Below are 57671 nucleotides of genomic sequence, written 5' to 3'. Positions count from 1 at the left end.
ACGGATCATCGTCTGCCAATACATCGAATTCAGCCGGCCCGCTTCGTGCGAATTGTTTGTCTGCCATGCTCTCCACTCACAATTGCCTGTATTTATGTGCCAGTGCATTGTGGGAAAATGGTGACAATACTTATCGCATTTCCTCCGGTGCGGAGGTGCCTGTAATAGACAGGCCGGACTTCAATACCGAAGCGACAGCATGCACCAGCCCGAGTCTGGCAGTACTTAATTGTCTATTTTTATCGTTAACAAAACGTAATTCCGGATTCTCTTTACCTTTGTTCCAGTGTCCGTGGAAGGCAGCGGCAAGATCGTACAGGTAAAACGCGATACGATGCGGCTCCTGAGCCAGTGCCGCGGCCTCGATCACCCGCGGATATTCTGCGAGCTTGGCAACGAGCTGAAGCTCCGTCGGATCCTCGATCTTTCCCTGAACCGCACCGGCGAGATCAAGCGATTCGATGTCCAGATCCGGGAACGCGTCCGCCGCCTGGCGGAACACAGACCGGCAACGCGCATGCGCATACTGCACGTAAAAGACCGGATTATCCTTGGACTGTTCTGTAACCTTGGCAAAGTCGAAGTCGAGCGGCTCGGAATTCTTCCGGTAGATCATCATGAAACGAACCGGATCACGGCCGACTTCATCGACGACTTCGCGCAGCGTGACGAAATCGCCGGAGCGCTTCGACATCTTCACCGGCTCACCGTCGCGGAAGAGCTTGACCAATTGGCAGAGCAGAACCGTAAGTTTCGACGAACCGCCAGACACGGCGCGCGCCAGCGCCTCGAGCCGCTTGACGTAACCGCCATGGTCGGCGCCCAGCACATAGATCATCTCGTCAAAGCCGCGGTCGAACTTGTCCTTGAAGTAGGCGACGTCAGCGGCGAAGTAGGTGTAGCTTCCGTCCGACTTGATCAGCGGCCGGTCGATATCGTCACCGACCTCCGTCGAGCGGAACAGCGTCTGCTCGCGATCTTCCCAATCCTCCGGGAGCTGCCCCTTCGGCGGCGGCAACGTACCCTTGTAGACGTGCCCCTTGAAGGTCAGGTCGTTGATTGCCGTACGAATCGCAGCCGCCCCATTGGCGTGAAGCGTGCGTTCGGAGAAGAAGACGTCGTGAGTGACGTTCAACGCCGCGAGATCCTCTCGGATCATCACCATCATGGCATCGATCGTCCGGTCCTTGACGAGCGGCATCCACTTGTCTTCGGGCATCAGGCGCAGGCTCGTGCCGAATTCATCGGCGAGCGCTTCGCCAACCGGAACGAGATAATCACCCGGATAAAGACCCGGCGGGATTTCACCGATGTCTTCACCAAGCGCCTGGCGATACCGCATGAAGGCAGAACGTGCGAGAACGTCGATCTGCGACCCGGCGTCGTTGATGTAGTATTCCTTGGTCACCGCATAACCGGCAAAGGCCAAAAGGTTGGCAAGCGCGTCGCCGACCACGGCGCCGCGGCAATGGCCGACATGCATCGGTCCCGTCGGGTTGGCCGAGACATACTCGACGTTAACCTTGCGGCCCGAACCGACAGTGCTGCGGCCATAGTCGGGGCCGGTGCGCACCATGTTCGACAGCAGCTTCTGCCAATAGGAAACCGAAAGCCGGACGTTGATGAAGCCCGGGCCGGCAACGGTCACTTCGGTGACTTCCGGATCCTGCTTGAGCTTCTCAACGATGAGCTCAGCGAGCGCCCGCGGGTTCAGGCCGAGGGGCTTGGCCAGCACCATGGCGGCATTGGTCGCGACATCACCGTGGCTTGGATCGCGCGGCGGCTCGACATTGACACGGCCGAAGTCAAGCTCGGATCGCTTTTCTCGAACGCTGTCAAGCGTTTCGAGAATGTCCTTAATTCTTGATTCGAAGTCCGTGAAGAGATTCATCTGATCCGTCCGCTTTTCCCGACCACATGTGGCCGGCGCAAAACTCAAAAAGGAGGCTCGGTTCGCTTGAACCGTAAGCCTCCGGGCGGGGCGTCCCTACCGCAAATCCGGCGTGTGGTCAAACAAGCGCTTGTGCACGCTGATCGCGAAGGTATCGGTCATGCCGGCCAGATAGTCGCCGACATGACGGGCCCTCGCCGGTTCGGCCATGCCCGAGATCTGATCGATCCAATAGTGCTCCCGCATCAATTGTGGGTCGTCCATGAAGGCATGATAGAGATCGCAGACGATCGACGCCGCACCTTCCCGCACCCGCATCACTTCCGGGTGGCGATAGATCCGGGTCATCAGCAGACGCTTGATCTGCTTGTCCGTCTCGCTCATCTCCTCGGAGAACGTCGCCATGACCGTACCCGCCTGACGTACCTCGGCTACGCTCTCGGGGCGAATGTCCGCGATACGCTGCTGGGCGACGCCGATCACGTCCTCGACCATTGCCGTGATCTGACGGCGCATGATTTCGTGCGTGAAGCGGCTGCTTTCAAGACCGGGATAGCGATCGTGAACCTCGCGCATCAGACGGGCAAGGAACGGCACGTCTTCCAGCATTTCGAAGGTCAGGTAGCCGGCCCGCAGGCCGTCATCGATATCATGGGTGTTGTAGGCGATATCGTCGGCGATGGCCGCGACCTGCGCCTCCAGGCTCGCGTAACTCGCCAGTTCCAGATCGTGAAGAGCACAGTAGTCCAGGATCGGCTGAGGGACCGGTCCACGCGTGCCCTGCCCGTCGGGCGTGAGCAACGGCCCATTGTGCTTGACCAGCCCCTCAAGACTCTCCCAGGTCAGGTTCAGCCCGTCGAACTCGGCGTAGCGCCGCTCGAGTTTGGTGACGATGCGCAGCGACTGGGCATTGTGGTCGAAGCCGCCATGGGGCTTCAGCATCTCGTGCAGGGCGTCCTCGCCCGTATGGCCGAACGGCGTGTGACCGAAATCGTGAACGAGGGCGACGCCTTCGGCGAGGTCCTCGTCGAGCTTGAGGGCACGCGCCAGGGCGCGGGCGATCTGCGCCACTTCGATCGTGTGCGTCAGCCGCGTCCGATAGTGGTCGCCGTCGGCAGCGATGAAGACCTGTGTCTTGTGCTTCAGCCGGCGAAAGGCCGTCGTGTGGACGATGCGATCGCGATCGCGCTGGAAATCCGAACGTGTCGCGCTCGACGCTTCCGGATAGAGCCTGCCGCGCGTCGCCCAGGGGTTCGACGCGAACGGCGCGTGTTCACCATAACCGAAGCCCAGCGCATTTTTGTCGAATGTCATTTTCCACCCAAATCGTCATCCCATTGACGGGACATTGAAGCCTTCATACCTATAGTGAAAGCCACGGAAACGCGTCGCGCAAGCATCGACCGATTCCGCAAGCGAAAGCAACGGCTTGGCCGCGGGGGGTGAAACGACCTCCGGCGTTGGCCGAGGCGGTGCTGCAAACGACAATCAAATCTCTCCGGTTCTTGACCCCGGCAGGAGGCAGATATGACGCAAGAAACCGTGACCCTTTCGGACGCTGCTGCAAAGCGGATCGCCACGATCCTTCGTTCGGACAGTCACAACAACGCGATGCGGGTGTCCGTCGAAGGCGGCGGCTGCTCGGGATTCTCCTATAAGTTCGACCTGGTCGACAGCGCCAACGACGACGATCTGGTGCTGGAGAAGAACGACGCCAAGGTGCTGATCGACAGCCTGTCGCTCGTCTATATGGGCGGCTCAGAGATCGACTTCGTCGACAACCTGCTCGGCCAGTCGTTTCAGATCAAGAATCCGAATGCGGTCGCAAGCTGCGGATGCGGAACGAGTTTTTCCATCTGAGCCAACGGCCACCTGGCCTGCCTGCGGTCGCCGTCAGAGATACGGCGACCCCAGCCAAAGCACACGGTTCGCCAGCCGGTCGATAAGTGGCTTGGCGCGCAAGGCCTCGAGCGTGACCGGTTCGGCCGAAGCCAGCACATCCGATATCATGCCGCCGATCGTATGGGCGAAACCATCGTCCAGCACTTCGAGATCGAACTCGAAGTTGAGACGCAGGGAACGCGGATCGAGATTGGTCGACCCAACATAGGCCCAGCGCTCGTCCACGATCAGAAGCTTCGAATGGTTGAAGGCGCCCTCGGCGCGCCAGACCCGACAATGACCTTTCAATACCTGATCGAACTGGGCGGTCATTGCGCGATCGACCAGAAGCAGATTGTTGACCGCCGGCACGATGATGTCGACCTCGACGCCCCGGCGCGCCGCGGTCACCAAGGCGCTGATCAGTTCGCGGTCCGGAAGGAAATAGGGCGACATCAGGCGGATGTTCTTGCGCGCCACCGAGAACGCCCCCATCAGCATCTTGTGATTGGTTTCGTTCGTGGCGTCCGGCCCTGAGGGTATGGCGCGCATCAGCACAGAAGACGTTTCTGCCGGCAAAGGCATTTCTTCGAGCGCCCAGGCACCGCCCGTCAGCATCTCCCCGCTGGAAAACTGCCAGTCCTCGGCGGCGACCTGAAAGATGTCGGCGACCACCGGGCCCGTTACCCGAAAGTGCGTGTCGAGGGCCGGCTCCTCGCCGGCAATCTCGCTGCTAAAGCCCGCCCGGATGTTCATGCCGCCGGCAAAGGCGACGCGGCCGTCGACCACGAGAATCTTTCGGTGCGTGCGCAGATTGGCATAGGGCAACCTCAGCCCCATGATGATATTGCCGTTGAAGACGGCCGTCGGAACGCCGGCCGTCTTCAGATGACCGACAATGCTGGGGACGGAGTAGCGCGCGCCGACTGCGTCGATCAGTACGCGCACCTGGACGCCACGCGCGATCGCGGCGATCAAGGCGTCGGCAAAGCGAAGGCCGACCACGTCGCGATCGAAGATATAGCTCTCTATCAGGATGCTGCGCTGCGCACCGGCAATGGCCACCAGCATGGCCTCATAGGCAGCATCCCCGCCGGCCAGCACCTCGATGCCGTTGCCGGAACACATGCGGTGCCGGGAAACACGGTCGCCGAGGATTTTCATCGCGGCAAAACGATTCCCGAAACTTCCGGCAATATCTGTTTCAGAGATATCGAACCTGCCGAACTGATCGGGGCCTTGCCCGCGCAGCAGTGCGCGTTGCGAGCCGATCGAGGAGCGGCGGATACGGTTGATGCCGGCAACGGCATAGAGCAATGCCCCGACGATCGGCGAGAGCAGAACGACACCGACCCAACCTGCGGCGGCGCGAACGTCGTCCTTGGTCATGGCGGCGTGAATGGCAGCCGGGATGCCAAGCGCGAAGGACAGCAGCGCCAGGATATGCGGCCAGTAGTTCTGCACGAGATCGATCATGCGCCGGACTATAGCCGGCCATGGATCGGAATCAATTCAAGCAGCCGCACCTATACCGTATATAAACTGCGCGCGGCGTCGCCCGTCGTCGTTGCAGCTCTGCCCAGCGCTGAAAGTCCGCAGGTATCGGATTTGTCAAAAGAATCCGGAGCGGCTAGAAGAGTCCCGCCGCAAGGACTCACCTGTATGGAAGGGCGTTTCGAGCCATGAAGATTGCCACCTGGAACATCAATGGCGTCAAGGCGCGAATCGACAGCCTGTTGGCATGGCTGAAGGAAGCCAATCCGGACATCGTCTGCCTGCAGGAGATCAAGTCTGTCGACGACGGCTTTCCTCGTCTGGAGATCGAAGCCCTCGGCTATCATGTCGAGACCCACGGCCAGAAGGGCTTCAACGGCGTCGCCCTGCTCTCCAAGCTGCGTCCGGACGAAGTCAACCGCGGCCTGCCGGGCGACGACTCCGATGAGCAGTCGCGTTTCATCGAAGGCGTGTTCTCGGTTGCCGGCGGCGTGATCCGTGTCTGCTCGCTCTACCTGCCGAACGGCAATCCCGTCGATAGTGAGAAGTACCCCTATAAGCTCGCCTGGATGCGCCGGCTGACCGCCTATGCCGAGCAGCGCCTTCTGCTCGAAGAGCCCTTCATCCTGGCAGGCGACTACAACGTCATCCCGGAGGAGCACGACTGCTGGGACATCAAAGTCTGGCAGAACGACGCACTTTTCCTGCCGGAGACGCGCGCGGCCTATCGGCGCCTGCGCAATCTCGGTTTCACCGACGCGGTGCGGGCCACCTCAGACGCGGTGCCGCTCTATACGTTCTGGGATTATCAGGCCGGCTGCTGGCCGAAGAATTTCGGCATTCGCATCGACCATCTGATGCTGTCGCCGGAGGCAGCCGATCGACTGGTTTCGACGTCGATCGACAAACATGTTCGCGCCTGGGAAAAGCCCTCGGACCACGTTCCTGTTATCGGCGAGTTTGCTTTCGCGGCCGCCTGAGGTGCGGATCCGCCGTTCGGCTATTCGGTGCTGGCTGAGGGGTAGCCGCGCGGCGAACTCAGTCGTCGTCGCCCTGCATATGTAGATTCTGCGAAAGCGAGATTGCCGTACGGCGATCATCTTCGGTGGCAAGCGAGAATGCCTGCTCCTGCATCGACTGGAGCCAGGGCCGATCCTTCGGCGAACACTGGTCGAGCGCGGCGGTCATATAGGCGAGACCGCGAATGGTCTGGCCTTCCTGGAAGATTACGTTGCCGAAGACACCCATGGCACCGGCATGGCCGCTCTTGCGGGCACGGTTGAGCCACTTCTTGGCTTGCTGAACGTTGACGCTACCGCCCTCGCCCGACAGCAGCATGCGCGCAAGCTGGAACTGCGCCTCAGCGACACCAAAGGTCGACGCCGCCTGGAAATAGAGCTGCCGCGCCTGGGCCATATCCGACTGGATCGGGCTGTCGGGAATGCCGCGTCGGTAGTAGCCGGCAAGAGAGATCAACGCGTTGACGAAATAGCCGGTATCCTCAGAACCCGGCTCCACACCCTGCTGGGCGATCTCGCTGTAGATCTTGAAGGCCTCGAGGTCGTTTTCGGCGACACCGTCGCCATAGGCATACATGTTGGCCAGAGCCCAGCGGGAGCCGGTATGCCCCTTCTCCGCAGCGTATTTGTAGGCCTCGACGGCCTCGTCCTTGCGGCCGTTCTTGTAAGCGGAGAAACCGAACTTGAAGAGCGCGAAGGGACCGGATTCCTTCGTGACGCCTGCCCCCGGATCAAAGGCAAGGGCCGGCATGGTGCTGGTCCCGCAGACCGCCAGCGACACGCCGAGTATCGCAACCTTCAGTGACTTCAGTTCACCCGCAAGCATCACAGTCTAATTCTTCCGTTCCAGCCGGCCACGCCGAACTCATCACCGCTGCAAACACAAACGCCCGGACGACCCGTCGCCGCCCAAAACTTCACCAATTCCGCCGAGAACATCGACGCACCATTCCAGAACGAAACTTCGACACATGCACCGAAAAGACCATTTCAGTCGACCACTTGCACAAAAGTGCCGAAGGCCACATCTGACATGAACATCGACGGTCCAAGTTTCACTTCACACCAAACGCCGCAGGTTTCGTTTTCACGGTTGCAGGTTTGTCCCTACTATCGCTGCTCCCTGTTTGTGGCGGGAAATGGACATAGCCGGGACGAGTCCGATGCTAGCAAACTCTAGCATTAAATGTGTTGCTGAATCGTCACATTAGCGAACGGTGCAAAGGCAACAGCGAACAGTTCCACATCAAAAAGAAAGGCCCGGTCGAAACCGGGCCCAAACACTCAGATTGGCGAAGGATCAGAACTTGACCTTAAGGGACGTCGATATGGCGCCGAAGAAATCGTTACCGTAGTCGTAGGACACATCGCCGCCGATAACCTGCCCGTCGAAGTTAACGGGGCCCGAACTGCCGCTCGTCAGGATGCCCACTGCACCAGCCAGTCGAAGCTCGATATTCTTGTTTGGCGAATAGGATACACCCGAGCCAAGCGACCAAGTATCGGACTGAGTGCCATAGCCGTGGCTGGTACCGCGGTCCCAGGTCAGGCTAACAGCGCCGTTCCACTGATCGTTGAACTTGTGACCAAAGCCGCCTGAAATCGTCCAGCCGTCTCGATAAAGCAGGTCAAGCGAGGTGCAGGGCTGAGCCAGGGTTCCGCCCGACGAAGGGCAAAACTTGAGAACCTGGAGTTGGCTCCAATCCGTCCATTTGACCGAGCCGAAGGCGACCCAGTCGGGCGCAATACCGGACTGAATCTTCAATTCGAGTGAATCCGGCATCGATGCAAAGCCGGAGACCCCATAGAAGTTAACCGGAGCCGGCCCGCGAACGTCACGCAGGTCGATCGTTCCCGCAAGGTTGTCGAGGTCCACGGCACTGTTGTAGACGAGGCTCGCCCGCACTGCGTATTCAGGAATTTCGTAGCCGACGCCAGCGCGCCAGCCCCAACCATCCCCCTCGAGATCCAGCCGACCGATGCCGGTACGCCCGGCGGCCAATACCGGTGGCACGCCCGTGAAATCCTGAACCAACCGCTCCTTGAAGCCGCTGACCTCTTGGTAGAAGACGCCGCCGATGATGCGGAACTGACCTTGGCCGACGTCCCATTTATAGGAGCAGGTTGCGGCGTAGTTGTCGCTTTCGACCTTCGTCTCGACGTTGTTGTTTGCACCGGCCCAGTTGAGGCCCGGGTTGGTATGCGCACCCCAGGGCTGCGAATAGTCGGCCATACAGTCGATATCGTCAGCAAAGCGCGCCTTGACCCCAACGCGCGGAACCCAATAGCTCTCGGTATCGTCGGCGGTATTCGGTCGGGAATTCAAGTTACCACCGCCAGCACCCGGCCCCGTTCCATTAAACGGGAAAACCGCAGACGTCGTATCCGTGTCTCTGACATTCTTCAGTTCGCGCTGCGGATTGACGTAGGTCGCCGAAGCTTCGCCGGCGTAGTCCGACGGGTCGAACAGCAGATCGATGTTGTAACCACCGCGCTCAAGACCGCCGGCGTGGGCCGCCGACGCAACCAGCAAACCAGCCGCCACCGTCAGGACGCCACGTTTAAAATTCATGTGAGCCATCAAGCTCCTCCCCTGCACTGCAATCTGCGACATTCCACCTCATGCCGCGTATGGCGGAAGTATTCTCACGAACATGTGAAATCGCAAATGCCAGATGCAGAGGCGGTGCGGCACTATGCGTCACATAATTTACGTAAGATTCTCATGATTTAGACACATTCGCGCATTTCCGAAATGATATTCCGGAAAATAGGTAAATAACCCAATAAAATAGGAAAAACTTCCAACACTCGCGAAAGCTGTGTCGTGGAGACAACAATATTGGTTTTTGCTGAAGATCAACAAAAATGGCCGTTGAAACTCCGCCTGCCCATGCCAAGCGATTTCGTGAACGGCCGACAGTATTCAGCTCAGCGATTCGATCGCGAAGCGCGCCCCGGCAAGTATATAAAATCATACTAAAATAAAAAATCCGCGACGGACCTGTCGCGGATTTTGACTTCCTTGGCCGATCAACCCTGTGGGCGGTTGCACCCTTAGCGTGCTTCCTAACCGGCTTCCGCCACGCGCGTGAGCGCGACGCCAAGCGAATCTTTCTGAAGATCGAGTTCCACCAGGCGCTCACGCTCCGCTTCCACCAGTTCCGGTTTTGCGTTCGCGACGAACTTTTCATTGGCCAATTTGCCAAGAATACGCTCGCGCTCCGCATCCACCTTGGCGATCGCCTTCTCCAGGCGCGACTTCTCGGCGGAAAGATCGATCAGGTTGCCAAGCGGCAGGCACGCGGTCGCCTCGCCCACAACGATCTGGGCGCTGCCGCGCGGGGCGACAGTCGCATAGTCGATGTGTTCGACACGCGCCAGGCGCGCAATTGCCGGAGCATGCTGCTGCAGGCGCTCGCGCGTCAGATTGTTCGCACCGACGACGATCAGCGGCGCGGTTGCTGCCGGCGGAACATTCATCTCCGAACGGACGGAGCGGATGCCTGAAACGAGGTCGATCAGCCAATTGATCTCATCGGCGGCCGCATCATCGGCATAGGAAGCCGCCGGCCATTCGGCGTGGCAGAGCAGCGTCTCGCGCTCACGGCCCTCGCCTGCCGTCTGCCCCCAGAGCTCCTCGGTCATGAACGGCATGAACGGGTGCAGCAGCTTGTAGATCTCGTCGAGAACATAGGCGACGCAGGCCTGCGACTCGCGCTTGGCCGCCTCGTCCTCGCCGTTGAAGACCGGCTTCAGCAGCTCGAGATACCAATCGCAGAACTGGTTCCAGACGAAACGATAGAGACTGCCGGCGGCTTCGTTGAAACGATAGGCCTCGATCGCCTCGGTGACGTCGCGGATGGTGCGCGAAAGCTCCGTCAGGATCCAGCGGTTGATGGTGAGCGACGCGGCTTCGGGGATGAAACCGTCGCTGTCGACCACGCCGTTCATCTGGGCAAAACGCGTCGCGTTCCAGAGCTTCGTGCCGAAGTTGCGATAACCGGCGATGCGGGCGGGATCAAGCTTCACGTCGCGGCCCTGGGCAGCCATGATCGCCAGCGTGAAGCGCAGTGCGTCAGCCCCGTATTCGTCGATAAGTTCGAGCGGGTCGATGACGTTGCCCTTCGACTTCGACATCTTCTGGCCGTTCTTGTCGCGAACGAGCGCATGGACGTAGACCGTATGGAACGGCTCGACCGGGGTGCCATCGGCATCCTTCATGAAGTGCAGGCCCATCATCATCATGCGGGCGACCCAGAAGAAGATGATGTCGAAGCCTGTCACCAGAACGTCGGTCTGATAGTACTTCTCCAGTTCCGGCGTCTCGTTCGGCCAGCCGAGCGTGGAGAACGGCCAGAGCGCCGAAGAGAACCAGGTGTCGAGCACGTCTTCGTCGCGGGTCAGGATTTCGCCCGGCCTGAAGTTTTCAAGCAGGTCCTCGACATAGGCCTTCATCGGGCCTTCATGCGCGAGATAGTGCTGGATCGCGGCGTGCAGCGCCTCTTCCTCGGTCTTCTCGACGAAGACCTGGCCATCCGGGCCGTACCAGGCCGGGATCTGATGCCCCCACCAAAGCTGGCGCGAGACGCACCAGGGCTGGATGTTTTCCATCCACTCGAAGTAGGTTTTTTCCCAGTTCTTCGGAACGAAGTTCGTCCGGCCTTCCTTGACGGCGGCAATCGCAGGCTTCGCGAGCGTCTTGGCGTCGACGTACCATTGTTCCGTCAGGCGCGGCTCGATCGGCACGCCGCCACGGTCGCCATGGGGGACCATGTGCTTGTGCGGCTCGATCTTGTCGAGCAGGCCAGCTTCTTCGAAGATGCGGACGATGATCTTGCGCGCCTCGAAGCGATCCTTGCCTTCGAGTTCGTCCCACGCACCATGCAAGGCTGCCGGATCGGAAAGCCCTTCGAGGAACTCTTCGTTGTCCTTGATGGTGATGCGACCTTCGATCGTCATGACGTTGATCGCGCTGAGGCCTGCACGCTTGCCGACGTCGAAGTCGTTGAAGTCGTGCGCAGGCGTGATCTTCACCGCGCCGGTGCCGGCCGTCGGATCCGCGTAGCTGTCGGCGACAACGGGAATGCGCCGGCCGACGATCGGCAGGATGACATGCTTGCCGAGGAGAGGTTTATAGCGCTCGTCGTCCGGGTTGACGGCAATGCCGCTGTCCCCGAGCATCGTTTCCGGGCGGGTGGTCGCGACGACCAGATAGTCGCGCTTCTCCCATTCGGTCGCCTTGCCTTCCTCATTGAAGGCAATCGGATGTTCATAGGTGACACCCGGTTCGAGCGGATAGCGCAGATACCAGAGATTGCCGTTGATCTCGTGCTGCTCGACCTCCAGATCGGAAATCGCCGTCAGAAGCTTCGGGTCCCAGTTGACCAGGCGCTTGTCCTTGTAGATCAGCCCTTCCTTGTAGAGCGAGACGAAGACCTCCAGAACGGCTTCCGAGAGGCCGTCGTCCATGGTGAAGCGTTCACGCGACCAGTCGCAGGATGCGCCGAGCCGCTTCAACTGATTGAAGATCAAGCCGCCGGATTCGGCCTTCCACTCCCAGACCTTCTCAATGAAAGCCTCGCGCCCCATCTGCCGACGGTGCTGCTGGGTTTCCATCAGCTTGCGCTCGACGACCATCTGGGTCGCAATACCGGCATGGTCCATGCCCGGCTGCCACAGCACGTCCTTGCCGCGCATGCGCTCGAAGCGAACCATGACGTCCTGAAGCGTGTTGTTGAGCGCGTGGCCCATGTGCAGCGAGCCGGTCACGTTCGGCGGCGGGATCACTATGCAGAAGCTATCGGCGCCGGGCTTGGCACCCGCGCCTGCACGAAACGCGTTTTCTTCGTCCCACTTCTTGGCGATACGTGGGTCGACGGATGCGGAATCGTAGGTCTTATCAAGCATTTTGGAGCCAATTTTGGAGAGTGATGTCTGTGTCTTGTAAACCGGAACGGCCGGTGCAAGTCAACACGAACGCAAAAAGCCGCGACGGTCGCCGCGGCCCCACGCATCAAAAGATCTGAATTTCAGCGACGCGGCCCGCGGGCAACGCGCTCGATTTCCTCGCGAACCAGTCGTTCGACGAGTGTCGGCAGATTGTCGTCCAGCCATTCCTGCAGCATCGGCCGCAGCATTTCCTGGGCAATTTCGTCGAACGAGCGCCTTGCGCCCTGATCGACCGCGAGAGCGAGGTTGTCGAAGGATTGCGCGACCTTCCGGCCGACTTCCGGAGAGACGATGGCTGCGATCGCCTTCTCGGGGGCCACCGTGTCGATCACCGGCGCCGGCGCTGGCGATTCGACGCTGTCGCGACGCTCCGATGGCGCTGGGGCAGCGACCGCTTCCGCATCCTCATGTGTTTCTGGGGCCACGATCGGCTGAACGGCCGGAGCCTTGGGCGCTGATACCGCGGCCATGCGCGACGTTACGACGGGGCTGTCCTGGATCGCCGGCGCTGGCGCGACTGGCTGCGTTTCGCGCGGGGCAAACCCCGTTGCGTGGCGCTCCGAAGCCGCACGAACGCGTGCTGCGACATCAGCCAGCGAAAGCGGCGGCTGAGCAACCGCCGTGCTGGCCTCGGACGAGACGATGGAAAGCTCTACGGCAGGAGCCGCGGGGGCGGGCCTCGATGTTTCGGCAGATTCCTCGCGCCGGCCGAAGGCAACGGTCTCGATCTCGCTGTCGATCGTCAGCTCGATCTCGTCACCCGCCTCGTCCTCGAAATGCTCCTGCGGCGAAAGCCCGGCCTGCCCAGGCTCATTGCTCTCGATGATCTTGCGAATGGATGCCAGGATCTCATCCATCGAAGGTTCACGCGCGACATTGAGCTGTGCCATTTCTATCCCCGTTTGACGCGGCCGGCATGTGTTTCAAAACAGGACATGCGCCGATTTCCGACAAACCTTATGTGAGTTCGCGGACGAAACATACGCCACGAATCAGCCACTCAGATCCTTGCACAGATTTGTTTTCAGGGGGAAAAATAGAAACGCCCCGGGGAGACCGGGGCGTTTTCTTTAGCGACCGTCGACGGTTCGAAGACCGAACCATTTATCCTTGACCGCCTCGTAATGTTCTTCGGCGCGATATTCGGCCACCTGCAGACCCTGGCTCTTCACGGTCAGCCTCGCGGAGGCTGCAAGCAAGGTATAGCTCGCGACGACCGCGTCGCGCTGCGCAAGCGCCAGGAGTTCCTGCGCCTGCAGCACGTCCTGCTGCGAATCGAGAACGTCGAGGGTCGTGCGCTGGCCGACTTTGCGCTCTTCGATGACGCCATCCAGTGCCAGCTTGGCGGCAGAGATCTGTGCCTTGTTGGCGGAAATACGCGCGATCGCTGCTTCGAGCTGTGCGTAGGCCGAAACAATCGTTTCCTGAATCGATGCTCGCGCCGAATCAACCAGAATGCGCTGCTGCCCCAGGCGTTCCTTCGCCTGCCGGATCTGGCCGTATTCGAGGCCGCCCTGATAGATCGGGACTTCGAGGCGAGCAGTGATGCTCGATGTGTTGCTGTCGATGCCATCACCGACATTGCCAGTGGTGCGGCCGACCTGTCCCTGAAGCGTCACGCCGGGCAGCATCGTGCCCTCAGCCGACTTCACCTGGTAACCGGCCGAATCAACCGAGTACTGCGCTGCCAGAATGGTCGGGTGGTCGCGCAGGCCGCTTGCGACCGCCTGGTCGAGCGAGCGCGGCAGGCTCTTCGATGCGGGAGACGCCTGCTTGATGTTCTTCGGCAAGTCGCCGACGATCCGCACATAGGTCGCTTCGCTCTGCTTCAGCTGCGCAACAGCGACGATAAGCTGCGACTGCGCGTTGGCGAGCGAAGCCTCTGCCAGGCTCACGTCCGTACGGGTGCCCTCACCCACATCAAGCCGCGCCTTCGCGGCGTTCACCTGTTCCTGAAGGAACGCGATGTTCTGCTTGCGGATCGACACGAGCTGCTGATCGCGGGCGATATTGGAATAGATGGTCGCCGCCGAAAGCAGGATCTGCATCTCGTTGGCGAGCAGCGATTCGCGGGTGGCAAACACATTCGATTCGGCCGCGCGAACATTGTTCAGCGTCTGAAAGCCATCAAAGACCATCTGCGTTATGGAGATGCCGACCTGCCCCTGGTGAACGTCCTGAGTTCCGGAACTCTCCCTGTCGATGGTCGAAAGCGTCCCGCTGGCGAAACCAGCCACCTGGGGGCGAAAGCCGGACTTGGCGATCGGTACGCTCTCGTCGGTGGCGCGCAGCCCCGCCCGCGCAGCGTTCAGATCCGGATTGTTTGCGTAGGCTTTGGCCATTGCGCCGAAGATCGTCTCGGCCAGTACTGCGTGCGGGGCAAGCAGCACACTCGTCGAGACGGCGGCCCACAGGGCCGCTTTGCGGACAATCGACACCATTACTTCTCTCTCCGATCGGGGGCGGCAAAGCCTGCCCTCATTTCCCGCAGCGCTGTCCTCGTTACAAAACGGCGCTGCCTAGACACGGCGATGAGCGCTCACACCGCCCACTGGTGAGCAAATCACTACCACTGCACTCTTTGAAACCCGGATTCCAAATTCCGACAACTGCGCAGCCCTACTCTGCGCAGGCATTTCAAAAAGAAACAAGTACCGCGTTGCGAATTGGCAACATTGTTATTTTAGCAGTACATTCAAATGTTGATATCCCTCAATAAGCGGGACCTCAAAAAACAAATTCCTGCTCGCGGCGGAAGCCGGGAAGCGGCTTCACCGCAGTGTTGAAGTCGGCACGCTCGGAGGTTTTTCCGTGCTCGTGCACATAGAGTTTAGCGCGCGAAGCGTTGCCAAATCCTTCGACCACCACGAGTCGGCCGCCATCACGCAACTGCTCGAACAGAGCCGCAGGCAACACTTCCACCGCACCGTGAACGAAGATGACATCGTAAGGCGCTTCGGCAGCGTAGCCCTTCTCGAGTTCGCCGGTGACGACGGCGATATTGTCATAGCCGAGACGTGCCAGCGTTTCGGTCGCGGTGGCGGCAAGACCCTGATCGCTTTCGAGCGCGACGACGGAACCAGCAATCAGGGAAAGCAGTGCCGAGGCATAGCCGGTACCGCAACCGATCTCGAGCACGACGTCGGACTTGGCGATCTCGGCGAGCTGCAGAAGCTTGGCAAGCGGCGACGGCTCCATCAGGAAGCGCGGCCCTCCGCCGTTGGCGGCGTCAAGCGCGATGTCGGTGTCGATATACGCGAGCTCCTTCATCTTCGCGGGCACGAACTCCTCGCGCGGCACGGTGAGGAAGGCGGACAAGACCGAGTGAGACGTCACATCCGTGGTCCGGATCTGGTTGTCCACCATCTTGGTGCGCGCTGCTTCGAAATTCATGCTGGTGCCCTCGTATCCGGATAGGCGCGGCGCCGCTTTTCGGAGAAGCCCGCGCGATCGTCTTGTGGCTCTCAACGGAAAGCCTTTGACGTAAGCTCTTAAATCGCCGCCCCGCGGGATTCAAGCGACAGCGGCAAATTGCGCCGGAAAAACGGGGAAGAAGAGCCCTGATCGATCATGGCGGCGACGCGCGGACATGGGCGCGACGCATTGCTGGCACGTGGACCGCGGGCAAACTCAGCGCCCGGGTGCGCCTTCCAGGCCCACGAGGGCGATCTTGGTGTAGCCGGCGTTCTGGATGAGGTTCATGACCGTCATCAGCTCGCCGTAGTCCACGGCCTTGTCGGCCCGGAGCAGGACACGCGTCTCGGTGTTGCCCTCCGTCAGGCGCTTCAGCTCGTCGGCGAAGGTCTCACGCGCCGTTTCCTCGTTGCCGATGGCCAGCGCCAGATCGGCCTTCAAGGTCACGAAGACCGGCTTGTCGTCGCGCGGCGCTGGCTTTGCCGCCGATTGAGGCAGATCCACCTTCATATCCACCGTGGCAAGCGGCGCCGCCACCATGAAGATGATCAGCAGCACGAGCATGACGTCGATGAAGGGCGTGACGTTGATTTCGCTGTTCTCGTCCAGATCGCCGCCGTCCTGGCTTACTTTTCCGGCCATGGGTCACCCGATCCGTGCGATGGTCGTTTCGGCATGGACGAAGCCTTCCTGCCGGCGGGGCTGCGCCTTGCGGACCATGCGGTGGTCGAGGTCGCGGCTGACGAGCCGTTCAACGGCGGCCGCAGCATCGGCAAGGATCACCTTGTAGCCACCCACTGCACGTGCGAAATAGTTGTAGATCACCACCGCTGGAATTGCCGCAACAAGGCCGATAGCAGTGGCGAGCAGCGCTTCGGCAATGCCGGGTGCGACGATCGCGAGATTGGTCGTCTGCGCCTTGCTGATGCCGATGAAGGAATTCATGATCCCCCAAACCGTGCCGAAGAGGCCGACGAACGGTCCGACCGAGCCGATCGAGGCCAGAATACCGGTGCCGCTCGTCATGCGCTTGCCGGCGCGAACCTCGATGCGGGTCAGCAGCGAAGAGACGCGTTCCTTGATACCGCTCGCAGGCGCATGGTCGACAACCGCTTCCGAACGCACCATCTCGTCGATCGCCGCAGCCACCATCTCAGGTGCTGGGCCCGACTTCCCGTCGAATGCAGTATTGACATCAGCCAGACCGTTAGCGGCTGACAGGAGACGCACCGCCCGCTTGAGGCGCGCCTTGGCGCTGAAAAGCTCGAGTGCCTTGACCAGGAAGATCGCCCAGGTGGCAATGGACGCCACTGCCAGGCCGACCATAACGCTTTTGACGACAAGGTCCGCCGCCATGAACATACCGATCGGCGACAGATCGTGCGGCAGCACCGGGTTCGCCGCACCTTCGGTCGCAACGGCAGTGCCCTCGACAGCAAGGGGGGCAGTCTCCGGCGACGCGGCTTGTGGTGCGGGCTGCACCTGAGTGATCGGCGTCGCCTGGTTTACCGGTGCGCTGCCGGTTGCCGTCTGGCCCTCTACGACCGGCGTCGGCGTGGGAGATTGTGCGACAGTGCCCTGAGTGCCGTTCGTAGCCGGGGCTGACGATGCCCCTTCACTCGCTGACTGAGCGAACGCAACCACGGGCATAGCAGCCGATGACAGACCCAGCATTGCGGCTGCCAGCAGATTGATCGTCGATCGGGCTCGGTTCGGCATCTTGTTCCTCACGTACTGGTCCGTTTCGTCATTTCAGAGCGAAGGGATTGCCGCCACCCGTCACATCCCTTGCGTGCTTTCGGGCTCTTTACGCAAAGGGGAGCGGAATGACAAGGATTTGTGGAGTTTATCAATCAAGAATAATTTCGCAACCCGCCCGCTCAGGGCGCGACCGGTGACTGCGGTCAGAAATCTGGCGAAACGTCCATGAAAGAACCGGTCCGCCAGTCATACGCGCGGTGCCGTTCCCATGGGCGGGCAAGGGCCGTGAATGCCGTTCGAAACTGCATTGCGGGCGGCGCGTGCTCCGTATCCGACTGCGCTCGAATTTCGATTGCGCCCGTGCGACGCAGCGTCTGCGCATTCACAATACGGGCGCGGTTGGTCGGGCACGTCGCGCCATCGACCCGCGCCGCAGTCACCACAAGATCCGCCTGGTCGCACAAGGCCGGAAAGAGCCGCGGGTTCTCGATGGCAAGGATCGTCCAGCCGTAGCCGTTGCGCGCCGCACACCATTGCTTTTCCCGGCAGATGAAGACACCCGCAGCATTCGCCTCGATCGCCGACGACAGATCCGCGCGGATCGCGGCCTGTTTTTCCTGGTCGAGCGGCGGAGCGCCCTTCCCGGCCGGCTCCGTAGCCGGGTAAGGATCGGCAGCTGCCGGCGGCGGAAGCATCGCTGGCTTGAGGTGGTTTTCCACCGCGAGGGCCCGTTGCCATTGCGAAAACACGAAATCCGACGGGCGCATCCTGTTGGTTGCTATCGCGCCGTTCGCAACGAGGCCAACGAGGCGACCATCCTCGGCAATCACGACATCGGGCAGACGATCGTGCTCGACTGCGAGGCTGACGAGACCGGCGCTGATCAATACTGCGCCCGACAGGGCCAGCCAGCTCCGCAATACACAGACGAGAACACCGCCTGCGGCAATCAGCGCAAAGCCGAAATGCCCGATGCGACCCGTGACGATCTCGCCGTCGAGAGACGTTACGAAGCGGGCGATGTCGAGCATCCGATCGAGGCCCCATGCCATTGCCATCAATGGATAGTGTTCAAGCCCCAGTGGCATCAGAAGCATGGCGAACAGGCCGAACGGCATGATCACGATGCTGATCACCGGCATGGTGAGAACATTGGCGAGCAGGCCATAGGCCGGCAACCTGTGGAAATAGGCGATCGAATAGACCGATGTCGCCAAACCGCCGATGAGAGAGGTGACAACAACGCCGGCGATCACGCCGGTGACCAGGCCCCTACCCTTGCCCTGCCTCGCCGCCGCCGGCACCTCCGTCTCCCGTCGCTCGCGCCAGCGCGCATAGCCGGCTACGAGCGCAAGCGTCGCAGCGAAGGACATCTGAAACCCCGGGCCGGCAACCGCCGACGGCGTTATAGCGACGATGACGATCGCCGCGAGAGCAACGTTGCGCAGGCTGATCGACATACGATCGAAAAACACCGCCACGAGCATGATGGAAATCATGATCCAGGCGCGCAATGCCGATACGGCTCCCCCGGAGATGAGAATGTAGAGGCAAACCATCAGCAGTGCGCCGGTCGCCGCAACCTTCTTGATCGGCACACGATGCGCCAAGCCAGGGATCATGCTGAGAACGGTGCGGGCGCCGATCAGAAAGGTCCCGGCGGCCAGCGCCATGTTAAGGCCGGAGATCGCCAGCACATGCGCAAGCCCGGCTTGCCGCAACACCTCGACCGTCTCACGGCTGATTGCCCGCTCTTCCGCGGTCACCAGCGCTGCAGCAAGCGCTCCGGTGTCGCCGCCGATCGATGCACGGATGCGCTCTCCGACGGCCTCCCGCATCGCGGCGATGCTGGTCGGCAGGGATGAACCAAAGGAAGAGGCCGCTTCCGATTCTCCGGTCGCAGGCGCTTTTCCGCCCTTAGGCGAACCGTAGAAAAACCCGACTGCACCGATACCCCGGAAGTAGCTGTCAAACGCGAAGTCGTTCAAACCCGGCAATGCCGGACCGGAGGGCGGCGACAGCCGCGCCCTGCCCTCGATGGTCGCACCTATCGGCAGCGGATCTTCCCGACCCCGCGCCACCAGCGTGACTTTCGTCGGTTGACGGCGCAGGCGCGGCCTGGTCGTCTCGTGGATCTCGACCCCGTAGCGCCACTGGCCCCGGTCGTCCTGCTCACGCGAAAACACCACACCCCGCACGTTCGTCGTCACCGGTGCGTCGAGGACGATCGTATCGATCCGCGCCGTCTCGGCCGCGACCAGCACCATTCCCGCCACAAACAGTGTCGCCCCAATCAGCGGCACCCGCAGCCGTGCAAATTTTCCGACGCATGCCACCGCCGCCATGCCGAAAACGCAAAGCAGCAGTGCAAGTTTGACAATTCCGACGTCAAAAGGGAGCGACAGCCAGGTGAGGACGCCTGAGACCAGCAGCACCGGTATCAACACAAAACCGTGACCGAATGCGCGTTCTTCTTCGATTGCGGAGGCGACCGACGCCTTGACCGCGCGCGAACCGAGGCGTGCCGACAGCGTCGACATGCCGCGGCGCATCTGTATCGAAAGCAAGCCGCGCGGCGCATTGGGAGCAAAGACTGTAACGGCAGTGGCGGCATCGGAACCGGACAACATGAAGCTGCCGCGCTCAGCGTCCTGCGACGCCTGCCGCCTTTCAGTATCGCTCATTGCGCCAGCGCTCTTTCCCCGGAATACCCGGCCGATCATGCAACCAAAGGCACATAACCGCAACCGACGCGCTATCTGCTGAAAAAAGCGGCAAACCTATATAGAATGGTACCGCACCATCATCCGACGAGATTATTGATCTCCTTGGACTTATTGCCGTAACATGCCATTGTTGCGTCGCCATATGCACATTTTCGCATCGCACAATTTGCCTTTCGTACAGCTTGGCAGTCGAAAATAAATCATATAGCAAATTCGCAACGTTCATTGTCGTGGCATGTCTCTATGTCACGTTGCCATAAGACGGAGGGTCCGATGACTGAAAAAACCGCGGTTGTAACACTCGATGGAAAGTCTGCGGATCTTCCGGTGCGATCGGGGTCCATCGGCCCTGACGTCGTGGACATCGGCTCGCTCTACAAGCAGACGAAAATGTTCACATACGACCCGGGCTTCACGTCAACGGCGTCGTGCGAATCCAAGATCACCTATATCGACGGCGACGAAGGCGTGCTCCTGCACCGCGGCTACCCGATCGAGCAGCTTGCAGAACATGGCGACTTCCTCGAGGTCTGCTACCTGCTGCTCTACGGCGAACTGCCGACGAAGGCACAGAAGGCCGACTTCGATTATCGGGTCACGCACCACACCATGGTGCATGAGCAGATGTCGCGCTTCTTCACCGGCTTCCGCCGCGACGCGCATCCGATGGCCGTCATGTGCGGCTGCGTCGGCGCACTTTCGGCCTTCTACCACGACTCGACCGACATCACCGATCCGCATCAGCGCATGGTTGCCTCGCTGCGCATGATCGCCAAGATGCCGACGATCGCGGCAATGGCCTACAAGTACCACATCGGCCAGCCCTTCGTTTACCCGAAGAACGACCTGGACTACGCCTCGAACTTCCTGCGCATGTGCTTCGCCGTTCCGTGCGAGGAATATGTCGTCAACCCGGTTCTGTCGCGCGCCATGGACCGTATCTTCATCCTGCACGCCGACCACGAGCAGAACGCGTCGACCTCGACGGTCCGTCTGGCCGGTTCGTCGGGCGCTAACCCGTTCGCCTGCATTGCTGCCGGCATCGCCTGCCTCTGGGGCCCGGCTCACGGCGGCGCCAACGAAGCGGCGCTCAACATGCTGGCCGAAATCGGCACGGCCGACCGCATTCCGGAGTTCATTGCGCGCGCCAAGGACAAGAACGATCCGTTCCGCCTCATGGGCTTCGGCCACCGCGTCTACAAGAACTACGATCCGCGCGCCAAGATCATGCAGAAGACCACGCATGAAGTGCTGGCGGAACTCGGCCACAAGGACGATCCGCTGCTCGAAGTCGCGATGGAACTCGAGCGCATCGCGCTGACCGACGAGTACTTCATCGAGAAGAAGCTCTATCCGAACATCGACTTCTACTCCGGCATCACGCTGAAGGCGCTGGGCTTCCCCACCACCATGTTCACCGTGCTCTTCGCGCTCGCCCGCACCGTCGGCTGGATCGCGCAGTGGAACGAGATGATCGAAGATCCGGAACAGCGCATCGGTCGTCCGCGCCAGCTCTATGTCGGCGCCCCGCAGCGCGACTACGTGCCGGTCTCCAAGCGCTGATCGTTATCAGCCAAGAAAAACGAAGCCCGGTCAGCGATGACCGGGCTTTTATTTTGTCGGTCCGGGAACATCGGTTCGAACCCCGTCTTCCATCCAGCTGGCCGCAAAGCAATGCCGGCCGCAAACCTGCTCCCCCGGCGGGACCCTTGCGCACACTTACGACGACGTCGACGCATTGAGGGATGCATCGCGCTCGCTCAAGGAACTATGAAGCTTACCTGTTATTCTTCGTGAGATAGCCAAGAACAATCTCGGCTGCTTTTCCGGGCGGATGAATTGTCGCCATGCGCTGTTGCACCAGTGCATAGCCATCCAGCATCGAGGCGCGCTGCGCCGTTGCACCGGAAAGCCGCTCCATCCAACGCGTCAAGGCACCAGGGCGGATGGACTCGCCGAAGTATTCCGGCACGATGGGGAAGTCTGCGATCAAATTCGGCAGCGCGCCGCTCCAGATGCGGATGCGCTTGTGCAAGAGCTTCACCAGGAAATCGGGATCGTAGGTTGAAACGACGGGAACGCCGGCAAGCGCCAGTTCCAGAAGAACCGTTCCCGAGGCAGCGATCGCCGCATCGGCCCGATCGAAAGCGGCCCACTTTTCCGCCGCCCCTACGGTGATCTCCGGCTGGATGGGCCAGGATGCCGTGATTTCGCGCACCAGCTTTTCCTGCCGCGAAACGGTCGGCAACAGGAAGCGAATGCCGGGATGTCGGCCGGCAAGCTCCTCAACCACCCGGCCGAAGGTCGGCAACAGACGGCCGACCTCACTCGAACGGGAGCCCGGCAGAAGGAGGCACGTCGCGACCCGCCCATCGATGGCGCCGACAAGGCGCTGCTGGCGGTTTGCCCGAACCGCGAGCACATTCGCATCGCTTGCGAGGCGGTGGCCGACATAGGTCGTCGGCGGGCCCTGCAGCTTCTCCATCGCCTGCGGTTCGAACGGCAACACGGCCAAGACGTGATCAACATAGCCACGCATGCGCGGCGCGCGTTCCGGCTTCCAGGCCCAAACGCTCGGGCAGACATAGTTGATGACAGGCACATCCGGCAGCGCCGCTCGGACCTTCCGTGCCACGCGGTGGGTAAAGTCCGGGCTGTCGATGATCAGCAACGCGTCGGGACACGCGGCGATGATCGCCTTTGCCGTCTGGCGAATGCGCATAATGAGCTTCGGCAATCGTGCCAGGACCTGGGTGAAGCCCATGATCGATAGTTCGGAATAGTCGAAGAGCGATCGAAGGCCCTCCGCCTCCAGCGCCTCGCCGCCGACACCGACGAGCTCTATCGTGCTGCTGCTTTGCGTTCGAAGCGCCCGGACGAGATCGGCGCCCAGGAGATCGCCGGAAACCTCGCCTGCAATGACTGCAAGCTTGTAGCTGGATGCGCTCATCGCTCGGCTCCCTTGGCCGATCGTTCGACACCGGCGACAAACAGACCAGCGCGATTGGCGACATCAATCACGTTGCCGCGCTCCAGGACCAGAGCCCTGCCTGCTTCGACCGCAATGCCGGCGAGACCGGCCTTTTCTGCAAGTGCAACGGTCGACGGTCCGATCGACGGGAGGTCGGCGCGCAAATCTTGCCCGGGCTTGCAAAGCTTGACGAGGACCCCTCGCCGGCGCGAAGAGACACGGCCCTCGGCCTTCAAGGCGACGACACGCTCCAGCATAGAATCGGTACCCTCAGCGCCCTCCAGCGCCACGACACGCCCACCGACGGCCACTGCACCCTGCCCCACATCGAGCGCGCCGAGCGCGTTGGCGGCAGCGATGCCCGCCTCGATATCACGGCGATCGTCGGCATCAGGTGTAACCGCCCCGATCGGCCCCGGTTCTGCCAGGAGATTGGGTACCACTTCATGAACACCGATGACATGGGCACCGCTTGCTTCGATCAGTGCCATCGCCATGCGCAGGACGGCGTCGTCTCCACCGGACACCAGCGTCTTCAAGACGGCCGGGATATTTGCCAGCGTTCTCAGCGTCGGGCGAATATCACGCCATTCCGGCCGGCGGCGAACCCAACCCGACAGGACGACGCGATCGATCCCCTCTTCCTTGAAGGTACGGCTGATATTGGCGAAGTCGCCGATCCCCAGCACGGAATGATCGAAGCCGACCCAATCGGCTTCTTCCGCCTCGCGCGACAATGCGATGATGAATGGATCTTCGCCGCGCGCGCGCACAGCTTCGGCTACGTGGTGCGGTAGCGCGCCACCGCCGGCGATGATTGCGAGCCGACCGCCGGTCGCTGCGTGGCTCGCAGCAGCCGACATCACGATCACGCCTTGCCGCGAGACGGCGACGATAGTGCCCGGTCGCTCTCGGCCGCGATGAAATCGAGGATTTCGACGACCGGTGCGCAGTCGGCATATTCTTCGCGAATGGCCGCAGCATTGGCGCGGATCGACTCCGGGCCTTCAAAGATCTGCTTGTAGGCGCGGCGAACGACGTGGATCGTCGCGCGATCGATCCCGGCTCTCGTCATGCCGACCACGTTCAGCCCGCTCAGTATGCCCGGATTGCCGTTGAGCATACCGTAGGGAATGACGTCGTAGCTGACGGCGGAGAGGCCCCCGACAAACGCCTGTCGGCCGACACGGGTGAACTGATGCACGGCGCAGCCGCCGCCAAGAATGGCGCGGTCTTCGACCGTGACATGGCCCGCCAGCATCACGTTGTTCGACAGGATGATATGGTTGCCGAGGCGGCAATCATGCGCCACGTGCGAATAGGCCAGGAAGAGATTGTTGTCGCCAATGACCGTCTGTCCGCCATGTTCGACGGTGCCCGTATTCATCGTCACGCCTTCGCGGATCGTGCAATTTGCACCGATCAACAGTTCCGTATCGACGGCGCTATGATGAACGCTCTGCGAATCGGCGCCGATCACCGCCTGCGGGAAAATTTTGGTTCCCGTGCCGATCGTCGTACGGCCGGTGACCACGACATGACTGTGAAGCTCGACATCGTCGCCAAGAACGACTTTCGGCCCCACGTGGCAAAAAGGGCCGATCTTGACGTTCTCGCCGATCGCAGCGCCGTCTTCGATAATCGAGGACGGGTGGATCTTCGCTGTTGCTGCAATCATGTTCAGGCGTCTTCCTTGCTGACGATCATCGCGCCGATATCAGCTTCTGCGACCAGTTGCCCGTCAACTTTTGCGTCACAGTGAAATTTCCAGATATTGCCGCGTTGCTTCTGCTTCACGACATGGAATTCGACGCGATCGCCGGGAACGACCGGCTTGCGGAAGCGCGCATTGTCGATGGTCATGAAATAGACGAGGTTCGTTCCGCTACCCACCTTGCGGGCACAGATCGCACCGGCCGTCTGGGCCATGCCCTCGACAAGCAAAACGCCAGGCATGATCGGCTGTTCGGGGAAGTGACCGGTGAAATGCGGTTCGTTCGCCGAGACGTTCTTGATGCCGATCGCCGAATTGTCGCCGTCGATCTCGATGATCCGATCGACGAGCAGAAATGGGTAGCGATGCGGGAGCAGTTTCAGAATTTCCTGAATGTCCGCCGTACCGAGAACCGTTGCTGCCTCACTCATTCGCGCCGCCCTTCTTCTTTTTCTGTCTGTCGCTTGCCCGCATCGCCATCTCCGCGACATCGCGCAGGAAATCGCGCATCGGGCGCGCCGGAATACCGCCATAACGTTCGCCGGCGGGAACATCGCTCGCCACGCCGCTCATCGCGGCGATCTGTACGCCATCACCGACCGTGATGTGGCCATTGACGCCACTGCCACCGCCGATCATCACGCCGTCGCCGATCTTTGTGCTGCCTGCAATGCCCACTTGGGCGACGATGCCACAATAACGGCCAATGCGCACGTTGTGGCCGACCTGGACGAGATTGTCGATCTTCGTCCCCTCGCCGATCACCGTGTCATCCATCGTGCCGCGGTCGATCGTCGTGTTGGCGCCGATCTCGACATGATCCTGAATGATCACGCGCCCGACCTGAACGATCTTGATCATTCCGCCTTTCGGCCCGGGCGCATAACCAAAACCATCCTGCCCGATACGAGCACCGGGATGAATGATCACGCTGTTGCCGACGAGAGCACAGAGCACGCTTGCGCCAGAGGCAATCGTACAGTCACGACCGATGCGCACGCCCGGCCCGATGACGGCGCCGGCAGCGATGCGGGTGCCGCGGCCGATTTCGGCGCCAGCCCCAACGACCGCCATCGGCTCGACCTCGACATCGTCTTCCAAACGCGCGGTCGGATCCACGAAAGCACCGGGTGCCACGCCCTTGAGGCTGGTGTTGCGCGCAGGACGCATCGCCGCCTCGTGCAGCAACGTGCCGGCAAGGGCGAAGGCCGTATGCGGGCGAGCCGTCAAGAGGACTGGGATATGGGCAGGCACAAGGCTGGAGATCGTCTTGTCGCAGATGATCGCGGATGCCTGACACGTATCAAGCTCGGCGCGGCTCTTGCGAGACAACATGTAGCAGACGTCGCCGGGCTTGGCCCGATAGACTGGCGCTACAGAATGAATGGTGCTGTCGGCGACCGCACCATTGCTCAGATCCGCCCCAATTTGATTCGCCAGGTCACCCAGGCGAATCCCTTTATGGGGCGGAAAAAACCAGTTCTGTTCCATGGACACTCCAGAACGATCTTTTTCCGGCAGTTCTGGACTGCTTTTTATCAGAACGACGAGGAAATACCGAACTTCAGGTTCTGTACCCGGTCGAAGTCTTCCTTGGCAACCGGCCAAGCATAGTCAACACGCAGCGGACCGAACGGCGAAGCCCAGATCAGGCCGACACCGACCGATGCACGCAGCGACGAGTCGTTGCCCTGCACCGTTTCAGAGGGAAGGGTCGCGACCTTGTTGCTGTAGAGCGTACCAGCATCGGCGAAGACCGCACCGCGGAAGCCGCTGTCGCGCGGGATGCCCGGAAGCGGGAACGTCGCTTCGGCCGAAGCCGTAAAGTAGGTCGTGCCGCCGAGCGCATCGCCCGTCGCCTGATCGCGCGGACCGATACCGTTGCGCTCGAAGCCACGAATATCGTTGGAGCCGAGCTGGAACTGGTCGAAGACCTGCAGATCGCTGCCGGTTTCGAAGACATGACCGGCGCTACCAGCAAGCGACGCGATGATGTCCGCCTCGTCGTTGACCGTGTAGTACCACTTGGCCTTACCAGTCATCTTGTAGAAGTCGGAGTCGCCGCCAAGACCTGCAAACTCGTGCGTGAAGGTCGCCAGGATGCCGTCATGCGGCAGCTGGGGATCGTCGAGCGTGTTGTAGGTGATCGACTGCGATACCGACGAACGGACCCAGTTTCCACCCTCAACTGCACGAACGTAGGGCGACGACAGCTTCGCGACGTTACCGCTATAGTCGAACTGCGTGAAGTTGTAGCGCAGCGTGGTCGACAGATTTTCGGTGATCGGCGCCGTTACGCGCAGGCTGAAGCCCTGATCTTCGTAGCTGTAGTCCTCGTCGTCGAAGTCGTTCTCGTTCTTGAAGACGTCAAAGCCGGCAGCCAGACGATAGCCAAGGAAGTACGGCTCGGTGAACGAAACGTTGTAAGTCCGGCTCTCGTCACCGCGACCGGCGGCGACGCGGATGTACTGACCACGACCCAGGAAGTTCTTTTCTTCGATCGAAGCTTCGACGAGGAAGCCGCCGCCGCTACCCGCAGAGTAACCAGCACCGATACCGAACGAACCGGTCGACTGATCCTGCACGTCGACGATCACGACGACGCGGTCGGCAGCGCTGCCCGGCGCGGTCGAGATGTTGACGGTCGAGAAGTAGCCGAGTGCCTCCAGGCGACGCTTGGCGCGGGCAACCATTTCCTGGTTGAAGGCGTCGCCTTCACCCATGTCGAATTCGCGACGGATGACGTAGTCACGCGTACGGGTGTTGCCGCGGATCTCGATGCGCTCGACGTAAGCACGCTCGCCCTGGTCGACGAGGTAGTCGACGGCGATCGTGTGATTGGCGAGGTCGCGGTTGCCGCGCGGCGTGACGCGCGCAAAAGGATATCCGGCCGAAGCGACACGCTGCGAAATCTCGCTCATCGTCGCCTGAACGTCCTTGGCCTTGTAGACCGAGCCCTCGCGGCTGAGGATAAGCCCCTTCAGCTCTTCGGCATTGACGCCCTCGACGGTCGATTCGACATTGACGGCGCCGAAGTCATAACGCGGACCTTCTTCGACGGTGATCGTCACCGTGTACTCGTTCGTCGCTTCATTGAGCGCCGCGTCCGAGGAAACGACCTGGAAGTCCGCGTAGCCGCGGTTGAAATAAAACTGGCGCAGCAGCTCTTCGTCAGCGCGAAGCTTGTCCGGATTGTAGACATCCTTGCGTGTGATGAACGAGAAGATGCCCGATTCCTTCGTCGCGATGATCGATTGAAGACGACCGTCGCTATAGGCTTCGTTGCCGACGAAATTGATCTGGGAGATCTTGGTGCGCTCACCTTCATTGATCACGAAGGCAAGGTTGACGCGCCCTTCGGCAACCGGAACAACCTGCGTCGTCACCGTGATGTCGCTGCGACCGATGGCAGCGTAGGCGTCCTTGATGGACTGGATATCCGTTTCGACCGTCGCTTCGCTGTACGGGCCGAGCGGCTGCGTGCGCACGACGCCCTGCAGCTTGTCGTCCTTGATCTTGCGGTTGCCGTTGAAGACGACCTGATTGACCAGCTGATTCTCGCTCACGCTGACGACCAGCGTACCGCCGGCGACATTGATGCTGACGTCGGAGAAGTAGCCCGTGGAGTACAGGCGCTTCACGGAAGCGTCGATATCCGCGTTGCTGAAGGCCTTGCCGGGAACGATCGTGATGTTCGCACGGACCGTCTCAGCGCTGACGCGCGTTGCCCCGCGTACTTCGACACGATTGATGACCGCAGCTTCTGCGACGGACGTGCCTGCGAGCAACCCAACACCAGCGCCAGAAACAACAATGCTTGTTGACAGCGCAGCCGCCGACACCGCGTTCAAAAACCTTGAACCAGCTTTCATGTTCAAATCTTACCTTTTCCAAACGTCGCGCGGCAGTTTCGTGCCGACTCCGGTCACGGTTGCCGTTTTAACCGCTTTTCCCATACAAGCAAGCCAGCTCGTTAATTTCTGTTTACTTCAATTCGAACCGTGGCTTAACGGCCACTACAGCCTCGAGTTATCGTAAACAAAACCTTTCTTCGCAAGCCGTTGAAAACCAATCGTTCACAGTATCCGCCGAATTCCCCTCGCCGTTTCCCCGACCGAACGCTAGCCGAAGAACATCGATATGTCGTTCCAGGTGGCAAAGACCATGAGCATCAGCACCATGGCAAAGCCGATCCGATACGCGACATCCTGCGCGGCGGGACCGACAGGCTTCCCGCGCAACGCCTCAACCGCATAGAACATCAGATGGCCGCCATCAAGCACCGGTACGGGCATGAGGTTAAGCAATCCTATGGAAACTGACAGGATCGCGGCGATATTCAGCAAGAATGGAATGCCGAGCGTCGCCATCTGCCCGGAAACCTTGGCGACGCGGATCGGGCCACCGATCTGGTCCGCCTTCATCCGCCCGGTCAGCACATTGCCGAGGTAGTCGAAGGTGCCCGTAATGACGTGCCAGCTTTGCAGGACGCCCTGCCCTACGGCCTCGATCGGGCCATAGGTGACGGTGCGGAAGTTGCCGGCTTCCTGATCGGTCAGGATACCGATGACGCCGATCTCCATCTTGTTGCCGAACTGGTCGGTGAGCTCCGTCCGCTGGGGCACCATCGGCAAATCGATTGTCGCGCCGTTGCGTTCGATTCGGATGGTGATCTTCAGCTCGGGGCGCACGCTGACGTAGCGACGAACGTCGTCGAAGGTCGTCACCGGCGAGCCGTCGATCGAAATCAGGCGGTCGCCCGGAACAACGCCCGCCTGTGCGGCCGCGCTATTTTCGTTCACACGCGCCACCACGGGATCTGCGACCTGGCGTCCGTAGACGGAGAACAGAACGGCGAAGATGGCAATCGCGAGGATGAAGTTGGCGATCGGCCCTGCGGCAACCGTCGCTGCCCGCTTCCAGAGCCTGGCGCCGAGAAAGGTCTTGCCGCGCTCTTCCGGCGCGATCGCCTCCAGGCGCTTGTAGTCCGGCACGCTCGCCGCGTCCTCGTCACCGTAGAACTTGACGTAGCCACCAAGCGGGATCGCCGACAGTTTCCAACGTGTTCCGTGCCGATCGGTCCAACCGAAAAGTTCGGGACCGAAACCAATCGAGAAGGCGAGGATACGGATTCCCGACCAGCGGCCTACGAGGTAGTGCCCCATCTCGTGCACGAAGACCAAAAGGGTCAGCACGAGAAGGAAGGGAATGATGTAGCCGGTCAGAAGCTGAAAGGCATCAAGCAGATATGTCATGAACGTTCCTCAAGTCCCTGCGGTCGGCATCAAGGGCCAAGCAGGACCGAACCGAAGGCGATCTGGCGCCCATCGCTGACGAAATACTGAACCATGACCAGAATCAACGCCGCCACGCAGGCGAATATCAAACCGTCGACCCGATCCATGACTCCGCCGTGCCCTGGAATGAGACGGCTCGAATCCTTCACGCCAAAGCGCCGCTTGATGAAGGACTCGAACAAGTCCCCAACCTGGCTGGCAACCGAGAGCACCAGGGCGATGATCGGGATCCGAAGATCTTGCAGCGAAAAATAAGCCATAAAGACGGCGACGCCAGCAAGAATGCCACAAATCGTGCCACCGATGGCGCCGGACCAGGTCTTGCCGGGCGATATGCGCGGCGCAAGCTTGGGCCCCCCGATCGCACGGCCGGTGAAATAGGCGAAAATGTCGGTTGCCCAGACCACCGCGAAGACGAACAGCGTTGCGATCAGGCCGAGATCGTCGGCGCCACGAAGTGCTGCGAGCGATATGCCGGTGAGGCCCGCATAGGCGATGCCGCCCGGCAGCCACCAGCTTGTCTTTTGAGTAAGGACCCAAAGCAATGCCGCTCCGAGGCCGAACGCCAGGAAAGGAAGGCTGTAGCCAATGTAACCGGTGACAACGAGGCCTGCGATCACAACTATGGAGAGCCAACCGAAGGCGTTGCCCTGGAAATCGCGCTCGACAAGGCCGGTGATCGTCGACCATTCGTAGTAGACGAGAAGCGCGATCAGGACCGAAAGTAGCTGGAAAGCGAAACCGCCAAACCAGGTCGCAGCGAGAGCGACCGCCGCGAGCACCACTCCCGAAGCGATGCGAAGCTTGAGTTCAGTTTGCATCAGGAACCAACCGCCCGCGTCGGCTCGACCAGTCCGCCGAAACGGCGCTCCCGGCATGCATACTTCTCCAGCGCCGACAGGAAAATCTCACGCGTGAAATCCGGCCACAGTTCGGGAACGAAGATCAGTTCGGAATAGGCGCCCTGCCAGAGCAGGAAATTCGACAGTCGCTCTTCACCGCTCGTGCGGATGATCAGGTCCGGATCGGGTATGTCGGCGGTGTCCAGCGAGGCTGCAATGCGTTCCTGATTGATGTCCTCAGGGCGCAAACGCCCTTCGGCGACGTCCACCGCGAGGCGACGCATCGCCCGGGTCAACTCGTCACGCGCGCCGTAGTTGAAGGCGATCACCAGGGTAACTCCCGTGTTCGCCCGCGTCGTTTCCTCGGCCTCTATCAATAGCGGCAGGATGTCGCCACGCAGGTTCGAGCGGTCGCCAATGACACGGATGCGGACATTCTCGCGGTGTAGATCGGCGAGATCCCGGCGGATGAAGGTCTTGAGCAACCCCATGAGGTCGCTCACCTCCGACTCCGGTCGGCTCCAATTTTCCGAAGAAAATGCAAAAAGCGTGAGATAGCGGATACCCACCTGGGCCGCCGTCTTGACGGCATCGCGAACGGTCTCGACGCCTTTGCGATGCCCCATGGTACGCGGTAGCCCACGTGAATTCGCCCAACGCCCGTTGCCATCCATGATGATGGCAACATGTTCCGGAACGGTCGTGGAGATGAGGTTTTGCATAAGGCGTCCGCGAAAGGAGACTCAGATCACGAGCAGATCAGACCTGCATGATTTCCTTTTCCTTCTCGGCGAGCAAGCGGTCGATCTCGGAAATCGTTTCATCGGTCATCTTTTGCACGCGCTCGGACTGAGAACGGCTGATATCCTGACCGATGTCGCCATCCTTTTCGGCTTTTTTCAGGTCATCCATGCCGTCGCGGCGCACGTGGCGCACGGCAACCTTGGCTTTTTCAGCGTAGTCGTGGGCCACCTTGACCAACGACTTGCGGCGCTCTTCGTTGAGCTCGGGCAGCGGAATGCGCAGGTTCTGGCCGTCGATGATCGGGTTGAGGCCGAGGTTCGATTCGCGAATGCCACGGTCGACGGCGCCAACCATCTGCTTGTCCCAGACCGAAACGGACAGCATGCGCGGCTCCGGAACGGTGATGTTGGCGACCTGGTTGAGGGGCACGCGCGAGCCGTAGGCTTCAACGGTCACCGGATCGAGAACGTTCGCCGACGCCCGGCCGGTACGAAGCGATGCGATATCGCTCTTGAATGCGGAAATGGCGCCATCCATGCGACGCTTCAGTTCCTTCAGTTCAACACCTTCACTCATGGTCAAAACTCCCGTTCTAACATTCGCCGGCCGCAGGGGGCCGCTTTGCAGCTCTTTAGTTGTCTGTGACGATGGTCGCGCGACCGCCGCCGGTCAAGATTTCCGCGAAGCCACCCTTTTCGTGGATCGAGAAGACGACGATCGGAATGGTATTTTCGCGTGCAAGCGCAACGGCGGCAACATCCATGACGGCCAGGCCCCTTTCAAGCACCTCGCTGTGGGTCAGGCGGTCGAAGCGGGTCGCGGTCGGATCCTTCTTCGGATCGGCAGAATAGATACCATCGACCTGCGTGCCCTTGAAAATGGCCTGCGCACCCATTTCCGCCGCGCGGAGCGCTGCGGCCGAGTCCGTCGTAAAGAAGGGGTTGCCGGTGCCACCGGCGAAGATCACGACGCGGCCAAGCGAGAGATGATGAAGCGTTGCGCGCTGCGAGAAGCTTTCGCAGATTTCCGGCATCGCGATTGCCGAAAGCACGACCGTGTCGATGTCGAGCTTGCGCAGCGAGGTTGCGAGCGCCAGCGCGTTGATGACCGTTGCCAGCATGCCCATGTGGTCGCCGGTCACCCGGTCTCCGCCCTTGGAGGCCACCGCGACGCCGCGGAAGATGTTGCCGCCGCCGACGACGACACCGACTTCGACGCCCATCGCGCGTGCTTCGGCGATGTCGGCGGCAATGCGGTCGGCGACCGCCACGTCGATACCGAAGCCCTGGCTACCCATCAGGGCTTCACCGGAGGCTTTAAGGAGAACACGCTTGTAGATTGGTTCGGCGGGCATCATCGCTCCTGATCAGATCGGTGCGCGTGCGCACGACGACGGCGCACAGCGCATAAGGACATATTGCGCTACCCGGTTTCAACCGCTGCGGAGTGATTTCCGGCGGGTCCGGCGCATTGACGAAGCCCGATACACGAAGGGCACCGCGTTGTCACGCGATGCCCCGAGGTTTTCCCAATATGGGTGAAGAAATCAGCCCTTGGCGACGGCTGCAACTTCTGCGGCGAAGTCGGACTCTTCCTTCTCGACGCCTTCGCCGAGCAGCAGGCGAGCCATGCCGGTCACTTCGATCGGTGCGCCAGCGAGCTTTTCAGCGTCCTTGACGGCCTGGCCGACGGTGATTTCCGGGTTCATGACGAAGGCCTGCGACAGCAGTGCGACTTCTTCGAAGAACTTGCGCATACGGCCTTCAACCATCTTCTCGATGATGTTGTCCGGCTTGCCCGAAGCGCGCGACTGTTCGATGAAGACGTTGCGTTCGCGCTCAGCAACAGCGGCGTCGACTTCTTCAGCGCGGATCGCCAGCGGGTTGGTCGCAGCGATGTGCATGGCAACCTGACGGCCGACCGAGAACAGCACTTCCTTGTCGCCGATCGACTTCAGCGCGACGAGAACGCCGAGCTTGCCGATGCCGTCGCCAGCAGCGTTGTGGATGTAGGTGGCGACAACGCCATCTTCGACCTGCAGCAGAGCTGCGCGACGCAGCGTCATGTTTTCGCCGATCGTGGCAATCGCGTCCTTGATCGTCTCGTCGACCGACTTGCCGGTCGCCGGGTAGGTTGCAGCCGCGATCGCATCGACGGAGCCGTCGGTGGTGAGCGCTACGTTGGCAACGCCGCGGACGAGTTCCTGGAAGGCTTCGTTGCGGGCAACGAAGTCGGTTTCGGAGTTGATTTCGACGACGACGGCCTTGACGCCGCCGCTGACGATGCCGACGAGGCCTTCAGCAGCCGTACGACCCGACTTCTTGTCGGCCTTCGCGATACCCTTGGCGCGCAGCCAGTCGATCGCTGCTTCCATGTCGCCGTTGGTTTCAGCAAGTGCCTTCTTGCAATCCATCATGCCTGCGCCGCTCTTTTCGCGCAGTTCCTTCACCATTGCTGCAGTCACAGTCATCTTTTTTGCCTCTTTGTCTGTTTGGCGGGGGTTGCCCGCGCGTGGCGCGATGCCAGGAGGTTTGGCAGGGAATGGCTTTTCAATGTGACACCATGATGAACGCGTCATCGTGGCCGCTGCCCGGATCCAACGACCCGCACGGATCGCGCCATCCCCGGCTGAAAAGAACAAGGCCGTTTAGACTTTCATCACAAACGGCCTTGTCCCGACATTTCATTGGGGGCGGCAGGGTTGGCTGCCGCCTGGGGCCGATCAGGCGTCGGAGGCCTCGTCGAGCGCCGGCTCGACCGGAACTTCGGCAGAGGCGCCGAGGTCACGGCCAGATGCGCCCTGCTGGCGCGCAATGCCGTCGATGGCTGCGCGGGCGATCAGGTCGCAGTAGAGAGCGATGGCGCGCGAAGCGTCGTCGTTGCCCGGGATCGGATAGTCGATCTGGTCCGGATCGCAGTTCGAGTCGATCACGGCAACAACCGGGATGCCGAGGCGCTTGGCTTCGTCGATCGCGATCGATTCCTTGTTGGTGTCGATGATGAACATCAGGTCCGGGGTGCCGCCCATATCGCGGATACCGCCGAGTGCACGGTTCAGCTTTTCGCGTTCGCGCTCGAGGTTCAGGCGTTCCTTCTTGGTGAAGCCAGAAGCTTCCGAAGAAAGGATTTCGTCGAGCTTGCGCAGGCGCTGGATGGAGTTCGAAATCGTCTTCCAGTTCGTCATCATGCCGCCGAGCCAGCGAGCGTTGACATAGTACTGGGCCGAACGCTTGGCTGCGTCAGCGATGATTTCCGAAGCCTGGCGCTTGGTGCCGACGAACAGAACGCGGCCGCCGTTGGCAACGGTGTCGCTGACGATCTGCAGGGCGCGCGACAGCATCGGTACGGTCTGAGCGAGGTCGATGATGTGGACGTTGTTACGATCGCCGAAAATGTACGGCTTCATCTTCGGGTTCCAGCGGTGCGTCTGGTGACCGAAGTGAACGCCAGCTTCCAGAAGCTGACGCATGCTAAAATCAGGCAATGCCATGCCTTTTTCTCCTTTTCCGGTTGAACCTCCGCGAAGCGTCGAGCATGGTCTTTCGAACAGCCCACCGGCGGAACGATCCGGATTTCTCCCGGAACATCCCTTGCTTCACGTGTGGAATGGCAGCCCCTTAACCGCAACTGCCCGAGAAATCAAGACGCGAGTGCCGATTTTCGTCGCGATCGGCTATTTGCAGTCCTCGGATTTGAAGACTTCGAGATCGGCAAGCTTACCGCTGAGGACAAAATCGCCGTAGTCCATCGTCAGGTCCCGGGTGATTCCGTTTTCGTAGAGCTTGAACGACATGCGGTAGATTGGCAGCGCATCGCCGCTCTTGTCGTCGTTGAAATAGGAGATCGTCACCGGCCAATAGGCTTCGCTGCCGAACTTGCCAGCCTTGCCGGCATCCGGCTCATCAGCGGTGGGCTTGCGCGATTTACCGACAAAGGTCGAGGTGATCAGCGTCTTGTCGCCCGAATCGGAGCCGTCGAAGATGCGCGCCTCGAACAAGCCTTCCCCCTTCTTCGCCCGCGAGATCACTTCCATCATATGGGCGGTCGGGAAACGGCTGGCCGCAAGTTCCACTTCGCGCTTGTCGGGCGCGGTCAGCTCCACCTTGACACCGCTCTTTTCCTCATGCGCCGTTCCGCGCACTTCCTTGTCCAGCTTCTCGTCGGTGAAAGAGCGCGTCAAGAAGCGGAAATTACCCGTCTTCAGATCCTCATAGGTGGTCGTCTGCTGATCCGTAAGGCGAACTTCCTCGCCGGTGTCGACCTGGGTGACGAAGCGGAAGCTGACCGTGTAGCCCTCGCAGGACGAACCATTGAATTCATAGACCATGCGACCATACATTCCGGCAATGCCCGAACGATCCGACGCATCCTTGAGCTCAAGATCATAGACGGCGCGATGCGGCACGAGGACATTCGCACTCGCCGCCGTAGCACCTGACGCCGTCACGACGGCGAAACAAACGCTGCCCAGAGTGACGAGACCGAAGCCTTTATGAAACATCCGTTTCCTCCTATTGGACTCGCCGGCAATGCTATAAACAAGCGTTCGGCAGAAGCGAGGCGGTGTTTGCAGGAAAATGCCGGCGCCCGCCGCGATCCGGCCTGAATGCAGGATTTTAACACAAAAGACAACAATGGAGCTTTCCATGTCCGCAGAGATCGAAACGCGCCTCAAGGACCTCGGGGTCACCCTTCCACAGGCTGCGACCCCGGTCGCGAACTACGTGCCGTACGTGATCAGCGGCTCGATGCTCTACATCTCCGGACAGCTTCCGATGGAAGACGGCAAGGTCGCCGTGACAGGCATTGTCGGCAAGGATGTCGACGTCGCCCGCGCGCAACGCGCCGCCGAACTCTGCTCGATCAACATCCTCGCACAGGCAAAATCCGCGCTCGGCGGCGACCTCGGACGCATCCGTCGTCTGGTGAAGATCAACGGCTTCGTCGCCTCGACGCCGGAATTTGTCGAGCAGCACCTCGTCATCAACGGCGCCTCCAATCTGCTGGCCACCGTGCTCGGTGAAGCCGGCAAACACGCCCGCGCCGCCGTCGGCATGGCTTCCCTGCCCTTCAATGCCGCCGTCGAGATCGACGCCGTCATCGAGATCGCCTGATTAGGGTGCCCACCATGGCTGATATTTCCTGGCTGAAGGCCCAACCGATCGCCCATCGCGGCTATCACGACATGAACAGAGACGTGTGGGAGAACACGCTCTCGGCTTTCTCCCGTGCCGTCGATGCCGGTTTCGCCATCGAGTGCGACCTGCAATACACCGCCGACAGCATCCCGGTCGTCTTCCATGATGACGACACCCAGCGTCTCTGCGGCATCAAGGGCGACGTGCGCGCGCGCACCGCCGGCGAGCTCGGCCTGATGGCGATTGGCGGGACGAAGGACAAGGTGCCGACGCTGACGCAGATGCTGCGCCTGGTCGCAGGCAAAGTACCGCTGGTCATCGAACTCAAGGGCCGCAAGGGCGACGACGAGGGCTTTGCCGCCGCCGTGCTGGAGACGCTCGAAGGCTACAAGGGACACGTCGCCCTGATGAGCTTCGATCACTGGCTGCTCAAGGACCTGAAGGCGCTCGACGCGCCCTACCCGCTCGGCCTCACTGCGGAAGGCGCCAATCCCGAGACGTTCTTCGTGCACGAGGAAGCCATGCAGCTCGGGCTCGACTTCATCTCCTACCATTACGGCCACCTGCCGAACTCGTTCATCACCAAGGAGCGGACGCTCGGCAAGACGATCATCACCTGGACCGTGCGCGACCGCCAGGCAGAGACCTACACGTTCGCTCACGCGGATCAGATGACCTTCGAGGGCTTCGACCCGCGGGAGGCCCTGGTTTCCTGATCTGATGTCAGACGCCGTCACCATCCGCATAGCCCAATCCTTCGCCGATGTGCCGGCAGCACGCTGGAACGTGCTTTCCGGTGCATCGAAGGTGCATCCCGGCGGCGTCTACAATCCCTTCCTCTCGCATGCCTATCTTTCGGCTCTTGAGGAATCCGGGTCCGCAACTGCGAAAACAGGCTGGCTCGGCCAACACCTGCTTCTCGAAGGATCGGACGGCCATCTGCGCGGCGGTCTAGTCTGCTACTTGAAGAACCACAGCCAGGGCGAATATGTCTTCGACCATGGCTGGGCCGACGCTTTCGAGCGGGCCGGCGGGCGCTATTATCCGAAACTGCAAAGCTCCATTCCCTTCACGCCGGCCACCGGACCGAGACTGCTTACGGTGCCGGGTGAAAACCAGGGCGCAGTTCAGGATGCGCTTGCCGCAGGCATGAAGGAGCTCGCACGCAGACACGATGTCTCGTCGGCGCATGTCACCTTCGTGCCGGAAGCCGAGATGCCTGCCCTAGAGCGCGCCGGCTTCCTTCACCGCACCGACCAGCAGTTCCACTTCACCAATGAAGGCTACGGATCGCACGCCGATTTCCTGGAGACCTTGGCCTCCCGCAAGCGCAAGGCACTCAAGAAGGAACGCAGGGCCGCGGTCGAAAACGGCATCTCGATCGACTGGCTGACCGGCAGCGATCTGACGGAAGCGATCTGGGACCAGTTCTTTGCCTTCTACATGGACACCGGCGGTCGCAAGTGGGGTCGTCCCTATCTGACGCGCGCCTTCTATTCGCTGATCGGCGAGCGCATGGCCGACGATATCCTGCTGGTGATGGCGCGCCGCAACGGCCGCTACATCGCCGGCGCGATCAACTTCATCGGCGGCGACGCGCTCTACGGCCGTCACTGGGGCTGCATCGAGGACCATCCGTTCCTGCATTTCGAGGTCTGCTATCACCAGGCGATCGATTTCGCGATCGCCAAGGGACTGAAGAGGGTCGAGGCCGGCGCCCAGGGTGAACACAAGCTCGCGCGCGGCTACATGCCCGTCACCACCCACTCCGCGCATTTCTTCATGCATTCAGGGCTCGCCCGCGCTGTCGCCGATTATCTCCAGCGCGAGCGTAGGGATGTGGAGGAAACGGGCGAGATTCTTGCAGAACACGGGCCGTTCCGCAAAGGCGAGCGGCAAGACGACTGAACGGCTTTCGGCCAAGGTCGGCCCGCGACAATTCACGAGGAAGAACAATGACCTACGACGACAACAACATCTTCGCCAAGATCCTGCGCGGCGAAATTCCCTCGCACCGCGTCTACGAGGATGACGCGACGATCGCGTTCATGGATGTGATGCCGCAGGCCGAAGGCCACTTGCTCGTCGTACCGAAGGCACCCTCGCGCAACTTGCTCGATGCCGATGCAGCGACGCTGCCGGCGCTCATCGCTACCGTGCAGAAACTGGCGGTCGCGGCGAAAGAGGCCTTCGAGGCCGATGGCGTGACGGTGATGCAGTTCAACGAGACACCGGCCGGCCAATCGGTCTTCCACCTGCACTTCCATGTCATTCCGCGACGGGCCGGCGTGCCGCTGAAGCCGCATTCCGGTACGATGGAAGACGGCGCCGTGCTCGCGGCCAATGCCGAAAAGGTTCGGCAAGCGCTGTAGTCTCGCCTGCACTCGATAACCGACACTCCATGAACGGATTGAGCCGGCGCCCCGCCGGCTCTCGGCTCAGGCTTCGCCTAAAAACCCAGCCACCAGAGCCCCAATGCGAGCGCTGCGATGGCTGTCGCTATTCCGATCGCCGGCTTTCGTCCGAACAGAAAGAAAGCGACCGCCCCAAGTCCGACGGACCCCACGCGCAGCCAGAGCGGGGATTGTTCGAGCACGCCTGTCGGATAAAGGATGAGCTTCGCGATGACCGCGGCGACCAGAGCGGTCGCGACCGCCCTCACCCAGTTCAGTGCCTCGGAATCGTCGCGCAGCTTGTTGCCGGCAACGACGCCGAGCCAGCGCCAGATGTCGGTCGCGAGCCAGCCGGCAATCGCGATGAAGGCATAGGCCCACCAACCATCCTGCCACGTCATACGCCCACCTCCTTGCGCTGGCGCCAGAGGCGCTCGACCAGCCAGGCGAGCGTGCCGCCGACTAGACCGGCGAGCAGGATGTCGAATTCCGGAAACAGCCAATAGAACAGCGGCCCGCCGACAAGTCCGAAGAGCAGCGCGACGTAGACGACGGGGTGGCGCGCCGAATGCCAGATCGATGCGAGGAAATAGACAGGTGTCAGGAAGAACAGGCAGCCGGCAACGATCGGCGGGAAGTCCGCGACGAAATGGTAGACGACGGCAACCAGCAGCATGTTCGCCGCAACGAGCGTGATGCCGAAGCCGGCGAAGAAGGCGACGCGCCGTTCACGCGGCACCTGCGGCACCTTCTCCATTGCGAACACCCAGGCGGTGATCGCGACGAAGTGCGAAAGGAAGAGCAGCAGCCAGGTCGGCGTTCGCGATGTGCGCAGTTCCGGGACGAGCGCCGCAACCATCGGCATCAGCCGGACGGAAGACAGCGAAACCGCGAGGAAAGCGGCCGCCAAGTTCGCGCCGCTCATTATCGAACTGACAAGAATGACTTTCGCCGGAAGCGCCCAGACCATGCCGACCATGAAGACGACCTGCTGCACTGGGATCCCAGCTTGCGCTGTCAGCGAACAGAAGCCGACGAAGGACAGCATCAGGATGAAGGCCGGCAGGCTGAAGATGCCCCGCATACCTCTCCCGAACCAGGCGAGCGATGATTGCTCGTCTTCTTCCCTATCCATTGGCAATTCCGGATTGTCTTTGATTTTCGATCACGATGATCTTGGGTCGAATCGACCCAAGATCATCGTGATCGAATATAAGTTATTGGAGCGGGATGCGGGCGAAAAACCGCGCACACTTTTCCTCATCCCGCTCTCAAGAAAACGGTGCCGGATGGTTTGCATCCGGCACCGTCGAACATTTCTTGCGAGGGTCTATTTCTTGCGCGGCACCTTCGGCACCGTGCGGCCCTTTCTCGGAGCCGCGTCACCGGCCCCGGCTTCGCCATCGGAGGATGCCTTGGCGGCTGCCTTCTTCGGCTTGGACTTCGGTGCGGGCTCGGCACCCACTTCTTCCTTGTCCTCGGCCTTCTTCTGCTTTGCCGCCTTCATCGCCGGGCGGGAAACCTCGGCCTTCGGCTTGATCGGCGTCGTTTCCGGAACCGCATCGAGCAGCAAGCCCTTGGTGCCATCGGCCTTGGTACCGATCGTCACCTTGACGACGCCGCCCTTCTTCAGCTTGCCGAAGAGGATTTCATCGGCGAGCGGCTTCTTGATGTTTTCCTGGATGACGCGGGCGAGCGGCCGGGCACCCATCTTCTCGTCATAGCCCTTCTCGGCGAGCCAGGCGATTGCCTCCGGCGCGAGGTCGAAGGTGACGTTGCGCTCGGCGAGCTGCGTTTCCAGCTGCATGACGAACTTCTGTACGACCTGGTGGATGACCGGGGTCGGCAGCGAAGCGAAGGGAATGACCGCGTCCAGACGGTTGCGGAATTCCGGCGTGAACAGGCGGTTCAGCGCCTCTTCGTCTTCACCCGTACGCTTGGAAGAACCGAAGCCGATGGCGGCCCGGGCCATTTCCGATGCGCCGGCATTGGTGGTCATGATCAGGATGACGTTGCGGAAGTCGATCTTCTTGCCGTTGTGATCCGTCAGCGAGCCATGATCCATGACCTGCAACAGGATGTTGAACAGGTCCGGATGCGCCTTCTCGATCTCGTCGAGCAGCAGCACGCAATGCGGATGCTGGTCGACGCCATCGGTCAACAGGCCGCCCTGGTCGAAGCCGACATAGCCGGGAGGTGCACCGAGCAGACGCGAAACCGTGTGCCGCTCCATGTATTCCGACATGTCGAAGCGCAGAAGCTCGACGCCGAGCGACGTCGCAAGCTGCTTGGCGACTTCCGTCTTGCCGACGCCGGTCGGGCCGGAGAAGACATAGCAGCCGATCGGCTTGTTCGGTTCCCGCAGGCCGGCACGCGCCAGCTTGATCGAAGACGCGAGCGCTTCGATCGCCAGGTCCTGGCCATAGACGACCGAGCGCAGTTCCTTTTCGAGGTTGGCGAGAACGGCCTCATCATCCTTCGAAACGGTCTTGGGCGGGATGCGCGCCATCGTCGCGATCGTCGCCTCGATCTCCTTTTCGGTGATCAGCTTGCGGCGCTTGCTTGCCGGCAGCAGCATCTGCGCAGCACCGGATTCGTCGATCACGTCGATCGCCTTGTCAGGCAGCTTGCGGTCGTTGATGTAACGGGCGGAAAGTTCAACCGCGGCCTTGATCGCCTCGTTCGAGTATTTCAGGTGGTGATATTCCTCGAAGTAAGGCTTCAACCCCTTCATGATCTCGATCGCGTCGGCGATCGTCGGCTCGTTCACGTCGATCTTCTGGAAGCGGCGAACCAGCGCCCGGTCCTTCTCGAAGAACTGGCGGTATTCCTTGTAGGTGGTCGAACCGATGCAGCGGATCGCGCCGGAGGAGAGCGCCGGCTTCAGGAGATTGGACGCATCCATGGCGCCACCGGAGGTGGCCCCAGCGCCGATGACGGTGTGGATCTCGTCAATGAAGAGCACGGCACCCGGATAGTCCTCAAGCTCCTTGACGACCTGCTTCAGGCGCTCTTCGAAATCGCCGCGATAGCGCGTGCCGGCGAGCAAGGTGCCCATATCCAGCGAGAAGATCGTCGCATCCTGTAGCGCTTCCGGTACCTTCTTTTCAATGATGCGCTTGGCAAGGCCTTCGGCGATCGCCGTCTTGCCGACGCCGGGGTCGCCGACATAGAGCGGATTGTTCTTCGAGCGGCGGCACAGCACCTGGATGGTGCGGTTCACCTCGGCGTGACGCCCGATCAACGGGTCGATCTTGCCTGACTTCGCCTTTTCATTGAGGTTGACGCAATAGGCCGTAAGCGCGTCCTGCTGCTTCTTGGCGCCAGTTTCCTCGGTGTCGCGCGAAGGCTTCTGCTCGGATTCGTGATCGTCGGCGCCGCGCACCGGCCGGGATTCGGAGGTGCCAGGCCGCTTGCCGATGCCGTGTGAAATGAAGTTGACGGCGTCGTAACGCGTCATCTCCTGCTCCTGCAGGAAATAGGCGGCATGGCTTTCGCGCTCGGCGAAGATGGCAACCAGCACGTTGGCGCCGGTGACTTCTTCACGGCCGGACGATTGGACATGGATGACCGCGCGCTGGATGACACGCTGGAAACCCGCCGTCGGCTTGGAATCTTCGTCGTAGCCGGTCACGAGATTGGAAAGCTCGTTGTCGACATAATCCGTCACGGTCTTGCGCAGCGTCTCGAGATTGACGTTGCAGGCGCCCATCACGGCCGCCGCGTCGGCATCATCGATCAATGCCAGAAGCAGATGCTCGAGCGTGGCGTATTCATGGTGGCGCTCGTTGGCAAAAGTCAGTGCCTGGTGTAGCGCCTTTTCGAGACTGGGCGAAAATGTTGGCACGTTAGTTCCTCATTTCTTTTCCATGACGCATTGCAACGGATGCTGATGCTGCCGGGCAAAATCCATCACCTGCGTCACCTTGGTTTCGGCGACCTCATAGGTGAAGACGCCGCACTCTCCCACGCCATGATTGTGGACATGAAGCATGATGCGGGTCGCCTCTTCCGGGTTCTTCTGAAAGAAGCGCTCCAGGATATGGATGACAAATTCCATCGGCGTGTAATCGTCATTCAAAAGCAGAACACGATACAAACTCGGCTTTTTGGTCTTCGGCTTGGTACGCGTGATGACGGACGTGCTGCGGTTGTTGCCGTTTCCCTCGTCATCGCTACCTTGCTGCATCCGGACCGGCATGGCGATCATTCTTGTCAGTTCCTTGTACAGCAGCGACCCCACTGAACTTGGCCGCAGCGTGCTTGCCCTTTATCTAATGGTTCGTTTTCAGATTTTAAGACCGAACCAACGCACTGCAATCATAATCGCACGACCGCGCGTAAGATTGATCAACTTTCTTCGGGCTGCGCACAGCTAATGCGAGAAACAAAAAGGCCGGTCGCAAGCGCTGCGACCGGCCTTTTTTGGAAAGTGGTTCTTTGCCTGGCGATCAGGCGGCGGCAGCGGCGGCCTTGACTGCTGCCGTTGCCTTGGCAACCGGCGCTTCGTAGGGCTTGTAAGCGTCCTTGGCGAGATCAGCGTACATTTCGCCGATCTTCGTTGCCTCGGCGACGAAGCCTTCGTAGCTCGCCTTGATGAAATTGGTCTGCAGTTCGAAAACAGCTTCGACACTCTTGGTGCTCGACAGCTTCTCGACGTGCGCAACGCCATCTTCAAAGGACTTCTTGGAGTAGTCCGCAGCTTCAGTCGCGATAGCCTGGAGACCCTTGGTCCAAGCGGAATAGCTCTTTACAGCCACGTCAATGGCTTCTTTGCTCTTCTTGTTTGCATCGTCGAAGTTGAACATCGGGTGTCTCCTTAGTGACGGCCTGATCTGGAGGCTTCAGTTTATGTGCACTGCACAAAAAGTCAAGACGAGTGTGCGACGCAATAAAATACAACGGATGCAACAACTTGATGAAGAAATACGCTCCCGCGAAAAAAATTCTTACGGCGCGGTGAAGAACCAAGATGAGCGACGCGAGCAATTGCTCAGCGCGATGCATAAATCCCCATTAAAACAATAAACCCCGAAAATCTCAGGGGATTTTCGGGGTTTATTGTTTTCGGACGTCCTCGTCAGACTTAGAGGTCGATGTCGAGGATTGCCATGGAGAAATTGTAGGAAAGCTCGCCATCTTCCTCATCGCGGAAAACGACACCGAGGAACTCGTCACCGAGATAGACTTCAGCGGACTCGTCCTTCTTCGGGCGCGCCTTGACGACCATCTGCTGATTGAAGGTGCGCTTGAAATAGGCTTCAAGCTTGCGGATTTCTTCGGGCTTCAAAACACGTCTCCGTAGCCGTTTATCTGTGCGGCGCTTCTCGCACGCTGCATCGCCGGGTGTAAACCCCTCGAAAGAGGCTTACGCACCGGTTCCCGTATGTTCAGATATCGAAGCTGCTCAGGATCTGGTCCATCTGACGCGATGGCTCGGAGCAACCGGCCTCGCCCACCACCTTCGCCGGCACGCCTGCGACCGTCGTTTTCGGCGGCACCGGCTTCAACACGACCGAGCCGGCGGCGATGCGCGAGCAATGGCCGATATGGATATTGCCAAGGATCTTGGCGCCGGCGCCGATCAGGACGCCATCAGCGATCTTCGGATGACGGTCGCTGCCCTCCTTGCCCGTGCCACCGAGCGTCACGCCGTGCAGGATGGAGACATTGTCTCCGATCACCGCCGTCTCGCCGACGACAAGACCGGTGGCGTGATCAAGGAAGATGCCGCGCCCGATGCGGGCAGCGGGATTGATGTCCGTCTGGAAGACGCTCGACGCGCGGCTCTGCAGATAGAACGCGAAATCCTTGCGGCCGCGCTTCAGCAGCCAATGGGCCAGGCGGTGCGTCTGGATAGCATGGAAGCCCTTGAAATAGAGTACCGGCTCGATGAAACGGGTGCAGGCGGGATCGCGGTCATAGACGGCCTGGATGTCGACACGCAGAATGGTGCCCCATTCCGGCCAATCCTCCATCATCTCCGAGAAGGTCTGTCGCAAGAGGTTTGCCTGAAGATCGGGATGATCGAGCCTTTCGCAGATGCGATAGATCACGCTTTCTTCGAGCGAGTGCTGATTGACCACCGTCGAATAGAGGAAGGCCGCAAGCATCGGGTCCTGCTCGGCTGCCACGCGGGCTTCCTCACGCAGGCTGTTCCAGATCGGGTCCATCACCTTCAAAGCTTCCGTCTGGCGAAGTTCGGTCTTGGCGACCATCGTCGCTCTCCTTCCTGTCCGTCCTACAGTCACTATAGGGGAAATCCGGCATGACTTAAATGGCTCGGCCTCAGTTCCACCCTCGGTCGAGCAGCTCAGAAGCGGGCAAGCTTGCGGTGCTTCCCGCGTTCCGTCTTGTTCGGCAGTCTAGGCGCGCGCCACTTCCTCGAGGAATTCGAGCACGGCCTTCTTGAAAACCCGGTCACCCACGGCGAGCATATGATCCCTGCCCGGAATATCAAGCGCACGCGCGTTGGGCATCAACTCCGCCAGCTCCTGCGGTGAGCCGGCAATGTCGTCCTTGGTCCCGACACCGATCAGGGTCGGCACGTCGATGCGCCCCATGTCCTCAGCCGTCAGCAGATCGCGAGACGTCGAGATGCAGGCCGCAAGCGCCTGCCTGTCGCTTTTGGTCTGGTCGGCAAAGGCGCGGAACATGCGGCCGCGTGCATGGGTCACGACATCCAGAGACGGCGCCGACAAGGCATCGGCAATCGGGTCCCAATCCCCTACCCCCGTCACCATGCCGATGCCGAGCCCGCCAAAGACCAGCGAACGGACGCGGTGGGGATGGGCGAGTGCCATGAAGGCCGAGATGCGTGCGCCCATCGAGTAGCCCATCACATGTGCTTCGGCGATGCCGAGATGACCCAAAAGCGCTACGGCGTCGCCCGCCATCTGCTGCGGATGATAAAGCGCTGGATCGTAGGGTTTACTGCTCTTGCCATGCCCGCGGTTGTCGAGCGCGATCACACGGTAGCCGGCATCGCCCAGCGTCTTCAGCCAGCCCGGAAAAACCCAGTTGACGTTGGCGCTCGAGGCAAACCCATGAATGAGAAGAATGGGTGTGCCGGCTGGATCACCTTCGTCGAAGAAGGCAATCTCCAGGCCTTCATGGGCAAAGTGGGAAAACGGCGGCGGATTGAGATCCATCTTTATCATCCTGGGAGGTATCGATGCGGCGCAACGTAGTTCGTCGCTCTGGCGAGTGAAACCCCGCGCCGGCAAAAACCACAGCTGCGGCGTGTTTGCCGCTACACTTTTGCAGCAAAGCTCACTATGGTGCCGCCAACTTTAGAGACTTGCATTCATCGGAGCATGACATGGCCGGCCACAGCATCCCGCACTTCCAGAACGACGGCGGACATCAGGCAATCGAAATCGGCGTCAAGGAATTCATGTGCACCGGCGCGTCCATTCCGTACGATCACCCGCACATCTTCATCGATATGGGCGACGACAACGAGAAGGTCTGCTCCTACTGCTCCACACTCTATCGCTACAATCCGAAGCTGAAGGCGACGGAAACCAACCCGCCCGGCTGCCTCTTCGCCCACAAAGCCGCCTGATAGGCCACGATGTCGCGCCCTGTCGCGATCATCGGCGCCGGTATCGGCGGGCTTACGGCCGCCTTGTGCCTCGCCCGCCGAGGCTTCGAAGTCGACATCATCGAACGGGCAACGGCGCTGACCGAGGTCGGCGCCGGCCTGCAATTGTCGCCGAACGCCTCACGCATCCTCATAGAACTCGGCCTGCTTGCGGAACTCGAAGCCTACTGGAGCGAGCCCGAGCGCATCGGCCTGGTTGACGGCGTATCCTTGAGCCCTCTTGCCAGCGTATCGGCCGGCGCTTTCGCGCGTCGCCGCTGGCACGCGCCGTATGCCGTCATGCACCGCGCGAGCCTGCAGAAAGTCCTGCTTGCCGCCGTGGAGGCAGAACCGCGCTGCCGCCTGCAACTCGGCTGCCATATCGACAACCCTGATGAGCAGACCATCATAACACTGACGGGGCGCCGCCCGGACATCATCGTCGGCGCCGACGGCATCTGGTCGCGGTTGCGCAACGGCGTCCCCGGGGCCGGTCGTGTACGGTTTTCAGGCAACGTCGCCTGGCGCATGACGCTCGCCCGCGACACGGCCGCCGGCCTTCTCAAGCCGAACCAGGTCACGGCGTTCCTCGGCCCTCGCGCCCATCTCGTCGCCTACCCGTTGCGGGAAGTTGACGGTTTCAATCTTGTCGCGATCATCGAGGGCAAGGAGACCGACGCCGTCTGGGTCGGCAAGGATTCGGATAAGCGCCGCCAGGACTGCCTGAATGCTTTCTCCGGCTGGAACGCGGGCATCCGCTCGCTGCTCGAAAAGGCTGCCGCCCCCACCTACTGGCCATTGTGCACAGTCGACGACGGGGCCTGGCAAGACGGGCGAAAGACCGTGCTGATCGGCGACGCGGCCCATGCCATGACGCCCTTTGCGGCGCAGGGCGCGGCCATGGCGATTGAGGACGCCTTCGAGCTTTCCGACTGCCTGGCCACCGGCATCGATATCCCGAAGGCGCTGGCTGCATTCGAAGCGAGGCGTCGACCGCGCATCTCCCGGGTCCGCCGCCGCGCGGCGTTCAATCATTTTGCCTACCACGCCCGTGGGCCGCTGCGCCTCGGCCGCGACATCGTCCTGAAACTCAAGGGACCGGATGCGCTCGCTGCCGACCTTGATTGGCTCTACGGCTACGGCGCCCAGCGCTGACTGCGGACAGGCGACTGGGCAACACGCAGATTCCATAGTCGGTGGTGACGAGGCGCCGCGAATGAACGCGGCGCCTCAGGCCCTCAAACGGCGTTGGCCGCGGCCAATCCCGCTTCGATGTCGCGACGGATGTCCGGCACGTCCTCAAGCCCGATCTGCAGGCGAATCACCGGACCTTCTGTCGGCGCCAGCGCCACCTTGCGGTCCGACAGGCTGACATGGAGTGCCAAGCTCTCGAAGCCGCCCCAGGAATAGCCGAGCCCGAACAGTTTCAGCGCGTCGAGGAAGGCGTGCGCCTTGGCCTTGAACCGATCGGCGCTTTCCGCTTTTAGGACGAAGGAGAAGATGCCGCTTGCGCCGGTGAAATCGCGTTTCCAGAGTTCGTGTCCCGGGAAGCTCGGCAGTGCCGGATGCAGGACGCGCGCGACCTCATCCCGCCCTTCCAGCCACTGGGCCAGGGCAAGTGCGCTCTCCTGGTGCCGCTCGAGGCGAATGCCCATCGTCCTCAGGCCACGCAGGATCTGGTAGCTGTCGTCGGGCGAAACGCAGACACCGAGGGTCACCATCGCCTCGGTCAAGGCCGGCCAGTGGGCGGCGTTCGCCGACACCGTACCCAGGAGAACATCCGAATGACCGGACGGATACTTGGTGGACGCATGGATCGACACATCGACGCCGTGATCGAGCGGCCTGAAGTAAACCGGCGTCGCCCAGGTGTTGTCCATGGTGACGACGCAGCCGTGGCGATGGGCAACGTCGGCGATGGCGCGAATGTCCTGCATTTCGAACGTATTCGAACCCGGCGCTTCGGTATGCACCAGGCGCGTGTTCGGTCGGATCAGGTTTTCGATTCCGGCACCGATCATCGGATCGTAGTATTCGACGGTGACGCCAAGACGCTTCAGCATGGTGTCGCAGAAGTGGCGCGTCGGGAAATAGACCGAATCGACGATCAGCGCGTGATCGCCCGCCGAGAGATAGGTAAGGAACGGCACCGTTACGGCAGCCAGGCCCGAGGGTACAAGAATCGTCCCGGCGGAACCTTCAAGTTCGTTGATCGCGTCGCAAAGCGCATCCGTGGTCGGCGTTCCGCGCGTTCCATAGGTGTACTTCTGCGCGCGCGTTTCCATCGCCTTCGCATTCGGAAACAACACGGTGGACGCATGTACCACGGGCGGGTTGACGAAGCCGAAATAGTCGGAGGGATTGTTGCCGCTATGAGCGAGACGGGTGTTGATGCCCGCCTTGCCATTCACATTGCCGCTGTCTGCCATTGCATGTTCCGCTTCTGATTTCGAAAGAGAAACTCTTCGAATGAGCCACAACCGCGGTCAAGTGGCAAAAATCATGGAGCGTCGTTTTGGCCGTCATCGGCCGGCATTTGGCGATTTTTCGCCCAGGGCCCGCCCATTGCCCCCAAAAACTGCCTAACTTTCTGGCTTGTTTCGGGTTTTTCACATGCAAAACCAGAAAATCGGCGGCCTCTCTTGACCCTCATGGAATTTGAGCATGAGATAGCCTGTACTCGCGCCAGGAGGGTGGCGGAGGCTGCACGCGCCAGGAGACGCGCTGGTGCAGACGGGAACTAACGACAACAGAAAAAGGTTCTAAAAATGGCAAAAAGAATTCTGACAGCTCTCGTTGGCGCCGCTGTCATGGGGATTGGCACACAGGCGGCTTCGGGCGCTACCCTTGATGACGTGAAGGCCAAGGGCTTTGTCCAGTGCGGCGTGAACACCGGTCTCGCCGGCTTCGCGGCACCGGATGCCTCGGGCAACTGGAGCGGTTTCGACGTCGACTACTGCAAGGCAATCGCCGCCGCGATCTTCGCGGATGCCAGCAAGGTGAAGTACACACCCACTTCGGCCAAGGAACGCTTCCCGGCGCTGCAGTCCGGCGAGGTCGATGTCCTTGCGCGTAACACCACCTGGACGATCAACCGCGACACCGCGCTCGGCTTCAACTTCCGCCCGGTCAACTACTATGACGGCCAGGGCTTCATGGTTCGCAAGAGCCTGAACGTCAAATCGGCCCTCGAGCTTTCGGGCGCAGCAGTCTGCGTGCAGACGGGCACCACCACCGAGCTCAACCTTGCCGACTACTTCAAGTCGAACAACCTGCAGTACAATCCGGTCGTCTTCGAAAAGCTCGAAGAAGTGAACGCCGCCTATGACGCCGGTCGTTGCGACGTCTACACGACCGACCAGTCGGGCCTTTATTCGCTGCGCCTGACGCTTTCCAAGCCGGACGATCACATGATCCTGCCGGAAATCATCTCGAAGGAACCCCTCGGCCCGGCCGTGCGCCAGGGTGACGACCAGTGGTTCGATATCGTCAGCTGGGTTCACTATGCGCTGATCCAGGCCGAAGATTTCGGCATCACCCAGGCCAACGTCGAAGAAATGAAGAAGTCCGCCAACCCGGACGTTCAGCGCTTCCTCGGCGTCGAAGCTGACAGCAAGATCGGCACCGACCTTGGCCTGACCAACGAATGGGCCGTGAACATCATCAAGGCCGTCGGCAACTACGGCGAAGTCTTTGACCGTAACATCGGCGCTGGCAGCCCGCTCAAGATCGAGCGCGGCCTCAACGCCCTGTGGAACAAGGGCGGCATCCAGTACGCCCCGCCGGTCCGCTAAGCGATTATCCAAGACTGGGGAAGCGGGTCACCGCTTCCCCATCCAACGATAAAAACACCCAAAGGGTGACAAAGGGGAAAGAGGCATTGCATGGCGATTGGCGTCACAACTACGCCTGAAAAAAGCAAACCGTCGGGGTCGATCATCTACGACCCGCAAGTGCGCGGGATCTTCTATCAGGTACTCACCCTCGTCGTTCTCGCGGCCTTCGTCTATTGGATCGCCGACAATACGATCGAGAACCTCAAACGAGCGAATATTGCTTCCGGTTACGGCTTCCTGAATGGGCGCGCCGGTTTCGACGTCGGACAGTCGCTGATCGCCTTTACCAGCGATTCGACCTATCAGCGCGCGCTTGTCGTTGGTCTGCTCAACACGCTGCTGGTCGCTGTCTGCGGTATTTTCACCGCCACCATCATCGGCTTTGCGGTCGGCATCGGACGGCTGTCGCACAACTGGCTAATTGCCAAGCTGTCGCTCGCCTATGTCGAGATCTTCCGCAACATCCCGCCGCTGCTCGTCATCTTCTTCTGGTACAGCGGCGTTCTGGCGATCCTGCCGCAGCCACGTGAATCTGCGGCACTGCCGCTCAACATGTTCCTCAACAACCGCGGTCTCGCCTTTCCCAAACCGATCTTTGAAGACGGCTCGATGTACACGGTTCTTGCCTTCTTCATCGCGATCGTCGCCAGCTTCTTCGTGGCGCGGTATGCGCGCAAGAAGCAGGAAGCCACCGGACAGCGCTTCCCGGTTCTTTGGACGGCTCTCGGCCTGATCATCGGCTTGCCACTCTTGACGTTCCTCGCCACGGGATCGCCGATCACCTTCGACGTTCCCGTTGCCGGCAAGTTCAACCTCACCGGCGGCTCGGTCATCGGGCCGGAATTCTTGTCGCTGTTCCTGGCGCTCTCGTTCTATACCGCGGCCTTCATCGCCGAGATCGTGCGCGCCGGTATTCGCGGTGTTTCCAAGGGGCAGACGGAGGCCGCGCACGCGCTCGGCATTCGCCCGGGTCTGACGACGCGCCTCGTGGTTGTTCCCCAGGCGCTGAGGATCATCATTCCGCCGCTCACCAGCCAGTATCTGAACCTGACCAAGAACTCCTCGCTCGCCGTCGCCATCGGCTACGCCGATCTCGTGGCCGTCGGCGGCACGATCCTCAACCAGACGGGGCAGTCGATCGAGATCGTTACGATCTGGATCGTCGTCTACCTGTCGCTGAGCCTCGCGACGTCGCTATTCATGAACTGGTTCAATGCCCGAATGGCCCTGGTGGAGAGATAAGACCATGACCACACCCCAGGCAAATTTCGTCCGCGCCTCGATGATCGAGGCTTCCGCACCGCCGATCGCAGAAGGCGGCGTCGTCCACTGGCTGCGCGAGAACCTTTTCGCCACGCCGAAGGATACGGTGCTTACCATCATCGGCGCACTTGCGCTCGCGTGGTTCCTGCCGCCGGCAATCCAATGGCTGTTCCTTGACGCCGCCTGGACCGGTGGAGGCCGTGGCGTCTGCGCCACGGTTGCACAGGGCGGTAGCCAGCCGGAAGGCTGGAGCGGCGCGTGCTGGGCCTTCGTCAACGCGAAGCTCGACCAGTTCGTCTACGGCCGCTATCCGCTCGATGAACGCTGGAGACCGACGCTGGTCGGCATCCTCTTCATCCTTTTCCTCGTGCCGATGGCGATACCGAAGGTCCCCTACAAGGGCATCAACGCCATCCTGCTTTTCGCCGTTCTGCCGCTCATCTCCTTGATCCTGCTTCCGGGCGGCTGGTTTGGGCTGACTTTCGTCGAGACGCCGCTCTGGGGCGGCCTGATGGTGACGCTCATTCTCTCTTTCGTCGGCATCGCCGTGTCATTGCCGCTCGGCATCCTGCTAGCACTTGGCCGGCGATCACACATGCCCGTGATCAAGATGCTCTGCACCGCTTTCATCGAGCTGGTGCGCGGCATTCCGCTGATCACCGTCCTGTTCATGGCGAGCGTCATGCTGCCCCTGTTCCTGCCGCAGGGCGTCACCTTCGACAAGTTCCTGCGCGCACTGATCGGCGTGTCGTTCTTTGCCTCGGCCTACATGGCCGAAGTGGTGCGCGGCGGTCTGCAGGCCATTCCGAAGGGGCAGTATGAAGGAGCGGATTCGCTCGGCCTCAGCTTCTGGCAGAAGATGAACCTCATCGTGCTGCCGCAGGCGCTGAAGCTCGTCATTCCGGGCATCGTCAACACCTTCATCGGTCTCTTCAAGGATACGTCGCTGGTGTCGATCATCGGCATGTTCGACCTGCTCGGCATCGTTCGCTTCAACTTCACCGACGCCAACTGGGCCTCTTCGGTCACGCCGATCTCGGGCCTTATTTTCGCTGGCTTCATATTCTGGCTTTTCTGCTTCAGTATGTCGCGCTATTCAGGCTTCATGGAACGCGTTCTCGACACGGCCCATAAACGATAAAATGAGGGGAGGATCGCATGGCAAACGCAGCCACTGCTTCCAAAATGACTGTTTCCGCAACGGATGTCGCAGTCGAAATCACTGGAATGAACAAGTGGTACGGGGACTTCCACGTCCTTCGTGACATCAACCTGAAGGTTATGAAAGGCGAGCGCATCGTCATTGCCGGCCCGTCGGGCTCCGGCAAGTCGACGATGATCCGCTGCATCAATCGCCTCGAAGAGCACCAGAAGGGCAAGATCGTCGTTGACGGCATCGAGCTGACCAACGACCTCAAGAAGATCGACGAAGTGCGCCGCGAAGTCGGCATGGTGTTCCAGCACTTCAACCTCTTCCCGCACCTGACGATCCTCGAAAACTGCACGCTTGCGCCGATCTGGGTGCGCAAGATGCCGAAGAAGCAGGCGGAAGAAATCGCGATGCACTTCCTGAAGCGCGTCAAGATTCCCGAACAGGCGAACAAATATCCGGGCCAGCTCTCCGGCGGTCAGCAGCAGCGCGTGGCGATCGCCCGCTCGCTGTGCATGAATCCGAAGATAATGCTGTTCGACGAGCCGACTTCGGCGCTCGACCCGGAAATGATCAAGGAAGTGCTCGACACGATGGTCGGCCTCGCCGAGGAAGGCATGACCATGCTCTGCGTGACCCACGAAATGGGCTTTGCCCGCCAGGTCGCCAACCGCGTGATTTTCATGGACCAGGGCCAGATCGTCGAGCAGAACTCGCCGGCCGAGTTCTTCGACAATCCGCAGCACGAGCGCACCAAGCTCTTCCTCAGCCAGATCCTGCACTAGGATCGGCAGACGCCTTCATAAGGAAGCCCGTCTCGTCGAGGCGGGCTTTTTCAATTCGTATTGCTTGGCTCGGTCCTATTCAACGCGATAGCGCAAAGTGCCGACGGACCAGTGAATACCGCGGCGGTCGAGGTCGCCAGTCCAGGTCTTCTGCAATCGTGCAACGACTTCGCTTAAGGTTTCCCGCGCGTCCAGCTCGATCTTCAACCCGCGCGCTTTCGGAGCGACGTCAGCCAGATCGATGGCATCGCTGACCACGAGTGCAACGAAGGCACTCTCGCCCTCACCCGACGCTTCGAAATCGAAGCCATAATAGTCGTCCGGAAATGTCAGCGGTACGTCCGGCGCAAGCGGCGTGATCTTCTGCGCGAACTCGTTCGGGAAGACCTGCGTGGCCTTGCCCTGGCTGTTCACGTCGAAGAGCAGCAGGTCGCCGCCGGTCCGGCTGGTGACTGTCAGCTTGAAAACGTCGCCGGCCTTCATGGTCGTGGGTCGGTCTATGACGAGTTTCACTTCGCCGGTCTCGGTCTTGCCAATGATGTCACCGATCGCGTTGACCGCATCGGAGTCCTGATAGGTCGTCGGCGTCCCACTTGGAGCGCTGGATTGCTGGTAAGTCCCCTGCCCGTTGCCACCCGCACCGAGCTTTTCGGGTGCGATTGCACTCTCGCCAAGCGTCTGCGCCTTGCTTTCCAATTGCGGGTCGAGATTGCCGCATTTTTCCTGCGAGGAGCAGTAAGCGGTCGACTGCACCTTTACGAATTCGAGCAGTTCGGCATTGCTCGTCAAACCGTTGCCGTTGGCGTCCGCCGCATTGCCGGTCTGGCCAGCGACGAAAGCCGCGGTGAACACGCCGTGCCGATCTTCGACGGGAAGCCGCACATCGTCCCAGGCCACCTGGTATGGAGCGGCCGCGCTCCAGGCGGTCACGCCCGATTCCACCAGCTTCGGCTTATCGACGACGGCAAGATCGATCCTGAGGCCGCGGGTCAATGCCTGCTCAACCGGCTTGGCATGCGGGCGGGGCAGGAAACGAGCGCCCTCGATGCCCGACGAGACGTCGTCGGAAAGCGAACGAGAGATCGTGCCTGAATGGCAGGCATCAATCACCATCGTCACCGCCCGCCCCTGCAGCCGTTCCAGGATCCGGTCGATCTCATCGTCGAGGATCGCGCCTTGCCAGTCCGTTTCACCGGAGACGATATCGACGGGCGCCAGCGCCTCGTCCAGTCCATCCTGCTCGTCGCCATCTGCATCCGTCACCTGAAGGCCGTGACCGGAAAAGTAGATGTAGACGCGATCGCCGGGTCCGGTTGCTTCGACCAGCCACGTGTTCATGGCCGAGAGTATCCCTGATCGCGTCGCCTGCTCCTCCTTCAAAATGCGGATCGAGGACGGGTCGAAACCAAGTTTTCCCGTCAGCAGGCCCTGCATTGCCACGAGATCGTTCTTCGGACCTTTGAGTGCGAATTTTGGCGACAGGCTCGGGTAGCTGCCGACACCGATGAGCAAGGCCCGGTCGCCGGCCACGGCCGGAGCCGCAAGCAAGGCGAGCCATGCCACCACAGAAAGCGCCGCGGTACACCACGACTTGCCACGCGCGCTCATTGGCCCCGGTCCCTCGTGTAAAGCGGTTGGATGGCGATGGTGCTTTCGCTGCCTTCCAACCGTGTTTCAAGGAGGCGCAGAAGCGCTGCGGCATCGAGCTTCGAGTTGGAGAAGGCCGCCGCAATGGCGTCGATCGGCGCATTCGTCGAGATGGCGACCAGGTGATCGGCGCCGAAGGGTTTCACCACCTCCAGGCCCTGAAGCTGAAACGCGTGGCTGCCGGTACCGGCAATCTGCGCATCGAGAAGCTGTGCTTCGCCGGTATTCGCCAGATTGAAAACCAGCATGTTGGCGTAGTCGCCCTGCGCCGCCTTGAAATTCAGCCTGTCGCCTGCCGCGTAGATGTCTTTCAACGGCGTGAGCGAAACGCTGCCGGGACTCTGCGTCGCCAGGACCTTCAGGAAATCGACCAGGATAAACTTGTCGACGGCGCCCTGGAGCATGTCCGGCGCGATGTGTTCGCCGGCGACATCGCCGTTCGGCGTGTAGAACACCCCGGTGGCAGCATCCCAGCGATAGGGCACACCATTGTCGCCGAGATTGTTGAGCGGCGGCGCCGTACCGGTCACGCTGAGTGCCAGTTTCCCCGTCCAGCCCATTTCACGCGGCGACTTCAATTTCGCTCCGGCGTCGCCTGTCGCGCCCGCGCCGATGGTCGCGCTTCGCGGCAGGGACAGGACAATCTCCTTGTCGGAGCGCGGCACTTGCGGCGTGAAGTTCGGCACCTGCAGCGCTTCCGACTGAAGCTTGACGTTGGAGAAGACATAGTCCTCGAGCTCGATGCGCGAGATCCGGCCATCGCTGTCGCGATCCGCAGCCCCCTCTATGGCGCGGGCAAAGCTCCAGCTCAGGGCCCCGCGCGGCTCGCCGCCGATCACCACTTCCGGCGTCGGCTGGCTTTCGAGCGACGCGGCCAGGATCGTCACGCGAGACAGATCCGCTTCCTTCACCTTCGCGCCCCTGAGCGCCTCTTCGGACGGCGGCGGCACCTTCGCACGCACGATCGGTGCAAGCCGCGTTTTACCGGAAATGGAACGGTTCATGCCGCCGGAAAAGCAACTGTCGGAAAGGAACAGAACCTGAATACCTTTGGCCTCCGCTTCCGCGAACCAGGCGTTCAGCTCGTTGTCGACAATGATCTCCTTGCTGGTTTCTTCCGCGCGGCTCCTGTCGAAGCCGGGTAGTTCCAGGAACTCGTCCAGACCGTCTTCTTCGCTGCCCGCAATCAGTTCCGGCATCTGCGCGCCGTGCCCGGCATAGGTGAAGACGATCGTATCGCCGCGGGCTGCGCCGGCGACCAGTTCGGTCCAGGCGGAGCGGATGGCGTCCTTCGTCGCCTGCTCATTGATGAACTGCCGTATCGTGTCGACATTGGCCGCCTTTAGCGCCTGCGTGACATCGCGTGCGTCCTTCACTGCGCCGTCGAGGCTCACTTCATGCGGATAGGCATCCACCCCGACGACCAGCGCCGACGTGGCCGCGAGGACGGGGGGCACGGGCAGGACGAACAGGACCGTCGAAAGCAGGATTCTGTGCAACACAACTAGTTCCCCACGTCCACTTCCACCCGCCGGTCGAGTTGGTGCAGCATCGCCTCGTCGTAGGCGCTCGGGTCATCCGGCTTGAACGGCTCTTCCTCGCCCTTGCCGACGGCTATCCAGGTACCCGGATATCCGGCATCCACAAGGTAATGCGCCAAGGCCTCGGCGCGGGCGATCGACAATGCCTTGTTCGCCTCGGTCGTGCCAACCGGATCGGTATGACCAATCAGCGTGATTGCCGGCGGTTTCGCCGACTTCAGGCATTCGAAAAGATCCTTTGCCGACTGCAGCCCCTCCGGCGTGAACTCGGCGGTGCCGAAGACGTAGCGCACCGGGGTGGCCTTCTTCTTGATCGAGACGCCGCGATAGGAGAACTTGCAGGCGCCGCGCGCGGCGAGCTTGACGGGCTTGGTTGCCGCAAGCCGCATTTCCGAGCCCAACCTGTCCAGCCGCAGGATGTAGTCCTTGTCCGGCGCCATCCAATCGGGCGTCAGTTCCTCGTTCGCCGAATCTTCCAGCGCCTGCTGATAATAGGTCGCCGCCGCCTCATAGTCGCGGTGCTCCCGGCTAATGTCGCCGAGCGCATCAAGGATCTGCCACGGGCCGCCGGCGTCTCTGCTCGCTGTCGTCAGGTCGCCTTCGAAGCTTTCGAGCTTGGCGCCCTGCCCCACGGCAGCCGCGACACGGTTGAAGGTCACCAGCGCCACGACGCGACGCGTCAGCGCG

At 61.0% G+C, this 57671-nt stretch carries 52 protein-coding genes (2 of these 52 only partly in view); 13 read left to right on the top strand and 39 right to left on the bottom strand.

Annotated features, from left to right (window positions below; translation table 11 throughout):
* The 3 genes from AC3WWH_RS07940 to AC3WWH_RS07930 form a co-directional block, all read right to left on the bottom strand.
* A protein-coding gene (locus AC3WWH_RS07940; RefSeq protein WP_058320616.1) for an SPOR domain-containing protein crosses the window boundary here: on the bottom strand, positions 1-67 show its beginning. 2843 nt of this gene lie to the left of the window's left edge; the window shows 67 of its 2910 coding nt (coding positions 1-67); the start codon lies at positions 65-67; the stop codon falls past the left edge of the window.
* Positions 68-130: 63 nt separating this feature from the next.
* A complete protein-coding gene (gene argS / locus AC3WWH_RS07935; RefSeq protein ID WP_058320615.1) occupies positions 131-1891 on the bottom strand; it encodes an arginine--tRNA ligase in 1761 nt (586 codons plus the stop codon).
* 96 nt (positions 1892-1987) lie between these two features.
* Positions 1988-3205: a deoxyguanosinetriphosphate triphosphohydrolase gene (locus tag AC3WWH_RS07930; protein ID WP_057255805.1), complete on the bottom strand. Its 1218-nt coding sequence runs from the start codon at positions 3203-3205 to the stop codon at positions 1988-1990.
* 213 nt (positions 3206-3418) lie between these two features.
* On the opposite strand from AC3WWH_RS07930, the gene erpA reads away from it, so the two are divergent.
* Positions 3419-3751, top strand: a complete 333-nt coding sequence (gene erpA, locus AC3WWH_RS07925; protein ID WP_057255803.1) for an iron-sulfur cluster insertion protein ErpA — start codon at positions 3419-3421, stop codon at positions 3749-3751.
* 33 nt (positions 3752-3784) lie between these two features.
* Here erpA and AC3WWH_RS07920 read toward each other — a convergent pair whose 3' ends face one another.
* Positions 3785-5248, bottom strand: a complete 1464-nt coding sequence (locus AC3WWH_RS07920) for a phospholipase D-like domain-containing protein (protein ID WP_058320614.1) — start codon at positions 5246-5248, stop codon at positions 3785-3787.
* Between the two features lie 206 nt (positions 5249-5454).
* On the opposite strand from AC3WWH_RS07920, the gene xth reads away from it, so the two are divergent.
* Positions 5455-6246 (top strand): exodeoxyribonuclease III, encoded by a 792-nt coding sequence (gene xth, locus AC3WWH_RS07915; RefSeq protein ID WP_057255799.1) that lies wholly within the window; start codon positions 5455-5457, stop codon positions 6244-6246.
* 58 nt (positions 6247-6304) lie between these two features.
* Here xth and exoR read toward each other — a convergent pair whose 3' ends face one another.
* The 9 genes from exoR to AC3WWH_RS07870 form a co-directional block, all read right to left on the bottom strand.
* A complete protein-coding gene (gene exoR / locus AC3WWH_RS07910; RefSeq protein WP_058320613.1) occupies positions 6305-7111 on the bottom strand; it encodes an exopolysaccharide production regulator ExoR in 807 nt (268 codons plus the stop codon).
* A gap of 474 nt (positions 7112-7585) precedes the next feature.
* On the bottom strand, positions 7586-8866 hold the full coding sequence (locus AC3WWH_RS07905; RefSeq protein WP_058320612.1) for an OmpP1/FadL family transporter: 1281 nt from the start codon (positions 8864-8866) through the stop codon (positions 7586-7588).
* Positions 8867-9354: 488 nt separating this feature from the next.
* Positions 9355-12195: a valine--tRNA ligase gene (locus tag AC3WWH_RS07900; protein ID WP_058320611.1), complete on the bottom strand. Its 2841-nt coding sequence runs from the start codon at positions 12193-12195 to the stop codon at positions 9355-9357.
* Positions 12196-12317: 122 nt separating this feature from the next.
* Positions 12318-13127: a PopZ family protein gene (locus AC3WWH_RS07895; RefSeq protein WP_058320610.1), complete on the bottom strand. Its 810-nt coding sequence runs from the start codon at positions 13125-13127 to the stop codon at positions 12318-12320.
* Positions 13128-13307: 180 nt separating this feature from the next.
* A complete protein-coding gene (locus tag AC3WWH_RS07890) occupies positions 13308-14678 on the bottom strand; it encodes a TolC family outer membrane protein (protein WP_057255789.1) in 1371 nt (456 codons plus the stop codon).
* Positions 14679-14964: 286 nt separating this feature from the next.
* The gene (locus AC3WWH_RS07885; RefSeq protein ID WP_057255786.1) at positions 14965-15630 is read right to left on the bottom strand and encodes a protein-L-isoaspartate O-methyltransferase family protein; all 666 of its coding nucleotides are present in this window, start codon (positions 15628-15630) and stop codon (positions 14965-14967) included.
* Positions 15631-15867: 237 nt separating this feature from the next.
* Positions 15868-16293, bottom strand: coding sequence for a TonB system transport protein ExbD (gene exbD, locus AC3WWH_RS07880; protein WP_057255784.1), 426 nt, complete (start codon positions 16291-16293; stop codon positions 15868-15870).
* A gap of 3 nt (positions 16294-16296) precedes the next feature.
* Positions 16297-17370, bottom strand: coding sequence for a tonB-system energizer ExbB (gene exbB / locus AC3WWH_RS07875; RefSeq protein WP_058320609.1), 1074 nt, complete (start codon positions 17368-17370; stop codon positions 16297-16299).
* A gap of 185 nt (positions 17371-17555) precedes the next feature.
* Positions 17556-20036 (bottom strand): ComEC/Rec2 family competence protein, encoded by a 2481-nt coding sequence (locus AC3WWH_RS07870; protein WP_058320608.1) that lies wholly within the window; start codon positions 20034-20036, stop codon positions 17556-17558.
* Positions 20037-20351: 315 nt separating this feature from the next.
* Between AC3WWH_RS07870 and gltA the strand changes: the two genes are divergently transcribed.
* A complete protein-coding gene (gene gltA, locus AC3WWH_RS07865; RefSeq protein WP_057255779.1) occupies positions 20352-21641 on the top strand; it encodes a citrate synthase in 1290 nt (429 codons plus the stop codon).
* A gap of 214 nt (positions 21642-21855) precedes the next feature.
* Here the strand turns inward: gltA and lpxB are convergent, their stop codons facing one another.
* The 14 genes from lpxB to AC3WWH_RS07795 all read right to left on the bottom strand — a co-directional run bounded on the left by lpxB (position 21856) and on the right by AC3WWH_RS07795 (position 36147).
* Positions 21856-23028, bottom strand: a complete 1173-nt coding sequence (gene lpxB, locus AC3WWH_RS07860) for a lipid-A-disaccharide synthase (protein WP_492376904.1) — start codon at positions 23026-23028, stop codon at positions 21856-21858.
* Positions 23025-23912: an LpxI family protein gene (locus tag AC3WWH_RS07855; RefSeq protein ID WP_058320639.1), complete on the bottom strand. Its 888-nt coding sequence runs from the start codon at positions 23910-23912 to the stop codon at positions 23025-23027. Before AC3WWH_RS07855 ends, lpxB begins: the two co-directional genes overlap by 4 nt.
* 5 nt (positions 23913-23917) lie before the next feature.
* Positions 23918-24727, bottom strand: coding sequence for an acyl-ACP--UDP-N-acetylglucosamine O-acyltransferase (gene lpxA, locus AC3WWH_RS07850; RefSeq protein ID WP_093232411.1), 810 nt, complete (start codon positions 24725-24727; stop codon positions 23918-23920).
* Between the two features lie 2 nt (positions 24728-24729).
* Positions 24730-25194: a 3-hydroxyacyl-ACP dehydratase FabZ gene (gene fabZ / locus AC3WWH_RS07845; protein ID WP_057255771.1), complete on the bottom strand. Its 465-nt coding sequence runs from the start codon at positions 25192-25194 to the stop codon at positions 24730-24732.
* Positions 25187-26254, bottom strand: coding sequence for a UDP-3-O-(3-hydroxymyristoyl)glucosamine N-acyltransferase (lpxD, locus tag AC3WWH_RS07840; RefSeq protein WP_058320606.1), 1068 nt, complete (start codon positions 26252-26254; stop codon positions 25187-25189). Before lpxD ends, fabZ begins: the two co-directional genes overlap by 8 nt.
* A gap of 47 nt (positions 26255-26301) precedes the next feature.
* Entirely contained in the window at positions 26302-28635 is a 2334-nt protein-coding gene (gene bamA, locus AC3WWH_RS07835; protein ID WP_058320638.1) for an outer membrane protein assembly factor BamA, read from the bottom strand.
* Positions 28636-28884: 249 nt separating this feature from the next.
* On the bottom strand, positions 28885-30018 hold the full coding sequence (gene rseP, locus AC3WWH_RS07830) for an RIP metalloprotease RseP (RefSeq protein ID WP_058320605.1): 1134 nt from the start codon (positions 30016-30018) through the stop codon (positions 28885-28887).
* Between the two features lie 29 nt (positions 30019-30047).
* Complete coding sequence (locus tag AC3WWH_RS07825) at positions 30048-30881, bottom strand: phosphatidate cytidylyltransferase (protein ID WP_057255763.1); 834 nt, start codon at positions 30879-30881, stop codon at positions 30048-30050.
* Entirely contained in the window at positions 30881-31624 is a 744-nt protein-coding gene (locus tag AC3WWH_RS07820) for an isoprenyl transferase (protein WP_058320604.1), read from the bottom strand. Before AC3WWH_RS07820 ends, AC3WWH_RS07825 begins: the two co-directional genes overlap by 1 nt.
* 37 nt (positions 31625-31661) lie before the next feature.
* Positions 31662-32222, bottom strand: coding sequence for a ribosome recycling factor (frr, locus tag AC3WWH_RS07815; protein ID WP_057255760.1), 561 nt, complete (start codon positions 32220-32222; stop codon positions 31662-31664).
* A gap of 55 nt (positions 32223-32277) precedes the next feature.
* Positions 32278-33000 carry a UMP kinase gene (gene pyrH, locus AC3WWH_RS07810; RefSeq protein ID WP_057256069.1) on the bottom strand — a complete coding sequence of 241 codons (723 nt, stop codon included), beginning with the start codon at positions 32998-33000 and terminating at the stop codon, positions 32278-32280.
* A 192-nt stretch (positions 33001-33192) separates the two neighbouring features.
* Positions 33193-34116: a translation elongation factor Ts gene (tsf, locus tag AC3WWH_RS07805; RefSeq protein ID WP_057255757.1), complete on the bottom strand. Its 924-nt coding sequence runs from the start codon at positions 34114-34116 to the stop codon at positions 33193-33195.
* Between the two features lie 252 nt (positions 34117-34368).
* On the bottom strand, positions 34369-35136 hold the full coding sequence (gene rpsB, locus AC3WWH_RS07800) for a 30S ribosomal protein S2 (RefSeq protein WP_057255755.1): 768 nt from the start codon (positions 35134-35136) through the stop codon (positions 34369-34371).
* 183 nt (positions 35137-35319) lie between these two features.
* Positions 35320-36147, bottom strand: a complete 828-nt coding sequence (locus AC3WWH_RS07795) for a cell envelope integrity EipB family protein (protein WP_057255753.1) — start codon at positions 36145-36147, stop codon at positions 35320-35322.
* A 145-nt stretch (positions 36148-36292) separates the two neighbouring features.
* On the opposite strand from AC3WWH_RS07795, the gene AC3WWH_RS07790 reads away from it, so the two are divergent.
* The 4 genes from AC3WWH_RS07790 to AC3WWH_RS07775 are packed head-to-tail and all read left to right on the top strand — an operon-like array spanning position 36293 to position 39156.
* Complete coding sequence (locus tag AC3WWH_RS07790; protein WP_057256068.1) at positions 36293-36760, top strand: RidA family protein; 468 nt, start codon at positions 36293-36295, stop codon at positions 36758-36760.
* Between the two features lie 14 nt (positions 36761-36774).
* Positions 36775-37500 (top strand): glycerophosphodiester phosphodiesterase, encoded by a 726-nt coding sequence (locus AC3WWH_RS07785; RefSeq protein ID WP_057255752.1) that lies wholly within the window; start codon positions 36775-36777, stop codon positions 37498-37500.
* A gap of 4 nt (positions 37501-37504) precedes the next feature.
* Positions 37505-38692 (top strand): GNAT family N-acetyltransferase, encoded by a 1188-nt coding sequence (locus tag AC3WWH_RS07780; protein WP_058320603.1) that lies wholly within the window; start codon positions 37505-37507, stop codon positions 38690-38692.
* 47 nt (positions 38693-38739) lie between these two features.
* Entirely contained in the window at positions 38740-39156 is a 417-nt protein-coding gene (locus tag AC3WWH_RS07775; RefSeq protein WP_058320602.1) for an HIT family protein, read from the top strand.
* Between the two features lie 77 nt (positions 39157-39233).
* On the opposite strand, the gene AC3WWH_RS07770 is transcribed toward AC3WWH_RS07775, so the two are convergent.
* The 8 genes from AC3WWH_RS07770 to AC3WWH_RS07735 form a co-directional block, all read right to left on the bottom strand.
* On the bottom strand, positions 39234-39578 hold the full coding sequence (locus AC3WWH_RS07770; protein WP_058320601.1) for an AzlD domain-containing protein: 345 nt from the start codon (positions 39576-39578) through the stop codon (positions 39234-39236).
* Entirely contained in the window at positions 39575-40312 is a 738-nt protein-coding gene (locus AC3WWH_RS07765; protein ID WP_058320600.1) for an AzlC family ABC transporter permease, read from the bottom strand. The genes AC3WWH_RS07770 and AC3WWH_RS07765 overlap by 4 nt, the downstream gene beginning before the upstream one ends.
* A gap of 195 nt (positions 40313-40507) precedes the next feature.
* Positions 40508-43024: an ATP-dependent Clp protease ATP-binding subunit ClpA gene (clpA, locus tag AC3WWH_RS07760; RefSeq protein ID WP_110878336.1), complete on the bottom strand. Its 2517-nt coding sequence runs from the start codon at positions 43022-43024 to the stop codon at positions 40508-40510.
* A 9-nt stretch (positions 43025-43033) separates the two neighbouring features.
* Positions 43034-43387, bottom strand: coding sequence for an ATP-dependent Clp protease adapter ClpS (clpS, locus tag AC3WWH_RS07755; protein WP_043622145.1), 354 nt, complete (start codon positions 43385-43387; stop codon positions 43034-43036).
* A 241-nt stretch (positions 43388-43628) separates the two neighbouring features.
* Positions 43629-43985, bottom strand: coding sequence for a phasin family protein (locus AC3WWH_RS07750; protein ID WP_057255742.1), 357 nt, complete (start codon positions 43983-43985; stop codon positions 43629-43631).
* A 278-nt stretch (positions 43986-44263) separates the two neighbouring features.
* Positions 44264-44467: a DUF3126 family protein gene (locus AC3WWH_RS07745; protein WP_034796738.1), complete on the bottom strand. Its 204-nt coding sequence runs from the start codon at positions 44465-44467 to the stop codon at positions 44264-44266.
* 100 nt (positions 44468-44567) lie between these two features.
* Positions 44568-45395 carry a serine O-acetyltransferase gene (gene cysE, locus AC3WWH_RS07740; RefSeq protein ID WP_058320598.1) on the bottom strand — a complete coding sequence of 276 codons (828 nt, stop codon included), beginning with the start codon at positions 45393-45395 and terminating at the stop codon, positions 44568-44570.
* 147 nt (positions 45396-45542) lie between these two features.
* Positions 45543-46328, bottom strand: coding sequence for an alpha/beta fold hydrolase (locus AC3WWH_RS07735; protein ID WP_492376903.1), 786 nt, complete (start codon positions 46326-46328; stop codon positions 45543-45545).
* 170 nt (positions 46329-46498) lie between these two features.
* Between AC3WWH_RS07735 and AC3WWH_RS07730 the strand changes: the two genes are divergently transcribed.
* Positions 46499-46744: a zinc-finger domain-containing protein gene (locus AC3WWH_RS07730; RefSeq protein WP_057255736.1), complete on the top strand. Its 246-nt coding sequence runs from the start codon at positions 46499-46501 to the stop codon at positions 46742-46744.
* Between the two features lie 9 nt (positions 46745-46753).
* Positions 46754-47917: an FAD-dependent monooxygenase gene (locus AC3WWH_RS07725; RefSeq protein WP_057255728.1), complete on the top strand. Its 1164-nt coding sequence runs from the start codon at positions 46754-46756 to the stop codon at positions 47915-47917.
* An 83-nt stretch (positions 47918-48000) separates the two neighbouring features.
* Here the strand turns inward: AC3WWH_RS07725 and AC3WWH_RS07720 are convergent, their stop codons facing one another.
* Positions 48001-49191, bottom strand: coding sequence for a cystathionine beta-lyase (locus AC3WWH_RS07720; protein ID WP_058320596.1), 1191 nt, complete (start codon positions 49189-49191; stop codon positions 48001-48003).
* A gap of 339 nt (positions 49192-49530) precedes the next feature.
* Here AC3WWH_RS07720 and AC3WWH_RS07715 point away from each other — a divergent pair, with 339 nt between their 5' ends.
* From AC3WWH_RS07715 to AC3WWH_RS07700, 4 genes are all read left to right on the top strand, one after another.
* Positions 49531-50556: an amino acid ABC transporter substrate-binding protein gene (locus AC3WWH_RS07715; RefSeq protein ID WP_058320595.1), complete on the top strand. Its 1026-nt coding sequence runs from the start codon at positions 49531-49533 to the stop codon at positions 50554-50556.
* 90 nt (positions 50557-50646) lie between these two features.
* The gene (locus AC3WWH_RS07710) at positions 50647-51840 is read left to right on the top strand and encodes an amino acid ABC transporter permease (protein WP_057255722.1); all 1194 of its coding nucleotides are present in this window, start codon (positions 50647-50649) and stop codon (positions 51838-51840) included.
* A 4-nt stretch (positions 51841-51844) separates the two neighbouring features.
* Positions 51845-53002 carry an amino acid ABC transporter permease gene (locus tag AC3WWH_RS07705; protein ID WP_057255720.1) on the top strand — a complete coding sequence of 386 codons (1158 nt, stop codon included), beginning with the start codon at positions 51845-51847 and terminating at the stop codon, positions 53000-53002.
* 17 nt (positions 53003-53019) lie between these two features.
* Positions 53020-53796, top strand: coding sequence for an amino acid ABC transporter ATP-binding protein (locus tag AC3WWH_RS07700; protein ID WP_057255718.1), 777 nt, complete (start codon positions 53020-53022; stop codon positions 53794-53796).
* A gap of 75 nt (positions 53797-53871) precedes the next feature.
* On the opposite strand, the gene AC3WWH_RS07695 is transcribed toward AC3WWH_RS07700, so the two are convergent.
* The 3 genes in view from AC3WWH_RS07695 to AC3WWH_RS07685 are tightly spaced (at most 2 nt apart) and all read right to left on the bottom strand, a layout consistent with a single transcriptional unit that may run on beyond the window.
* A complete protein-coding gene (locus tag AC3WWH_RS07695) occupies positions 53872-55404 on the bottom strand; it encodes a caspase family protein (protein ID WP_113398884.1) in 1533 nt (510 codons plus the stop codon).
* A complete protein-coding gene (locus AC3WWH_RS07690) occupies positions 55401-56945 on the bottom strand; it encodes a caspase family protein (protein WP_057255714.1) in 1545 nt (514 codons plus the stop codon). Before AC3WWH_RS07690 ends, AC3WWH_RS07695 begins: the two co-directional genes overlap by 4 nt.
* A gap of 2 nt (positions 56946-56947) precedes the next feature.
* A protein-coding gene (locus AC3WWH_RS07685) for an OmpA family protein (RefSeq protein ID WP_082616294.1) crosses the window boundary here: on the bottom strand, positions 56948-57671 show its 3' portion. 179 nt of this gene lie beyond the right edge of the window; only the last 724 of its 903 coding nucleotides appear in the window; its start codon lies beyond the right edge, outside the window — the gene reads right to left on this strand; its stop codon occupies positions 56948-56950.

It is taken from the genome of Ensifer sp. EB106-03-01-XG145 (assembly GCF_058792075.1).
This window is presented reverse-complemented; position numbering and strand designations above follow the sequence as displayed.

Bases quoted from the DNA above. Each gene is read 5' to 3' on its own strand.
- AC3WWH_RS07750 (WP_057255742.1), bottom strand. From the start codon at position 43,985: ATGTTCAACTTCGACGATGCAAACAAGAAGAGCAAAGAAGCCATTGAC.
- erpA (WP_057255803.1), top strand. From the start codon at position 3,419: ATGACGCAAGAAACCGTGACCCTTTCGGACGCTGCTGCAAAGCGGATC.
- exbD (WP_057255784.1), bottom strand. From the start codon at position 16,293: ATGGCCGGAAAAGTAAGCCAGGACGGCGGCGATCTGGACGAGAACAGC.
- xth (WP_057255799.1), top strand. From the start codon at position 5,455: ATGAAGATTGCCACCTGGAACATCAATGGCGTCAAGGCGCGAATCGAC.
- AC3WWH_RS07890 (WP_057255789.1), bottom strand. From the start codon at position 14,678: ATGGTGTCGATTGTCCGCAAAGCGGCCCTGTGGGCCGCCGTCTCGACG.
- AC3WWH_RS07695 (WP_113398884.1), bottom strand. From the start codon at position 55,404: ATGAGCGCGCGTGGCAAGTCGTGGTGTACCGCGGCGCTTTCTGTGGTG.
- AC3WWH_RS07885 (WP_057255786.1), bottom strand. From the start codon at position 15,630: ATGAATTTCGAAGCAGCGCGCACCAAGATGGTGGACAACCAGATCCGG.
- AC3WWH_RS07735 (WP_492376903.1), bottom strand. From the start codon at position 46,328: ATGGATCTCAATCCGCCGCCGTTTTCCCACTTTGCCCATGAAGGCCTG.
- AC3WWH_RS07770 (WP_058320601.1), bottom strand. From the start codon at position 39,578: ATGACGTGGCAGGATGGTTGGTGGGCCTATGCCTTCATCGCGATTGCC.
- AC3WWH_RS07795 (WP_057255753.1), bottom strand. From the start codon at position 36,147: ATGTTTCATAAAGGCTTCGGTCTCGTCACTCTGGGCAGCGTTTGTTTC.
- exoR (WP_058320613.1), bottom strand. From the start codon at position 7,111: ATGCTTGCGGGTGAACTGAAGTCACTGAAGGTTGCGATACTCGGCGTG.
- argS (WP_058320615.1), bottom strand. From the start codon at position 1,891: ATGAATCTCTTCACGGACTTCGAATCAAGAATTAAGGACATTCTCGAA.
- AC3WWH_RS07775 (WP_058320602.1), top strand. From the start codon at position 38,740: ATGACCTACGACGACAACAACATCTTCGCCAAGATCCTGCGCGGCGAA.
- rseP (WP_058320605.1), bottom strand. From the start codon at position 30,018: ATGACATATCTGCTTGATGCCTTTCAGCTTCTGACCGGCTACATCATT.
- lpxA (WP_093232411.1), bottom strand. From the start codon at position 24,727: ATGATTGCAGCAACAGCGAAGATCCACCCGTCCTCGATTATCGAAGAC.
- AC3WWH_RS07705 (WP_057255720.1), top strand. From the start codon at position 51,845: ATGACCACACCCCAGGCAAATTTCGTCCGCGCCTCGATGATCGAGGCT.
- AC3WWH_RS07785 (WP_057255752.1), top strand. From the start codon at position 36,775: ATGGCTGATATTTCCTGGCTGAAGGCCCAACCGATCGCCCATCGCGGC.
- rpsB (WP_057255755.1), bottom strand. From the start codon at position 35,136: ATGGCATTGCCTGATTTTAGCATGCGTCAGCTTCTGGAAGCTGGCGTT.
- AC3WWH_RS07730 (WP_057255736.1), top strand. From the start codon at position 46,499: ATGGCCGGCCACAGCATCCCGCACTTCCAGAACGACGGCGGACATCAG.
- AC3WWH_RS07825 (WP_057255763.1), bottom strand. From the start codon at position 30,881: ATGCAAACTGAACTCAAGCTTCGCATCGCTTCGGGAGTGGTGCTCGCG.
- AC3WWH_RS07920 (WP_058320614.1), bottom strand. From the start codon at position 5,248: ATGATCGATCTCGTGCAGAACTACTGGCCGCATATCCTGGCGCTGCTG.
- AC3WWH_RS07710 (WP_057255722.1), top strand. From the start codon at position 50,647: ATGGCGATTGGCGTCACAACTACGCCTGAAAAAAGCAAACCGTCGGGG.
- exbB (WP_058320609.1), bottom strand. From the start codon at position 17,370: ATGCCGAACCGAGCCCGATCGACGATCAATCTGCTGGCAGCCGCAATG.
- AC3WWH_RS07895 (WP_058320610.1), bottom strand. From the start codon at position 13,127: ATGGCACAGCTCAATGTCGCGCGTGAACCTTCGATGGATGAGATCCTG.
- AC3WWH_RS07820 (WP_058320604.1), bottom strand. From the start codon at position 31,624: ATGCAAAACCTCATCTCCACGACCGTTCCGGAACATGTTGCCATCATC.
- fabZ (WP_057255771.1), bottom strand. From the start codon at position 25,194: ATGAGTGAGGCAGCAACGGTTCTCGGTACGGCGGACATTCAGGAAATT.
- frr (WP_057255760.1), bottom strand. From the start codon at position 32,222: ATGAGTGAAGGTGTTGAACTGAAGGAACTGAAGCGTCGCATGGATGGC.
- AC3WWH_RS07700 (WP_057255718.1), top strand. From the start codon at position 53,020: ATGGCAAACGCAGCCACTGCTTCCAAAATGACTGTTTCCGCAACGGAT.
- gltA (WP_057255779.1), top strand. From the start codon at position 20,352: ATGACTGAAAAAACCGCGGTTGTAACACTCGATGGAAAGTCTGCGGAT.
- lpxB (WP_492376904.1), bottom strand. From the start codon at position 23,028: ATGAGCGCATCCAGCTACAAGCTTGCAGTCATTGCAGGCGAGGTTTCC.
- clpS (WP_043622145.1), bottom strand. From the start codon at position 43,387: ATGATCGCCATGCCGGTCCGGATGCAGCAAGGTAGCGATGACGAGGGA.
- AC3WWH_RS07725 (WP_057255728.1), top strand. From the start codon at position 46,754: ATGTCGCGCCCTGTCGCGATCATCGGCGCCGGTATCGGCGGGCTTACG.
- AC3WWH_RS07870 (WP_058320608.1), bottom strand. From the start codon at position 20,036: ATGAGCGATACTGAAAGGCGGCAGGCGTCGCAGGACGCTGAGCGCGGC.
- pyrH (WP_057256069.1), bottom strand. From the start codon at position 33,000: ATGCCCGCCGAACCAATCTACAAGCGTGTTCTCCTTAAAGCCTCCGGT.
- cysE (WP_058320598.1), bottom strand. From the start codon at position 45,395: ATGGTCGCCAAGACCGAACTTCGCCAGACGGAAGCTTTGAAGGTGATG.
- AC3WWH_RS07720 (WP_058320596.1), bottom strand. From the start codon at position 49,191: ATGGCAGACAGCGGCAATGTGAATGGCAAGGCGGGCATCAACACCCGT.
- AC3WWH_RS07900 (WP_058320611.1), bottom strand. From the start codon at position 12,195: ATGCTTGATAAGACCTACGATTCCGCATCCGTCGACCCACGTATCGCC.
- AC3WWH_RS07790 (WP_057256068.1), top strand. From the start codon at position 36,293: ATGTCCGCAGAGATCGAAACGCGCCTCAAGGACCTCGGGGTCACCCTT.
- AC3WWH_RS07780 (WP_058320603.1), top strand. From the start codon at position 37,505: ATGTCAGACGCCGTCACCATCCGCATAGCCCAATCCTTCGCCGATGTG.
- bamA (WP_058320638.1), bottom strand. From the start codon at position 28,635: ATGAAAGCTGGTTCAAGGTTTTTGAACGCGGTGTCGGCGGCTGCGCTG.
- AC3WWH_RS07855 (WP_058320639.1), bottom strand. From the start codon at position 23,912: ATGTCGGCTGCTGCGAGCCACGCAGCGACCGGCGGTCGGCTCGCAATC.
- lpxD (WP_058320606.1), bottom strand. From the start codon at position 26,254: ATGGAACAGAACTGGTTTTTTCCGCCCCATAAAGGGATTCGCCTGGGT.
- AC3WWH_RS07715 (WP_058320595.1), top strand. From the start codon at position 49,531: ATGGCAAAAAGAATTCTGACAGCTCTCGTTGGCGCCGCTGTCATGGGG.
- AC3WWH_RS07930 (WP_057255805.1), bottom strand. From the start codon at position 3,205: ATGACATTCGACAAAAATGCGCTGGGCTTCGGTTATGGTGAACACGCG.
- AC3WWH_RS07905 (WP_058320612.1), bottom strand. From the start codon at position 8,866: ATGGCTCACATGAATTTTAAACGTGGCGTCCTGACGGTGGCGGCTGGT.
- tsf (WP_057255757.1), bottom strand. From the start codon at position 34,116: ATGACTGTGACTGCAGCAATGGTGAAGGAACTGCGCGAAAAGAGCGGC.
- AC3WWH_RS07765 (WP_058320600.1), bottom strand. From the start codon at position 40,312: ATGGATAGGGAAGAAGACGAGCAATCATCGCTCGCCTGGTTCGGGAGA.